The sequence below is a fragment of the Pseudomonas serbica genome (assembly GCF_028823535.1).
Classification (GTDB): domain Bacteria; phylum Pseudomonadota; class Gammaproteobacteria; order Pseudomonadales; family Pseudomonadaceae; genus Aquipseudomonas; species Aquipseudomonas serbica.
Genome location: NZ_JAQIYM010000013.1, coordinates 1 through 55944, shown reverse-complemented (window position 1 = coordinate 55944; position 55944 = coordinate 1). Strand labels below are relative to the sequence as shown.

General features: G+C 60.7%; 54 protein-coding genes and 4 pseudogenes (1 of these 58 only partly in view). 15 read left to right on the top strand and 43 right to left on the bottom strand.

Annotation, left to right across the window (positions count from 1 at the left end; translation table 11 throughout):
* The 18 genes and pseudogenes from NQL71_RS21410 to NQL71_RS21325 form a co-directional block, all read right to left on the bottom strand.
* Positions 1-616, bottom strand: partial view of a putative porin gene (locus NQL71_RS21410; RefSeq protein ID WP_274643238.1) — the 5' portion only. The gene continues 614 nt to the left of window position 1, outside the view; only the first 616 of its 1230 coding nucleotides appear in the window; the start codon lies at positions 614-616; the stop codon falls past the left edge of the window.
* 390 nt (positions 617-1006) lie between these two features.
* A complete protein-coding gene (locus NQL71_RS21405) occupies positions 1007-1966 on the bottom strand; it encodes a PDR/VanB family oxidoreductase (protein ID WP_077182669.1) in 960 nt (319 codons plus the stop codon).
* Between the two features lie 68 nt (positions 1967-2034).
* Entirely contained in the window at positions 2035-3069 is a 1035-nt protein-coding gene (locus NQL71_RS21400) for a Rieske 2Fe-2S domain-containing protein (RefSeq protein ID WP_166618863.1), read from the bottom strand.
* Between the two features lie 21 nt (positions 3070-3090).
* Positions 3091-3318: a recombinase-like helix-turn-helix domain-containing protein gene (locus NQL71_RS21395; protein ID WP_077182671.1), complete on the bottom strand. Its 228-nt coding sequence runs from the start codon at positions 3316-3318 to the stop codon at positions 3091-3093.
* A 1-nt stretch (position 3319) separates the two neighbouring features.
* A complete protein-coding gene (locus NQL71_RS21390; RefSeq protein WP_274643237.1) occupies positions 3320-4300 on the bottom strand; it encodes a VOC family protein in 981 nt (326 codons plus the stop codon).
* Positions 4297-5793: an aldehyde dehydrogenase gene (locus NQL71_RS21385; RefSeq protein WP_046815212.1), complete on the bottom strand. Its 1497-nt coding sequence runs from the start codon at positions 5791-5793 to the stop codon at positions 4297-4299. Before NQL71_RS21385 ends, NQL71_RS21390 begins: the two co-directional genes overlap by 4 nt.
* Positions 5794-5802: 9 nt before the next feature.
* A complete protein-coding gene (locus tag NQL71_RS21380) occupies positions 5803-6606 on the bottom strand; it encodes an aspartate dehydrogenase (RefSeq protein WP_046815213.1) in 804 nt (267 codons plus the stop codon).
* A gap of 10 nt (positions 6607-6616) precedes the next feature.
* Complete coding sequence (locus NQL71_RS21375) at positions 6617-8299, bottom strand: thiamine pyrophosphate-binding protein (RefSeq protein ID WP_046815214.1); 1683 nt, start codon at positions 8297-8299, stop codon at positions 6617-6619.
* The gene (locus NQL71_RS21370) at positions 8292-9089 is read right to left on the bottom strand and encodes an SDR family oxidoreductase (protein WP_046815215.1); all 798 of its coding nucleotides are present in this window, start codon (positions 9087-9089) and stop codon (positions 8292-8294) included. Before NQL71_RS21370 ends, NQL71_RS21375 begins: the two co-directional genes overlap by 8 nt.
* A 1-nt stretch (position 9090) precedes the next feature.
* Positions 9091-9927, bottom strand: coding sequence for an IclR family transcriptional regulator (locus NQL71_RS21365; protein WP_274643236.1), 837 nt, complete (start codon positions 9925-9927; stop codon positions 9091-9093).
* A complete protein-coding gene (locus NQL71_RS21360) occupies positions 9924-10808 on the bottom strand; it encodes an alpha/beta fold hydrolase (RefSeq protein ID WP_077182674.1) in 885 nt (294 codons plus the stop codon). Before NQL71_RS21360 ends, NQL71_RS21365 begins: the two co-directional genes overlap by 4 nt.
* 4 nt (positions 10809-10812) lie before the next feature.
* Complete coding sequence (locus NQL71_RS21355; RefSeq protein ID WP_046815217.1) at positions 10813-11352, bottom strand: cupin domain-containing protein; 540 nt, start codon at positions 11350-11352, stop codon at positions 10813-10815.
* A 19-nt stretch (positions 11353-11371) separates the two neighbouring features.
* Positions 11372-12139 carry an SDR family oxidoreductase gene (locus NQL71_RS21350; protein WP_143512380.1) on the bottom strand — a complete coding sequence of 256 codons (768 nt, stop codon included), beginning with the start codon at positions 12137-12139 and terminating at the stop codon, positions 11372-11374.
* On the bottom strand, positions 12136-12912 hold the full coding sequence (locus NQL71_RS21345) for an ABC transporter permease (RefSeq protein ID WP_077182675.1): 777 nt from the start codon (positions 12910-12912) through the stop codon (positions 12136-12138). The genes NQL71_RS21350 and NQL71_RS21345 overlap by 4 nt, the downstream gene beginning before the upstream one ends.
* A 28-nt stretch (positions 12913-12940) precedes the next feature.
* Positions 12941-13942: an ABC transporter substrate-binding protein gene (locus NQL71_RS21340; RefSeq protein ID WP_248686938.1), complete on the bottom strand. Its 1002-nt coding sequence runs from the start codon at positions 13940-13942 to the stop codon at positions 12941-12943.
* 36 nt (positions 13943-13978) lie between these two features.
* Positions 13979-14814: pseudogene (locus NQL71_RS21335) on the bottom strand (ABC transporter ATP-binding protein).
* Between the two features lie 525 nt (positions 14815-15339).
* Complete coding sequence (locus tag NQL71_RS21330) at positions 15340-15738, bottom strand: hypothetical protein (RefSeq protein WP_046815220.1); 399 nt, start codon at positions 15736-15738, stop codon at positions 15340-15342.
* Positions 15739-15955: 217 nt separating this feature from the next.
* Positions 15956-16720, bottom strand: coding sequence for an SDR family NAD(P)-dependent oxidoreductase (locus NQL71_RS21325; RefSeq protein WP_274643235.1), 765 nt, complete (start codon positions 16718-16720; stop codon positions 15956-15958).
* 352 nt (positions 16721-17072) lie between these two features.
* Between NQL71_RS21325 and NQL71_RS21320 the strand changes: the two genes are divergently transcribed.
* Positions 17073-17942 carry a helix-turn-helix domain-containing protein gene (locus NQL71_RS21320; RefSeq protein ID WP_425520689.1) on the top strand — a complete coding sequence of 290 codons (870 nt, stop codon included), beginning with the start codon at positions 17073-17075 and terminating at the stop codon, positions 17940-17942.
* 93 nt (positions 17943-18035) lie between these two features.
* On the opposite strand, the gene NQL71_RS21315 is transcribed toward NQL71_RS21320, so the two are convergent.
* Positions 18036-18944, bottom strand: a complete 909-nt coding sequence (locus NQL71_RS21315) for a LysR family transcriptional regulator (protein ID WP_046815222.1) — start codon at positions 18942-18944, stop codon at positions 18036-18038.
* Between the two features lie 145 nt (positions 18945-19089).
* Here NQL71_RS21315 and NQL71_RS21310 point away from each other — a divergent pair, with 145 nt between their 5' ends.
* The 4 genes and pseudogenes from NQL71_RS21310 (at position 19090) to NQL71_RS21295 (ending at position 22892) form a co-directional block, all read left to right on the top strand.
* Complete coding sequence (locus NQL71_RS21310) at positions 19090-19659, top strand: NADPH-dependent FMN reductase (protein ID WP_274643233.1); 570 nt, start codon at positions 19090-19092, stop codon at positions 19657-19659.
* 130 nt (positions 19660-19789) lie between these two features.
* Positions 19790-20527 (top strand): SDR family oxidoreductase, encoded by a 738-nt coding sequence (locus NQL71_RS21305; protein WP_046815224.1) that lies wholly within the window; start codon positions 19790-19792, stop codon positions 20525-20527.
* A gap of 141 nt (positions 20528-20668) precedes the next feature.
* Positions 20669-22123 carry a TrkH family potassium uptake protein gene (locus NQL71_RS21300; protein ID WP_077182679.1) on the top strand — a complete coding sequence of 485 codons (1455 nt, stop codon included), beginning with the start codon at positions 20669-20671 and terminating at the stop codon, positions 22121-22123.
* 165 nt (positions 22124-22288) lie between these two features.
* Positions 22289-22892 (top strand): annotated as a pseudogene (locus tag NQL71_RS21295) (LysR family transcriptional regulator).
* 42 nt (positions 22893-22934) lie between these two features.
* Here the strand turns inward: NQL71_RS21295 and phaC are convergent.
* Positions 22935-24611: a class II poly(R)-hydroxyalkanoic acid synthase gene (gene phaC / locus NQL71_RS21290; RefSeq protein WP_274643232.1), complete on the bottom strand. Its 1677-nt coding sequence runs from the start codon at positions 24609-24611 to the stop codon at positions 22935-22937.
* A 347-nt stretch (positions 24612-24958) separates the two neighbouring features.
* Between phaC and arsA the strand changes: the two genes are divergently transcribed.
* Positions 24959-26719: an arsenical pump-driving ATPase gene (arsA, locus tag NQL71_RS21285; RefSeq protein WP_274643231.1), complete on the top strand. Its 1761-nt coding sequence runs from the start codon at positions 24959-24961 to the stop codon at positions 26717-26719.
* 97 nt (positions 26720-26816) lie between these two features.
* Here the strand turns inward: arsA and NQL71_RS21280 are convergent, their stop codons facing one another.
* From NQL71_RS21280 to NQL71_RS21260, 5 genes are read right to left on the bottom strand one after another with little or no spacing between them, the layout of a single operon-like run.
* Complete coding sequence (locus NQL71_RS21280; RefSeq protein ID WP_046815228.1) at positions 26817-27236, bottom strand: DUF6691 family protein; 420 nt, start codon at positions 27234-27236, stop codon at positions 26817-26819.
* A 2-nt stretch (positions 27237-27238) separates the two neighbouring features.
* A complete protein-coding gene (locus tag NQL71_RS21275) occupies positions 27239-27673 on the bottom strand; it encodes a YeeE/YedE family protein (protein WP_046815229.1) in 435 nt (144 codons plus the stop codon).
* 26 nt (positions 27674-27699) lie between these two features.
* Positions 27700-28500 (bottom strand): sulfite exporter TauE/SafE family protein, encoded by an 801-nt coding sequence (locus tag NQL71_RS21270; protein ID WP_166618856.1) that lies wholly within the window; start codon positions 28498-28500, stop codon positions 27700-27702.
* Positions 28501-28528: 28 nt separating this feature from the next.
* Positions 28529-30199: a bifunctional protein tyrosine phosphatase family protein/NAD(P)/FAD-dependent oxidoreductase gene (locus NQL71_RS21265; protein WP_274643230.1), complete on the bottom strand. Its 1671-nt coding sequence runs from the start codon at positions 30197-30199 to the stop codon at positions 28529-28531.
* Between the two features lie 51 nt (positions 30200-30250).
* Positions 30251-31129: an MBL fold metallo-hydrolase gene (locus tag NQL71_RS21260; RefSeq protein ID WP_077182685.1), complete on the bottom strand. Its 879-nt coding sequence runs from the start codon at positions 31127-31129 to the stop codon at positions 30251-30253.
* Positions 31130-31364: 235 nt separating this feature from the next.
* On the opposite strand from NQL71_RS21260, the gene NQL71_RS21255 reads away from it, so the two are divergent.
* Positions 31365-32690: a sigma-54 interaction domain-containing protein gene (locus NQL71_RS21255; protein WP_274643229.1), complete on the top strand. Its 1326-nt coding sequence runs from the start codon at positions 31365-31367 to the stop codon at positions 32688-32690.
* A gap of 105 nt (positions 32691-32795) precedes the next feature.
* Here the strand turns inward: NQL71_RS21255 and NQL71_RS21250 are convergent, their stop codons facing one another.
* The 5 genes from NQL71_RS21250 to NQL71_RS21230 form a co-directional block, all read right to left on the bottom strand.
* On the bottom strand, positions 32796-33497 hold the full coding sequence (locus NQL71_RS21250) for a VIT1/CCC1 transporter family protein (protein WP_046815234.1): 702 nt from the start codon (positions 33495-33497) through the stop codon (positions 32796-32798).
* A gap of 69 nt (positions 33498-33566) precedes the next feature.
* The gene (locus NQL71_RS21245) at positions 33567-34532 is read right to left on the bottom strand and encodes an FAD:protein FMN transferase (RefSeq protein ID WP_274643300.1); all 966 of its coding nucleotides are present in this window, start codon (positions 34530-34532) and stop codon (positions 33567-33569) included.
* Positions 34522-36702 carry a PepSY domain-containing protein gene (locus tag NQL71_RS21240; RefSeq protein WP_274643228.1) on the bottom strand — a complete coding sequence of 727 codons (2181 nt, stop codon included), beginning with the start codon at positions 36700-36702 and terminating at the stop codon, positions 34522-34524. Before NQL71_RS21240 ends, NQL71_RS21245 begins: the two co-directional genes overlap by 11 nt.
* Positions 36703-36727: 25 nt before the next feature.
* The gene (locus NQL71_RS21235; protein WP_046815237.1) at positions 36728-37198 is read right to left on the bottom strand and encodes a DUF2271 domain-containing protein; all 471 of its coding nucleotides are present in this window, start codon (positions 37196-37198) and stop codon (positions 36728-36730) included.
* Positions 37199-37290: 92 nt separating this feature from the next.
* The gene (locus NQL71_RS21230; protein ID WP_046815238.1) at positions 37291-37614 is read right to left on the bottom strand and encodes a PepSY domain-containing protein; all 324 of its coding nucleotides are present in this window, start codon (positions 37612-37614) and stop codon (positions 37291-37293) included.
* 132 nt (positions 37615-37746) lie between these two features.
* Here NQL71_RS21230 and NQL71_RS21225 point away from each other — a divergent pair, with 132 nt between their 5' ends.
* From NQL71_RS21225 to NQL71_RS21210, 4 genes and pseudogenes are all read left to right on the top strand, one after another.
* Positions 37747-38406, top strand: coding sequence for a response regulator transcription factor (locus NQL71_RS21225; RefSeq protein ID WP_033060168.1), 660 nt, complete (start codon positions 37747-37749; stop codon positions 38404-38406).
* On the top strand, positions 38403-39737 hold the full coding sequence (locus NQL71_RS21220; protein ID WP_274643227.1) for a sensor histidine kinase: 1335 nt from the start codon (positions 38403-38405) through the stop codon (positions 39735-39737). The genes NQL71_RS21225 and NQL71_RS21220 overlap by 4 nt, the downstream gene beginning before the upstream one ends.
* A gap of 290 nt (positions 39738-40027) precedes the next feature.
* Positions 40028-40279: pseudogene (locus NQL71_RS21215) on the top strand (solute carrier family 23 protein); the annotation flags it as partial.
* Between the two features lie 105 nt (positions 40280-40384).
* Positions 40385-40645: pseudogene (locus NQL71_RS21210) on the top strand (nucleoside deaminase); the annotation flags it as partial.
* 48 nt (positions 40646-40693) lie between these two features.
* Here NQL71_RS21210 and NQL71_RS21205 read toward each other — a convergent pair.
* A complete protein-coding gene (locus tag NQL71_RS21205; RefSeq protein WP_274643225.1) occupies positions 40694-40939 on the bottom strand; it encodes a hypothetical protein in 246 nt (81 codons plus the stop codon).
* Between the two features lie 194 nt (positions 40940-41133).
* Here NQL71_RS21205 and NQL71_RS21200 point away from each other — a divergent pair, with 194 nt between their 5' ends.
* Positions 41134-41685, top strand: coding sequence for a chalcone isomerase family protein (locus NQL71_RS21200; RefSeq protein WP_248686951.1), 552 nt, complete (start codon positions 41134-41136; stop codon positions 41683-41685).
* 10 nt (positions 41686-41695) lie between these two features.
* On the top strand, positions 41696-42232 hold the full coding sequence (locus NQL71_RS21195; protein ID WP_274643224.1) for a DUF3833 domain-containing protein: 537 nt from the start codon (positions 41696-41698) through the stop codon (positions 42230-42232).
* Positions 42233-42248: 16 nt separating this feature from the next.
* On the opposite strand, the gene NQL71_RS21190 is transcribed toward NQL71_RS21195, so the two are convergent.
* From NQL71_RS21190 to NQL71_RS21160, 7 genes are all read right to left on the bottom strand, one after another.
* Positions 42249-42740, bottom strand: a complete 492-nt coding sequence (locus NQL71_RS21190) for a DUF2878 domain-containing protein (RefSeq protein WP_274643223.1) — start codon at positions 42738-42740, stop codon at positions 42249-42251.
* A 1-nt stretch (position 42741) separates the two neighbouring features.
* Complete coding sequence (locus tag NQL71_RS21185) at positions 42742-44001, bottom strand: SAM-dependent methyltransferase (protein ID WP_077182692.1); 1260 nt, start codon at positions 43999-44001, stop codon at positions 42742-42744.
* Positions 43976-44788, bottom strand: coding sequence for a DUF1365 domain-containing protein (locus tag NQL71_RS21180; protein ID WP_077182693.1), 813 nt, complete (start codon positions 44786-44788; stop codon positions 43976-43978). The genes NQL71_RS21185 and NQL71_RS21180 overlap by 26 nt, the downstream gene beginning before the upstream one ends.
* A complete protein-coding gene (locus NQL71_RS21175; RefSeq protein WP_274643222.1) occupies positions 44785-46032 on the bottom strand; it encodes an NAD(P)/FAD-dependent oxidoreductase in 1248 nt (415 codons plus the stop codon). Before NQL71_RS21175 ends, NQL71_RS21180 begins: the two co-directional genes overlap by 4 nt.
* Positions 46033-46038: 6 nt before the next feature.
* Positions 46039-46788 carry an SDR family NAD(P)-dependent oxidoreductase gene (locus tag NQL71_RS21170; protein WP_274643221.1) on the bottom strand — a complete coding sequence of 250 codons (750 nt, stop codon included), beginning with the start codon at positions 46786-46788 and terminating at the stop codon, positions 46039-46041.
* A complete protein-coding gene (locus tag NQL71_RS21165) occupies positions 46785-47207 on the bottom strand; it encodes a nuclear transport factor 2 family protein (protein WP_046815249.1) in 423 nt (140 codons plus the stop codon). The genes NQL71_RS21170 and NQL71_RS21165 overlap by 4 nt, the downstream gene beginning before the upstream one ends.
* Positions 47208-47331: 124 nt before the next feature.
* Entirely contained in the window at positions 47332-47778 is a 447-nt protein-coding gene (locus NQL71_RS21160; RefSeq protein WP_046815250.1) for a PAS sensor domain-containing protein, read from the bottom strand.
* A gap of 172 nt (positions 47779-47950) precedes the next feature.
* Between NQL71_RS21160 and NQL71_RS21155 the strand changes: the two genes are divergently transcribed.
* On the top strand, positions 47951-48856 hold the full coding sequence (locus NQL71_RS21155) for a MerR family transcriptional regulator (RefSeq protein ID WP_410454519.1): 906 nt from the start codon (positions 47951-47953) through the stop codon (positions 48854-48856).
* A 291-nt stretch (positions 48857-49147) separates the two neighbouring features.
* Here NQL71_RS21155 and NQL71_RS21150 read toward each other — a convergent pair whose 3' ends face one another.
* The gene (locus NQL71_RS21150) at positions 49148-50350 is read right to left on the bottom strand and encodes a cation:proton antiporter (protein ID WP_274643220.1); all 1203 of its coding nucleotides are present in this window, start codon (positions 50348-50350) and stop codon (positions 49148-49150) included.
* A gap of 294 nt (positions 50351-50644) precedes the next feature.
* Between NQL71_RS21150 and NQL71_RS21145 the strand changes: the two genes are divergently transcribed.
* Entirely contained in the window at positions 50645-51343 is a 699-nt protein-coding gene (locus NQL71_RS21145; protein ID WP_077182697.1) for a potassium channel family protein, read from the top strand.
* Positions 51344-51371: 28 nt separating this feature from the next.
* Here NQL71_RS21145 and NQL71_RS21140 read toward each other — a convergent pair whose 3' ends face one another.
* The 4 genes from NQL71_RS21140 to NQL71_RS21125 all read right to left on the bottom strand — a co-directional run bounded on the left by NQL71_RS21140 (position 51372) and on the right by NQL71_RS21125 (position 55886).
* Complete coding sequence (locus NQL71_RS21140) at positions 51372-51992, bottom strand: TetR/AcrR family transcriptional regulator (RefSeq protein ID WP_046815254.1); 621 nt, start codon at positions 51990-51992, stop codon at positions 51372-51374.
* Positions 51993-52072: 80 nt separating this feature from the next.
* Positions 52073-53494, bottom strand: coding sequence for a purine-cytosine permease family protein (locus tag NQL71_RS21135; protein ID WP_046815255.1), 1422 nt, complete (start codon positions 53492-53494; stop codon positions 52073-52075).
* A gap of 93 nt (positions 53495-53587) precedes the next feature.
* A complete protein-coding gene (locus NQL71_RS21130; RefSeq protein ID WP_046815256.1) occupies positions 53588-54730 on the bottom strand; it encodes an acyl-CoA dehydrogenase family protein in 1143 nt (380 codons plus the stop codon).
* Complete coding sequence (locus tag NQL71_RS21125) at positions 54720-55886, bottom strand: CaiB/BaiF CoA transferase family protein (protein WP_166618842.1); 1167 nt, start codon at positions 55884-55886, stop codon at positions 54720-54722. Before NQL71_RS21125 ends, NQL71_RS21130 begins: the two co-directional genes overlap by 11 nt.
* Positions 55887-55944: the final 58 nt, after the last annotated feature.

Here is a 55944-nt window from a genome sequence, read left to right as displayed (position 1 = left end):
GCGACTGGGTGAAGGGGATGGCATTGTCCTTGAGGTCGGCGTATCGCCCGACTTCCGGCGAGTAGCGAATGTCGGACGGCAACATGCGCGGGAAGTAGCCCAGTTGCAGGTCCCAGTCCTTGTCCTTGTAGCTGTACTTCAAGCCGGTGCCGGCGCTGACGCCGTAACCCATGAAGAAGGGCAGGTGATAGCTCCAGCCGAATTGCGGGTAGGGTTCCAGCCCGAAGGGCTTGAACGGCGCGCCCACTTGCAGGTTGGAATTACTGTTCAGGCGATAACCAACGAAGCCGCGATCGATGGATCGTTTGCCGTCGTCCTGGAACCAGTAGCCGACATCGCTGTAGAGGTTTTTGTAAGTCGCTTGCACATCGACACGGAAGGTGTCGAACAGGAACCGCCCGTTGTTTTCGGTGGTGTCCCAGTGCTCGTCGCGGTAGTTGGTGCGCAAGGCACCGCCGATGTCCAGGCTGCTCTGGCCGTCATCGCTGCGCCAGGCGATATGCGGAAACGGCTTCTTGGCGGTGGTCGACGTCTCGGGGGCGGCAGGGCCGGGTTCGCCGGCGAAACTGGCGCTGCTGCTGATGATCAGTCCCAGGCCTATAACGTACTTCTTCATGCTGACTTCCCCTGCGCTGTTGAGCACTGCAAAGTGACCGGCAACACTTTCCCGCTCGCCCTGGAAGTGGCAATGAACGGAAGGCTTGATGTGTTGCTGTTATGCAGTGTGTTTTTGTTTGGCTGTTTCGTCGGTAATACGGTGTCTGACCTATGAACCTGACAGGGATAGAGCAGAAACCATGCCAGTCCTGCAATCCCATGTTGTTAACTAAAAAATCGAGTTAAAACAATTGTTTATATGGGAAACGCATTTTTATGTATTGCCTGCGAAACAGCGCGTTCAGGGGGTAACCAAACTGCACGTTCGTTGTGCGGCGATTACTTTACGCGCATTAAAAAGGCCGGCTAAAAAGCCGGCCTGTTCAACGGATGAAATAACGCAAACTTGCTACAAGTCGAGTACCAGTCGCCGGCTCTTGCATCCCGATACGCAGACCATCATCGATTTATTCGCGGCACGTTCGGCTTTGGTCAGCACGCCGTCCCGGTGGTCGACTTCACCTTCCAGGACCCGTGTTTCACATGAACCGCACACCCCCTCGCGGCAACTGTGCTCGATGTCACAACCGGCCTCGAGCAGCACATCGAGCAGGCTCAGCCCCGGCTCGATGGACAGCGTCTTGCCGGATTTCTTCAGCTCGACGCTGTAGCTGCTCTGCGCGTCTTCGGACGGCGGCAGTTCTGCCGCGGCAAAACGCTCGATGTGCGCATGTGGATAGCCGAGGCCTTCGCAGGTGCTTTCGAAGGCATCGAGCATCGGCGTCGGCCCGCAGCAATAAAAATGCGTGTCGTCGGGCTGGCCAGCCAGGTAGGTGCCGAGGTCCGGCGGCATGCCTTTTTCGTCATTGAAGTGGTAGACCACCTTGGCGCTCAGGCCGCTGAGCTCTTCCACCAGTGCGGCTTCCTGGCGCGAACGGGCGCAGTAGATCAGCTCGGCGGATTTTCCCAGGGCCAGCAGTTGGCGGAACATGCAGTAGATCGGCGTGATGCCGATACCGCCGGCCACCAGCACGCTGTGCCTGGCGCTCAGGTCGAGCTGGAAATTGTTGCGCGGCGACGAGATCGGCAGTTGCATGCCGACCCGCAGTTGCCCGTGCACATATTCCGAGCCGCCACGGCTGTTGCGATCACGCAGGATGCCGACCACATAGCGGCCACGGTCGCTCGGTGAGTTGAGCAACGAGTAGCTGCGCACCAGGCCGTTGGGCAGATGCAGATCGATATGCGAGCCGGCTTCGAACGGGGCGAACACGGTATCGCCATAGGGCCGCAACTCGACGCTGATGATGCCTTCGGCTTCGTAGCGCAAGGTGTGCACGAGCGCGGTAATGGGGGAGGAATGGGACATCGGTCACCTCTTTTCGACAGTTCGCAAATCGACACGCGCGCCGGCCAGAACACAATGCACGATCGGCTTCATGGCAACTGCTTCGCGTCGATCAGCTCAAGCTGAGCCTTGGCTGCGTTCTTCAGGTAGCGACGCAGGCGCACCACACCGAGGTCATGCTGGTAGAGGTTTTCCCGCTGGTTGGCGTCCGGTTCCATGAATTCGAGCAGCACCCGATCCTGTTCCAGCACCGCCCAGTGGCGTGCTTCCAGACGGTTCTTGTAGAGGAAGCGCCAAGTGTCGCGCTGCCAGCCGGTCAGTGGCCGGCACCGCCAGTGGAACACCGCCGACAAGGAGGTGCTGCTTGGCGTGTAGCTGCCGATGATGGTGAAGTTGCCGCCCGGGCCACCGGTTTTCGGATAAGGGATTTCCAGGCGCAGCCAGTGGCAGCTGTCGTCCATGAATTCGGTCCAGTCGAAGTTCACTCCGCGCTGGCCTTCCTTCTCGAAGAAGAAGCCCTTGTCGGTGTCGCGGGTGACGAATTTGGCGGTGGCTTCGCCTTCGCTCATGGAGTGCGACATCTTGTGCAGGTAAGTGCCGTGCATCGGGTCCATGACGTTGTCGATGACATAGCGGTAGTCGCCTTGCCACTCGGCGTAGCACAGGAAGCTGCTCCATTCGGGGGAGCTCAGTTGCTCGGGCAGCACCAGTTCCGGCGGGGTGTCCACGTGCGGTTCGGCGGCGTTGAAGAGAAAGATCGCGCCGGCGGCTTCACGGGTGTGGAACATGCGCGTCGGGCGGCTGCCTTCGAGTTTGCAACCGGGGCTGCCGGGCACCTTGGTGACCGTGCCGTCGCAACGCACTTCGACGCCGTGATAAGGGCACTGCAGGCGGTCGCCCAGCACCGGTCCCTGGGACAACGGCGCGCCGCGATGCGGGCAGTGGTCTTCGAGGGCGTGCACGCTGCCGTCATTGTCGCGCCACAGGGCAATCTTGTAGCCCAGTCGACGGATCGACACCGGCTTCTCGCCCAGTTGGTCAGAAGGCAGGACCGGGAACCAGAGGTTCTTCAAGCCGTTTGCCAGGAGGTGTTCTACAGGATCGACGGTTGTGTTCATGTTCATTTCTTGTTTACCTCCGGCGGGTCATTCGCCCAGCCGAGCCATCAGGGTTTTATAGGCGTCCGTTGTCCACTCACCGCTGGTCAGCGGGCAGGGCGGCCCGGCCAGGTTGAGGTGCGCGAGCAGCTCGGGCAACTCGGTCACACCGTTGCCGAAGGCGCGCTCGATGGAGTCGCCGAGCAGGTCCTCGAACTGGGTATTGGGGCGTTTACGGGCCTGATGCGGCTCCAGGTAGGGTTCGGTATTACGCATCTCATTGACCTCCGTCTGAAGATTTCGGTTTGTCAGTCAGGAACTTGCCCTGGGGCGCGTCGACATTTTGCTGGCGTCGGGTGTTGCCATCGATGCCGCCGGCAATCGCCCATTCGGCGAAGACGGTCGGGCCCGGCTCAAAGGTGCGTGGCTGCCATTCGCCGGTCAGTTGGTCTTCGTCGGCGTAGTACTCGACCAATGCACCGGCCGGGTTCTTGAAGTACCAGAAGAACGCCGAGGACACCGGGTGACGCCCCGGGCCGATTTCCGTGGCCCAGCCGCAGCGGGAGATGTGCATGCCGCCGCCGAACACTTCGTGCACATCGCGCACGGTGAACGCGACGTGGTTCAGGCCGGCGCGCGGGGCGGGCAGTTGCAGCATGAACAGGTCGTGGTGCCCGCCTTCTTCAGCGGTGCGCAGGAACGCACCGCGATCCGGATAACGGTCCGAGGCCTGGAAGCCGAAGCGCTCGTGATAGAAGGCTTCGCAGGCGTTGACGTCCTTGACGAAAAACACCACATGCCCGACCTCGATCGGTGTGGCGCGATCGTAGATCGGCGCAGCCTTGTTGATCCGGCCCTTGGTTTGCCAGGTGTTGTGGCCGCTGCACTCGATGTCGAGTTCGCGCTTGCGGGTCACTTGCAGGCGGATCGCCAGGCCATTGGGGTCGGTGCAGCCAACACGGCCGTTCGCCTCGATGAAGCCCGGGTCGTTGGCGATGCGTTCACTGTAAAGCTTGAGGTCGGCATCGCTTTCGACGCCCCAGACCACTTCGCGCACCGTTGAACCGGGTTCGATCGCCGGTGGCAGGCCCACCTTGTTGATGTCGGCGAGCACGACGCGGCAACCGTTGAGGGTTTCGAAGATCACCTCGTCTACCTGCTCGCTGACTTTGCTCAGGCCCCAGTCACTGAAGAACCGAGCGCTGGTCGCCAGGTCCTCGACGCCATAGGTGACTTCATCAATGCCTAAAACGCTCATAACCCTACCTCTGGTTGCACACCGGCCCAGGCCAGTGGCTGTTCATTCATGCCCCAATAAAGGCTTTTCTGTTCCATGTACTGCAGGATGCCCAGGCGACCTTTTTCACGACCCAGGCCGCTGTCGCGCCAGCCACCGAAGGGGGTGGAAATGGAGAATTGCTTGTAGGTGTTGATCCACACCGTGCCAGCCTGGATTTTTCGACCCAGTGCCCAGGCGCGCTTGTAGTCACGCGTCCAGATGCCGGCGGCGAGGGCGTACAGGCTGTCGTTGGCCTGCTCCAGCAATTGCGCTTCGTCGTCGAATGGCATGGCCACCAGCACCGGGCCGAAGATTTCTTCCTGGCACACCTGCTGGCTGTTGTTCAGACCTTCGAGGATGGTCGGCGGATAGTAGTAACCCTGATCAAGAACACCGCCGCTGGGACGCTGGCCACCGAGCAGCAGGCGTCCGCCTTCGGCCAGTCCGAGTGCCACATAACGTTCCACCGACTCGCGGTGGGCGGCGCTGATCAATGGGCCCATTTGCGTGCGCTCATCCGCCGGATCACCGACGCGCAATGCGGCCGCCGCTGCCACCAGGCGCGTCATGAACGGCTCGTACAGCGCACGGGCGACGAACAACCGCGACCCGGCGATGCAGGCTTCGCCCGACGAACTGAAGATGCCGTACAACACGCCGGCCACCGCGTGGTCGAGGTCGGCGTCTTCCAGAACGATGGTCGGCGATTTGCCGCCCAGTTCCAGGGACACCGGCATCATCTTGTCGGCGGCGATGTGGGCAATGTGTTTGCCGGTTTTGGTGCCGCCGGTGAACGACACGCGCTTGACCAGCGGGTGACGGGTCAGCGCATCGCCGAGCAGCGAACCCTTGCCCGGCAATACGCTGAGCAAGCCCTTGGGCAGCCCGGCGTCTTCGCAGATGCGTGCCAGTTGCAAGGCCATCAGCGGAGTGATTTCCGCCGGCTTGATCACTACGGCGTTGCCAGCCGCCAGCGCCGGAGCGACTTTCTGCGCTTCGCTGGCGATCGGCGAGTTCCATGGCGTAATCGCAGCGATCACGCCCATCGGTTCAAAGACGCTCATGCTGACGAAATCACCGCGAGATGGCGTGATGGTTTCTTCGAGCGTTTCACAGGCCGAAGCGAAGAACTGAAAAGTACCGGCGGCACTGGCCACCAGGGCACGGGTCTCGTTGATCGGTTTGCCATTGTCTTGGCGCTGCAACTGCGCCAGTTCTTCGCTGCGCTCACGGATCAGTTCGGCGATGCGGTACAGCACGCTGGCGCGTTCATGGGGTTTGCGCTGCGCCCAGCCGCTGTGCAAAAACGCCTGGTGGGCGCCTTGCACGGCTTCTTCCACGTCTTCGACACTGGCGGCGTTGAGCCAGGCAACGGCTTCACCGGTGGCGGGGTAGCAGGTGGCGTAGCGCTCACCCCGGCCGAGTCGCCATTGGCCGGCAATGCAAATGGGTAACGTCTGTTCGAGAGTCATCGCAGTTCCCTAAATCGAAATCGCGTGGGCGTGGTTGCCCAGGGCGCGGACGACGCTGTAGACGGTCAACGCCGAGGTTTTCGGGTTGGCCAGCAGCGGTTTGCCACGCAGGCTCAGTTCGAACCCGCCAAAGGCGCCGCGGGCTTCGAAGTGATGCACGTTCTCTTCGCAGAGCGGGTCGGCGATCAGGGTCACATGGGTGCGATCCAGGCCGAGCCCGGCCAGCGACAAGGTCGCGGCGACGTTGGCGTTTTTCGGGTACTGGCGGGCCGCTTCGCGGGCACTGCCCTGGAAAATCACCGTGGCTTCGCTGAGGCTGTCCAGGTCGAACGCCTGTTCCGCCGGGGTGTTTTTCCAGGCACGGGCCGGTTTGCGTCCGGTGTAGTTGACCGAGTCCAGGCCGCCGACCTTGGCCGCCGACAAGGCGTCGATGCCGCCGATGGCGCCGGGCAGCAATTCGATGCGGGTCTGACCGCGTTCGGCCGCTGCCTCCAGGCGCTCCACCAGGCCGACTTCGGACAGCGCGCCGACCGAGACGATCAGGCAGGCGATGCCACGCTCCAGGGCCGGCAACACATGTTCTTCGATGGCCTTGTGACCGGCACACTCGACCAGCAGGTCGGGGCGTGCGTCGGCCGGCAGGGCCGTGAGCACTTGCGGCGGTTGTTTGAAACTGGCCAGCCTTTGCCGTACCAGCTCTTCGGAACCGGCCGAGGCGATGACGTAGTCGACGCACAACTGCGGGTCTTTCTCCAGCAGCTCGAGCACGCCGACGCCGATGGCGCCGCAGCCGATCATGGTGATATGCAACATGGCGAAGTCCTCAAGCCGTGGCTTTTTGCGCTTTGGTTTCGCTGTTGGGCGGACCGGCGAACTGGGTGGCGAAGCTGCCGACGCTGAGCATGTCGACTTCCAGCAGGAACGGGCCCGGCTGCGACAGCGCACCGTCGACCACCTTGCCGAAATCCTTGAGGTCGGTGACCAGTCCATGGCGCAGGTTCAGCGATTCGGCCAGCTTGGAATAATCCGGGGTGTGCAGGTCGACGTAGCAGTGGCGACTGCCGTACACCGCGTCCTGGATGTTGCGGATCACGCCGTAGCGCTGATCGTTCATCAGCAGGATCACCACGTTGGCGTTCTCTTGCACCAGCGTCGCCAGCTCGCCGAGGTTGAGAATGAAACCGCCGTCACCGGCCAGGGCGAAGACCTTGCGCTCAGGCGCGGTTTCCGCTGCCGCCACGGCCGCGCCAATGCCCATCGACAAACCCTGGCCAATGCCGCCGCCGAGTGCATGCACGCCGGCACGCGGGTGGTACAGCGTCAGCAGGCGGTTACCCCAGATGCTGTTGGACAGCGTGACGTCGCGCACCCAGGAGAAATTGCGCCCGGTGAGCGCTTGCAGCTGTTCGACCATGGCCGAGTACGGGCCGAGGTCGGCGATCAGTTGCGTGCGAGACTTTTCACGCACTTGCTTGAGCTCGGCGAGGAACGTCGGGTCGATGTGCAAGCGACCTTCCAGGCGATCCGCCAGGCCTTCAAGCGCCAGCGCCGAATCGCCGCAGATGAACAGTTCGCTGTTGTAGCTGCGCCCTTCGATGGCCGGGTTGGCGTCGATGCGCAGGGTGTTGCGTGGCAGCTTCAGCGCATATTTGAAGGTCTCGTTGCTGCGCAGGCGTGAACCGGCGATCAGCAGGGCGTCGCAGCTTTGCAGGAACTGCTCGACCAGTTTGTTTTGCGAGAACGCACCGAGGCAACGCTCGTCATCTTCGTTGACCACACCGCGACCTTGAGTCGAGGTGATCACGCCGACACCCATGTCCAGCAGGCGCTTGACCTGCGGGCCGGCATGCCGCGCGCCGCCACCAAGCCACAACAGCGGGCGAGTGGCGCTGGCCAGACGCTCGGCCACCAGGTCCAGCGCTTCGGGTGCGGGCACGGCCACCGGAATCGGCAGCGGCGAGAGATCGGTCGGCATCGGGATGAACGTCGACTGGATGTCGATCGGGATTTCCACGCTGACCGGCCCGGTCGGCGCGGTCAGGGCAGTCTGCACGGCCAGCTTCAGGGTGCTGATCGCGGTTTCGACGCTGCGCACCCGGAACGCGGCCTTCGACACGGCCTTGAGCATGGTCAGCTGGTCGCGGGCCTCATGGATGTAGGCGAATTCCTGGTCCAGGTACGGCGTTTCGATCTGCCCGGTGATGTGCAGCAGCGGCGTGCCGGCGGTCAGCGCTTCGACCATCGCACCCGCAGCATTACCTGCTGCGGTGCCGGTGGATGTCAGGCACACACCCAGGCCACCGGTGGTACGGGCATAGGCGTCGGCCATGTTGGTCGCGCCGGCTTCGCCGCGGGCCATGACGAAGCGGATGTTGCCGCGCACGGCGAACGCATCGAGGATCGGCATGTTGTGGATCGAGATCACACCGAATGCGGCCTTGACCTCGCATTGCTCGAGAAACGCGGTGATGGCAGCGCCAACGGTGACAGTATTTTCATTACGCATGGCGGGACAGGCCTCCAGAAACATCGATATGGCTGCCTGTGGTGTAAGCCGACAGAGGCGAGGCCAGGAACAGGATTGCGCGGGCCGCTTCGATCGGCAGGCCCAGGCGCCCCAAGGGAATGTGTTTGCGTTGTGCCAGCTGGGCGGTCCATTGGCTCCAGTCCAGATCCCGTTCTTCGCGGGCTTCGAAACGGCGGCGCCATTGCCCGGACTCGACCAGGCCGATGAGGATGCCGTTGACCCGAATGCCATCGACGGCAAATTCGGTGGCCATCGAGCGCACCAGGTTCATCACCCCGGCGCGCGCGGCCGAGGTGGCGACCATGTGCGGTTCCGGCTGGCTGGCCAGCAGCGAATTGACGCAGACGATGGCGGCGTTCGCCTGACCTTGCAGCTGTGCCTTGAAGGCGCGGACGGGGTTGATCACCGAGAAGAATTTCAGGTTCAGTTCTTCGGTCCAGGCGCTGTCGGTAGTGTCGGCGAAGGTCGATACGCGACCTTGCCCGGCGTTGTTGACCAGCACGCTGGCTGGCCCCAATGCGGCCAGGCTGGCGGCGGCAAAGGCGTTGACCGAGTCGGCGTCCAGGACGTTGCAGGCCTGGGCCAGCAAGCGCGCCTTTGGAAAACGTTCACGCAACTGGTCTTCGGCGCTGCGCAGGCGATCTTCGTCGCGACCGCAGAAGGCCACGGCCGCGCCGGCTTCGAGCAGCAGTTCGACGCAGGCCAGGCCGATGCCCGAAGAGCCACCGGTGACGATCGCGGTGCTGTCTTGCAGTTGATAGAGACTCATCTCAATCCCTCATCAGCGCCGTTACGCGGTTGTGGCTGTCGTGCCCGGTCGCGCTGTTGTAGTCGAGCAACCGCGACAGTTCGTCGGCGCTGCGGCGTACTTGCAGGAGCAATTCGTTGAAGTTGACGTGGGCGATCTGGGTGGTCGGAATCGTCACGCCCAGCGCCGCGACGATCTGCCCGGACTGATCGCGCACCGGTGCGGCCACCGAGGAAATCGCCGACTCGAAGAAGCCTTCACCGCTGACAAACCCGCGTTGGCGGTCGGCCTGGACCATGTCGAACAGCTCCATCACGGTCTTCGGCGTGCACGGCGAGAACTGTTCCAGGTGATCTTCCGGGTAGAGTTCGCGCAACTCGGCCAGCGACAGGTCTTCGAGCAGGATGCGCCCGAGGACGGTGGCGTGGGCGGGCAGGCGCGTGCCGACATTCACCGCGCTGGAGAACACCGACGGCGGCGACACCTTGGCCACGTAGACGATCGAACGGCCGTCGCGCACCACCAGGTTGCTCGGGTAGTTGAGGCGGTCGCACAAGCGGGCCAGCAGCGGCTGGCCGAGCTCGGTCAGCTCCAGTGAGGCGAGGTACTCGAAGCCCAGGCGCAGCACCGACATGCCGAGGCGGTATTCGTTGCCGCTGCGGGTGACGAAGCCCATGGTTTCCAGCGTCGTCAGCAGGCGAAAGATGGTCGAGCGCGGCAGCGACAGGCGCCGGGCCAGTTCCGGTGCGGTCAGCGTGCGATTGCGCCGGCTGAATTCACACAGCAGCAGCAGGCCGCGCTCCAGGCCCGGCACGATGTATTTGTCCTGAGCGTCCTTCAGCAGATCTGAATCGTTCATAGCGATGCACCTGTCAGGGATTCTTTGATGGCGAAGGCCAGGCGGCCCGCCACGACATGAGGTTGTTCGATGGGACTGGCATGTCCGGCATCGTTGATAAGCGCGAACGTGCCGCCCAGGGTCTTGGCCAGGGTCCGGCAGTTGTCGGGGGTGGTGATGCCGTCGGCGTCGCCGCAATGCACTTCGCAAGGCATGGTCAGCGGTGCATGGCGCAACAGGTCTTCGCCGCACAGCAGTTCGATGGCCTGGCGATAACCCTCGGGATTGAGCCGTGCCATGTTCCACCGCACCCAGGCCTGCGCTTGAGGGCTGGCCACCGGGGAGAGCATGTAGGCGCTGCGTTGCTCGGCCATCTGTGCAATGCCCAGCTGTTGCAAGGCGTGCAGGCGTTTGTCGCGCACTTGCTGGCGCTGCACGGCGCGCGATGGATGGCCGTAGCCCTGGGCCGGGCTGATCAGCACCAGGCGGCTGATGCGCTGTTGCTGCACGCCGCTGGCGAAAGCGACGGCGGTAATGGCCCCCAGTGAATGCCCCACCAGCACGCAGCGCTCGATGCCCAGGGCGTCGAGCATCTGCAGCAGCCGCTCGGCATAGTCCGACGCATCCGGCGCCAGGGCTCGCAGGGGCGAGGAGTCGCCGTAGCCGGGCGCGTCCCAGGCGATCACCCGGGCGCTGCGGCCAAGCGCCTGCGCCACCTCCAGCCACGACGCCGAGCCCGAGCCGATCCCGTGCAACAACACAATGGCCGGCCCGCTTCCGCATTCGCGAAAGGCCTGGCGAGCGCCGGCGAGCTCCACTGTGCGCAATGGAAACTGCAGGGCCAGCTGCGCCTGAAGATCGGCGGTGAGCGACGGAGCGCGATGATCGATGGCGTGCGACATGGGCTTATCCGCGCTTGATCGAGGCCAGGGGGTGTTCTGGCGGGTAGGTCGGGGTCAGCGGTTTTTTCGCGCCGAGCATCACGCACATCAGCGCATCTTCATCGCCGATGTTGATCTCTTCGCGGTACACGCCGGGCGGCACGGAAATCACGTCGCGGTCGGTGAGGATGGTTTCGAAACGCTCGCCGTCCTTCTCGATCACCACCTTGAGTTTGCCGCGCAGCACGAAGAACACTTCTTCGACGTCGGTGTGCAGGTGCGGCGGGCCTTCATGGCCGGCCGGGATCACCATGGTCGAAAAGGTGAAGTTCTCCGACGGGATGGTGTTCATGTCCGAGGTCACCCCGGTGCCGCCGGTGCCGATGTAGCGCATTTGCGCGCGGCGGAATTTCGGGTCGTAGTCAGCCTGGAATTTCAGGGCATTCCAGTCGTACTTGCGGGTTTCGTAACGGGCGATGCGGGTGTTCATCCAGCTTTCCAGGTCGCTGCCGGCCGGCTGTTCCCAGCTTTTCGGGGTGGTTTGCTGTGCTGATAAATCGGTCATGGCTGTCTCCAGATCAAAGTCAAGGCATGACGAACCCGCCGTTGACCGGCAAGGTTTGTCCAGTGATGAAACGGGCGAGGTCGGACAGCGCGAACAGCACGGCGCCGCTGACGTCTTCGGGAAGTTGTGGGCGCTGGATGGCCCGTTGATCGTTGTACAAACGGTGGCGCGCCTCGGGTACATAGGCCGTGGCCTCGACCAGCACCAGGCCGGGGGCAATGGCGTTGACCGTGATGTTGTCGGTTCCCAGTTCACGGGCCAGGCTGCGGGTCATGGCGATGATTGCGCCCTTGCTCGCGACATACGCCAGCAGGTTCGGCGCGCCCCACAGCGGGGTGTCGGAGGCCAGGTTGACGATGGCGCCCTGGCCGCTGGCGCGCAGGGCCGGCAGGCAGGCCTTGGTCATCAACCAGGTGCCGCGCACGTTGACCTGCATCACCTGATCCCAGGTGTCCAGGGTCAGCTCTTCGCAGGTCTTGCCGCCGGAATTGGTGATCGAGGCGTTGTTGACCAAACCATCGAGCCCACCCAGCAAACGGGTAGTTTCAGCGATGCAGGCATCGATCGAATCCGGCTGCGCCAGGTCAACCGTGACGCCGTGCACGCTCAGGCCTTCGGCGACCAGTTCGGCGGCCGACTGCTGCACGCGTTCGGCGAGGATGTCGGCGATCACCACCTGGGCACCGGCGCGGCCAATGGCCTGGGCAAAGGCGTAACCCAGCCCGCGGGCGCCGCCGGTGACCAGCACGCGGCGGCCTTCGAGCAAGCGATTGAAGGTCGTCATCATTGGGTACTCAGCATGGCTTTGGGCATGTAGTGCAGGACACGCTTTTCGGCCCAGACCACTGCGCCGTAGGCGAATACGCCAATCAGCGTGAGCATGACGATGGCGACGAACACACCCGCGGTATTGCCCTGGCCTTCGGCATCGACCAGCAGGAAGCCCAGGCCCTGGTTACCGCCGACCAGTTCACCGACGGTGACGCCGATGACGGCCAGGGTCGAAGCAATGCGCAGGCCGGAGAACAGCGCGGCCATGGCCGAGGGAAACTCCACCAGGCGGAAGATCTGCCAGCGGCTGGCGTTCATGGTCCGCACCAGGTTGATCATGTCCGGGTCCACGGTACGGATGGCCGACAGCACGTTGATCATCACCGGGAAGAACACGATCAGGATGGCGATCAGGATCTTCGGGTAGATGGTGTAGCCCAGCCACATGACGAACAGCGGGGCGAAGGCGACTTTCGGCGCAATCTGCAGCGCCAGGATGTACGGCGACAGCATGGCCTCGGCGGCGGGCGAGAGGCCCAGCGACACCCCGATCACCACGCCGAGCAGGGCACCCAGGCCAAAGCCGACGATGATTTCGAAGGCGGTGACCAGGGTGTGCTGCCACAGCCCGCCGCTGTGCCACATCACCAGGCTTTCCTGGGCCACGCGGCTCAGTTGTGGCATGACGAATTCGGGCATGCCGAGCAATCCCGGGCCCCACTGCCAGAGCACCAGGAACAGGACCAGCAGGGCGACGCTGCCGAGCATGGAGTTATTGAGGTTTTTCATCGTGTCGTTACCTTGTTGTCACTGGCCGTCATTGCGCGGCGGTTTGGGTGTCGATGAACTGGTTGGTGTACAGGTCGTCCAGCTTGGGCTCCTGGGTGACGATGCCTTCGCTGACATAGAACTGGCGGACCGCTTCAAGTCGCGCCGGATCGACGCGGCCCAATACGGTCTGGTTGGCATACACATGCTCGACGTAGAGCTTGAAGATCTTCTCCAGCGAATCTTCCTTGCCGGCATAGGTGGGCACCGCCTTGGCAAAGGTCACTGCGGCAGCGCGTGGGTCGGCAATGATGTCGCGCATGCCCTGCAGCGTGGCCTGGACCGCGCCGCGAACGATATCCGGGTGATTCTTGATGGCATCGTCGGAGGCAAGGATCGACTGGGCCATGCTTTCGAAAATCTGTGATTGCGGTATCAGCCTGATCTTCAACCCGGCTTCTTCGGCGTTGACCACCCAATCCGGCACACCCGCCATCGCCTCGGCTTTATTGGCCGAGAACAATTGCCAGACACCGGCCGGGCCGGCGGCCTGGATATTCACGTCGTTCTTGCTCAGGCCGGCTTTGCGCAGGGAGGCGAGCAGGGCGTAGTAGGTGGTGTCCGAGTAGGACATCACCGTCATGGTCTTGCCCTTGAGATCGCTGATGGAATTGATGTTTTGCGCCGCATTGGTGGCAATCATGGTCACGCCGCCGGCGCCCAGCACGGCCACCGCACGCACCGGAATGCCATTGGCGCGCACCACGATCGGGGTATCGCCGAGGGCACCGCCGAGCATGGCGTTACCGGCGCCGATCTGTTTGGCCACGTCCACGCCGCCCTTGGCGGCGATGAAGGTCATGTTCAGGTTTTGTGCGGCGTAGTAGCCCTTCTGCTGCGCGATGATCCACGGAGCGAATGCCGGCAGGTTCGGTGGCGCCGGCAACAGGTAAGTCACGTCGGTCGACTGCGCCTGGGCGGCGCAAGCCATGCCCAGGCCGAGCGCGATGGCGGTGACCTGGCTGAAGCGTTGAAACAGGGACTTGAACATGCGTACTCCTAATCGGTTGCGGGCCTTCAGGCGTGATCAATGCAGTTCGGTGTGTTCGCTGACTTGCAGCAACTCCATCAGGCGACCCACCAGCGGGCCGATCTCCGGCAGCTTGCGGCGCTCCAGCGGGTTGTCGCGAAACGGCAGGTCGATGTTGATTTCTTCGATGATGGTGCCGGGACGGGCGCTCATGACCAGCAAGCGGTCGGACATGGCGATGCCTTCGATCAGGTCATGGGTGATGAACAGTGCGGTCTTCTTTTCGTCGAACAGCATGCGCGCCATGTCCTGTTGCAGGATCATCTTGGTCTGCGCATCCAGCGCCGAGAACGGCTCGTCGAGGAACAGCACTTGCGGGTCGATGGCCAGGGTGCGGGCCAAGGCCGCGCGCTGACGCATACCACCCGACAGCTGGAACGGGTAATGGTCGGCGAAGCCTTGCAGGTGGCAACGACCAATCAGGTCTTCAGCCACGGCCTTTCGTTTGGCGGCCGCCACACCTTGAATCTCCAGGCCCAGTTCAACGTTGCGGCGAATGCTGCGCCACGGCATCAACAGGTCTTTTTGCAGCATGAAGGCGACTTGGCGGACCGGGCCGGTGACCGCTTCCCCGCCGACGAACACTTCGCCTTCGGAGGGACGGTAGAGTCCGGAACCCATATTGAGGATGGTGCTTTTGCCGCAACCGGAAGGGCCGATGATCGACACCACTTCACCACGGCGAATCTTGAAGTTGACCCCGCGAATGGCAAACGGAGCTTCGGGCTTGCCCTTGGCCGAAAACATTTGCCGACATTGCGGAATTCAATCTCAGTGGGCTCCAGGTCTTCCTTGGGAGCGGGTTTGTTCCATTGCGGGGCGACGGCGTACATCTCTTTCACAGCCATTGGGAAGGGTCTCTGGTCTGTTTTATAGGTGATACGACGTTTAGTGCATGAACAATGCCAGAGATTGGCTGTAGCGTTACTTTGTTTAAAAACCGTTTTAAATTAACGAGTTAAGTAATAAATTGAAATTTATCGGCGTTTCATATATGAAACGTGGTTTCTTGTATGGCACGAAATTGCACATCAGCCGTGCGAGGTTCAGGAATTTGCGACGCAGCGGTGCTTTTTCAGGTAACGCTGAGTGTGGGGGAATGACGAATTTGTTTTATGTGTGAAACAAGATTGACTGGAAGGAAAAACGGGCCCTGTAAGGCGCCCGTTTTTTTTTCGAAGCCCTGCGTAGGCCGGGTTCGGCGTCTACATGATCGCTGGGGGCCAGATATCGTGCGCTTTGTCACCTCGTTCGCGACCACCGCCGAGGATGACGATCATCTGTTGAGTCAGGTCAGGCGAATGGTCGAAACGCTGCGCGCGTGACCATCTACAGCCGTCAGTGTGACCTCCTTCGCCCTAGCGACGGTAGTAGCGGCGATCGTCCTCGTAGCGGTGCCGCATGGCTCGATCCTGGTGGCGATCCCAATCACGATGGCGCTCAGCTTCCCGGCGGGCTTGCTCTCTACGCCACTGATTCCTGCGCCATTCGTCCCGGCGCCAATCGTCCCTGCGATTGTGCCAACGGCCGTCGTGCCAGTAACGGTCGTCGTGGGCAAGCAACGGCCCTGGTTGCTTGTCGGCCACACTGGCCAAGGTCGGCCAAGGGTTGCCGGCGGCCTGGACAGGCGCCTCAACGGCGGTGACTTCAGGGGCGAAAACAGGGGTTGAGGCCTTCATCTGTGTTGCTGATGCCGAGCCCACTGCCGCGAGCGCGAACAGGCCGAAAAGCACCACCCGTGGGTCATGGAATTTCATGAGCTAAGACAACCTCTGTTTGGCAATTGGACGTGTGGCCATCTGGTAACCGCAAGCCTGCGGGTTCGCGCTTGCTGAGCAAATGTGCCTATCCACATAGACCGATAAACAGGGAAAAGTTCTAGGGGGCGACTGTTTAAATAGCAGCTGGCCCTGCTCTTGGGTATGACAAGAAGGGCGCCGTACAGGCGCCCTGATCGTTTTCAGGCAATCCTGATCAACCGGCGGTGACGGTCATGCCGCCGTCGGCCATGACCACGGAGCCGACGACGAAGCTCGCGCGGTCCGACGCGAGAAATGCCACAACTTCAGCGATTTCCTCAGGCTGCGCGGCACGACCAATGGGAGCGGCTTCGCCGTGTCGGGCCAAAAAGCCAGGGCCGTCGTCTACCACGTCGTTGAGGATGTTGGTCACCACGTCGCCGACGCCGATGGCATTGACGCGAATGCCATGCTCGATCGCCTCGAGGGCCAGCGTGCGGGTCAACTGGGCCAATGCGCCTTTGGAAGCGGTATAAGCGGCAATGGTTGGAAAGGCGAAATAGGATGCGTAAGAGGCGATGTTGACAATGGCTCCCGATTTGTTGGGCATCATCGCCTTGACCGCTTCGCGGCAGTGCAGGAAGGCTGCGGTGGCGTTGACCGCCTGGATGCGCTCCCAGTCTTCGCGGGTCATGTCGATGACCAACTTGTTGATGATGATCCCGGCGTTGTTCACCAGAATGTCCAGTCGACCGAACGTCTCGACGGCCAAACCGACCGCGCGCTCGGCGGCGCCGTCTTCGGTGATGTCGGCCACCAGTGGCACTAACCCGGGGCGGGCGAGTTCTTCGACGGCGCAATGGCGATCTTCCGCAATGACCTTGGCGCCACGCGCGTGAAGTAACAGTGCGATAGCCTTGCCGATGCCACTGGCGGCACCTGTGACCAGCGCGACTTTGCCTTCTACTTCGTTGGGAATGCTGTGATTGATCTCAGTCATGGTGCTCTCCTGCCTTGCAAGCCGACGAAGTATTCGGCGGCTCAGCGCCCGTGAGGCGCTGTCGTTATCGACGGGTTCACTGTCTCGCAAAGGGGAGGAGGGGGCTTTCGCAGGCTTGCCGAAGCTGTCGGAGTTTTGCGCCAACGTTAAAATGACTGAGGGAAGCCTGTGCAAATTTCGTTTGCTGTCGCACGGGTCAGCGTTGAAAACGGCCTTGTTCAAGTATGCCGATGCCACGTTACCCTATCGACGCCAACCCCCATCCGAGGGCTTTTCGATGGAGCCTCTTGTGCACCAGCCTGAATTTGAAGACCTGACACCGAGCGATGCTCGGCTCATCACGGCTGAATCGATGCCGCATCACCTGCCGGGATCTGCACAGGCATTGCCGCTGCTCCCGCAGCTGCAGGATGTGATGGTGCAGTTGTTCAGCCATCACAGCAGCGCCGAGCCGATACTGGTACCTGCCGTGGTGGAGCCTCTGCTGGTATTGGTCCTGGCAGGCACGGCCAGGGTCGAGGAGCGCTCCCTCGGTGGGGCATGGCAAGCCGTCAAGGTGCAGGCTGGCGACTTCTTTCTCACCAACACAAGCAAGCCCTACGAGATGCGCTGGCAGACAATCGGGTGCGACACCTTCGAAGTGATGCATCTGTATCTCGGCCTTCCACTGATCGACCGGGCTGCCCGTGATCTACTGGGCGAGCACACCGCTCCGGTGACCTTCCTCGATATCTCCGGGGCCCAGGATGAGCGGGTGAATTTCATGCTCAATCAGTTGCGCTTCGAGTTGATCGAGGAGCGTAAGCCCAGCCTGTTGTTCGTACACAGCCTGGCCCAGGCGTTGACCGTCCACCTGATACGCCGTTATCTCGATCCACAAAGCACTACCCGTCGCAGCAACGCACTACAAGCGTACAAGCTGCGACGCGTCATCGATGCGATGAATGAACACCTGGCCGATGAGTTCCGCCTTGCGCATTTGGCTCATGTCGCCGATTTGAGCGAGTATCACTTCAGCCGGATGTTCAAGCGTGCAACGGGGCTGGCGCCATCGCAGTATTTCATCCGCCTGCGCATGAGTCGCGCCCGACATCTACTGCTTGAGACCGAGCGCAGCATTATCGATGTTGGCTTGGAAGTGGGTTATTCCAGCCCCAGCCATTTCTCCCAGGTTTTCCGTCGCGAGGTGGGTGTCACGCCTAGCGCCTACCGCCAAGCGTGACAGTTCCGGCAAGTTCTGCGCCTTGAGGCGCGCACCCGGCGCGAGTACTTCGTCTGCACACGCAAGTGGCGGCGCGTTACCAACCCTGTGCAATTAGTGGATCTTGAGGTTTGCCGCCAGGTAATCCATGAAGGCTCTGACACGCGTGGGCAATTTTCCTCCTTGCCCTACGTAGACCGCATGCACTTCAGTCTTCGCGACAGGCATGAAATCTTCTAGAACCGGAAGCAGACGGCCTTGCGCCAGATCTTGCTCAACCTGACAAAATCCGACGCGCGCGAGGCCAAGCCCGAGGATTGCAAGTTCTCGTACTCCGTTGCCGTCACTGACCCGTGCGTTACCGGTAACGGATACCGGGGTCAGTTGGCCATCCTCGCTCAGGAAGTTCCACTCCATCATCGGTTGGCCGAAGGTGAACCCCAGGCAGTTGTGGTCTGCAAGATCGGCTGGAATTTTTGGTGTGCCGTGTGCCTCAAGGTAGGCCGGTGACGCCACGATAAGGCCTCTTGTCTCGCCCAAGCGCCTGGCCACGAGATTGGAGCTTTTGAGTGGGCCGCTGCGGATGGCTACGTCAGCTCGTGCGCTGATCAGGTCGACGACTTCGTCACTGAGGAAAACCTCCACCGATACGCCAGGGTGGTGTTGCAGGAACGTCGTCAATAGCGGTAGCAGGTACAAACGCCCGATGTCGACGTTGCAGTTGACCCGCACTGTTCCCTGGGGGGTGGAGCTGGCTGCCGCTTCCAGCTCAGCCTCATCGAGCGCCGCCAGGATAGTCAGGCTGCGCTCATAGAATGCTGCCCCTTCAGGCGTGAGCAACTGTCGCCTTGTCGAGCGATTGAGTAAACGCGTACCCAGGCGGTTTTCCAGTCTTGTGACTAGCTTGCTGACCGCTGATGGGGTCATCGCACAGTTCTTGGCGGCAGCCGTGTAGCCGCCGTCTTCAACGACCCTGACGAACACGTTCATTTCGGCGAAGCAGTTTATGTCCAGTCGTCTCATATGAATTCAGATCACAAGTTGTATGCCCCAGACCCGGCTATATCAGCCGCGTTGCCCACTCGTACTCTAATCCAGAGGCTGAACGGTGCAGGTGAATTTCAGCAAATGACGTGCCACCACTTGGATGCCAAGTCTGGAGGATGAGATGAACAGCGTGATGAAACTGGTCCTGATTCACAGTGGTGAGGATGTAGAAGGATTCCGGCCTGTGCTGATGAAATGGGTGACGGATGTTTTAGCGCAACGAGCCGAGTTCGAGCCTTGGTTAGTAGAACCCGCCAGCCTCCTGGTCAGGCCTGGCAATGCGGCGGTTATACAACGACAGGAAAGCCTTCGCCATTTGGCCGAAGCTGATGCATTCCTGATCATTACATCTGAACAGAGCAATGTTTATCACTGCGAGCTGAAAGCTTTCATTGACCAGGTTTCGCTTCGCTGGCAAGCAAGGCCGGTTGCATTCATCGGCTACGGCGGCGCGTCGGGCGGACTGTGCGCGATCAGTCAGCTGCGCCAGGTACTGGCCGGACAGCACGCGGTACCCATCTGCAACTTCGTGTCTTTCCCTGATCCTTGGGCACTGATCGATGGGGCAGGGGCAATACGTCAGCCTGATCAGGCCAGGCTTCCAATGGCTCGAATGCTGGTCCAGCTGAACTGGTGGGCGAGAGCCCTGAAGGCTGCGCGTGAACAGATGCCCTATGAACGGGTGAGATAAGCCCTGGTGCAAAGGCCTCGCTGCAGAATTGGGCAAAGGTTAAGCAGTATTCGACTAACGGCAACTTGTTGTCCGTCCCTAACCTTGTTTGCAGGCCCGCTTCCCGGGCAAACAGAAGAGGAAACCGATCATGTTGAACATCAAGGACAAAGTCATCGCAATCACCGGCGCCAGCAGCGGTATCGGTGAGGCTACCGCGCGACTGCTGGCTAGCCAAGGGGCGAAAGTCGTGCTCGGCGCTCGTCGTACCGACCGGCTTGAAAGGCTTGCTGGCGATATCAACGCCGCCGGTGGCAGGGCTGAATTCCGGGTTCTGGACGTCACGGACAGAAAGGATGTCCAGGACTTCATCGATTTCGCCGTTACCCGCTTCGATCGGGTCGATGTGCTGGTGAATAACGCTGGTGTGATGCCTCTATCCAAACTCGAGGCACTCAAGGTGGACGAATGGGACCGCATGATTGACGTGAACATTCGCGGCGTTCTGCACGGTATCGCTGCCACGCTGCCGCTGATGCAGCGTCAACGGGCCGGGCAGATCATCAATATTGCCTCTATTGGTGCCTATGCAGTGAGTCCGACTGCAGCCGTTTACTGCGCCACCAAGTACGCCGTCCGGGCCATTTCAGAAGGTCTTCGGCAAGAGGTTGGAGGCGATATTCGGGTTACCGTGATCGCTCCAGGCGTTACGGAGTCCGAGCTGGCCGAGAGTATCTCTGATGAGGGGGGGCGCGCCGAGATGAAAGAGTTTCGCAAGATCGCGATCTCGGCCGACGCCATAGCAAGGGCAATCGCCTATGCCGTTGAACAACCTGCCGATGTGGATGTAAGCGAGCTGATCGTTCGGCCCACCGCGAGCCCATTCTGACGGAGTGCGTCATTGCGACCCCAAGTTGCCCTTTGACGCACGCAGCCCGGCTGGTTGTTTGCAGAAGTTTTACGCAAAATTTACGCGGCTTTCAGGTTGGGCATCCGATACTGCGCGGTGCAAATCTGGAACGCTACTGTCATGTCCCTCGCAGCAATTCGGCTTATCGGCTTCATCCTGGGCATTTTCCTGATCACGCTGGCCGTCAGCATGGCTTTTCCCATGATCACACTGGTGGCCTATGAGCGTAGTGACGATCTGTCGGCATTTCTCTGGTCGAGTTTGATTACTTTCGTCTGTGGCCTCCTGTTGATCGTGCGGGGGCGTCCGGAGACTGGCCAGCTTCGTCCCAGGGATATGTACCTGCTGACGACGGCAAGCTGGGTAGTTGTGTGCACCTTCGCAGCATTGCCGATGGTGTTCATCAGCGATATCAGCTACACCGACGCATTCTTTGAAACGATGTCGGGCATCACGACCACTGGCTCGACCGTACTCACAGGTCTTGATACCTCGTCTCCCGGCTTGCTGATATGGCGCTCCATGCTGCATTGGTTGGGAGGCATCGGTTTTATCGGCATGGCGGTGGCGATCCTTCCACTGTTGCGAGTAGGCGGCATGCGCCTGTTCCAGACAGAGTCCTCGGATTGGTCGGAGAAAGTGACACCGCGTTCCCATGTCGCCGCCAAGTACATTCTTCTGCTCTACCTGGGCCTTACCGGCATCGGCGCTGTGGCGCTTTGGCTCGCTGGAATGACGCCATTTGAAGCGGTCAACCACGCCATGTCGTTGATCTCCACCGGAGGATTCTCCACGTCGGACGCCTCGCTTGGGCACTGGACGCAGCCAGCGATTCATTGGGTGGCAGTGGCGATCATGATTCTGGGCAGCCTGCCATTCACCTTGTACGTTGCGACATTGCGGGGCAATCGCCGTGCCCTGATCAAGGATCACCAGGTACGCGGGTTCATTGGGTTCTTGCTCGTCACATCGCTGGCTGTGGGCACCTGGCTTTGTTTTCACAGCGATTACGGATGGTGGGATGCGTTTCGTATCGTGGCAGTCAATGTGACCTCGGTCGTCACGACCACCGGCATTGCGGTGGGCGACTACACGTTATGGGGCAGCTTCGCGGTCTTGCTGTTTTTCTATCTGACCTTTGTCGGTGGATGTTCAGGCTCAACGGCAGGCGGTCTCAAGATCTTCCGTTTTCAGGTGGCTGGCGCCCTGCTGGTCAGTAGTTTGAAGCAGTTGATCCATCCTCGAGCCGTGATCCAGAAGAAATACAACGGTCATCCCATCGACGAGGAAATCCTGCGTTCGCTTTTGACCTTCTCGTTTTTCTTCACCATCACTATCGCCGCCATCGCCTTGGGCCTGGCGCTCATTGGACTTGATTGGACAACGGCATTGAGCGGCGCCGCCACTGCGGTGTGTAACGTCGGGCCTGGGCTTGGCACGATCATTGGGCCGGCAGGTAATTTCTCATCATTACCGGATGCCGCCAAATGGCTACTGACCGTTGGAATGCTACTGGGAAGGCTGGAAATCCTGACGGTGTTGGTACTTGTCACGCCGGTTTTCTGGAGATATTGACCCACCTTGTCGGCGTTTGAGTCTGAAAGGTCCTGGGTGGCACGACAATAAATTTGTCGATACCCACCCAAGGGGCAGTGGCATCTGAAGCGAGCCAATCTATCAAGACCTCATTAATATGATCAGGCGATATAGTATGAAAATACTTATGTGGGGGCCTCATCAATGCTCAGGGAAAACGCCAGTGATCTGCTTGCCTTCCTCGCCGTCGCCAAGGACCGGAGCTTCACCAAGGCCGCTGCCAGGCTCGGGGTCTCTCAATCAGCGCTGAGCCACACGATTCGGGGCCTGGAAGCGCGGCTTGGCTTGCGTTTGTTGACGCGAACAACGCGCAGCGTTTCGCCTACCGAGGCCGGTGATCGCCTGATCAGACGGGTAGGGCCCCACTTCGGACTTTGCCAACCGTGAATTACCCATGACGCCTCGGGCACTCACCGATCACCTGTGCAATAACCTGCGGTTGCCCACGAACGGCGGGCTGTATGCCTGGGAGTTCGCCAAGGATGACGAACGTCTCAGGGTCCGAGTGACAGGCCAGGTGACCTACAACGGCGTCTATCAGCTGTTGGAAGCGGCACTGGATGGTTTCGGCTTGAGCTACATTCCCCATGACGTAGTCGCGCCACACCTGCAAGCCGGGCGCCTGATTCAAGTGCTGGAAGACTGGTCGCCATGGTTTTCCGGTTTTCACCTCTACTACCCGAGTCGGCGTCAGGCGTCCCCTGCGTTTGCGTTGTTGGTGGATGCGTTGCGTTACAAAAACGCCTGAGCAAGCCTGGACCGGCCATCTTCCATGGCCGGCCCAAACGACTCAGCGCATGTGCACGTAGGTACCCGGCGCAGCTTCAGCCGCGGGATATGCCCTGTTGCCCAGTTTCCGGGGGGGCTTTTTACTATCGCCGGAGCGTGCCTGCAGCCAGGCCAGCCAGTGTGGCCACCAGGAGCCTGAGTGTTGGCTGGCAGCGTCCATCCACGCCTGAGCCTCGACTGGCAGGTTGCTGCCGGTCATGAAGCGCGCCTTGGGGTTGCCTGGCGGGTTGAGGATGCTCTGGATATGCCCGCTGCTGGACACCACGAACTCGCCCTGGCCGCCAAACAGATGCATGGAGCGGTAGCAGGCCTCCCACGGAGTGATGTGGTCGGTCAGGCCTGCGATGCAGTAGAAGTCACTGGTGACCTGACCAAGGTCTATCGGTGTGCCGCCAACTTCCATGGCGCCGGCGCGGGCGAACGGATTGGTCTGGTACATGTCGATGAATTCGCCGTGCAGCGCGGCGGGCAGGTTGGTGGTGTCGTTGTTCCAGTAGAGGACATCGAATGCTGGCGGCTCGTTGCCCAGCAGGTAGTTGTTGATCCAGTAACTCCAGATCAAGTCATTGGGACGCATCCAGGCGAAGACCTTCGCCAGCTCGCGGCCCTCCAGCACGCCCGCCTGATACGAACGGCGCTTGGCCGCCGTCAGGGTCTTCTCGTCGGCGAACATCCCGACCTGGGTGTCGGGGCGTATGTCCAGCATGCTGACCGCCAGGGTAAAGGCATTGACCTTGTTCTCGTCCAGGGCGGCGTAGTGTCCCAACAGCGAGGACAGGGTACAGCCTCCGGAACAGGCTCCGAAGGTATTCAGGTCGGTACTGCCGGTTATCGACACAATCGCGTCGACCGCCTCCTTCAGGGCATCTACGTAAGTGGACAATCCCCATTCACGCTGGGCCTTGCCGGGATTGCGCCAACTGATGGCAAAGGTCTGGATACCGCTGTCGAGGAGAAAACGGATCAGGCTCTTCTCCGGCGTCAGGTCAAACAGGTAGAACTTGTTGATCTGTGGCGGCACCACCAGCAACGGACGCGCTTGCACCTGCTCGGTACGGGGCTTGTACTGGATCAACTCCAGCACTTCATTGCGAAACACCACCGCACCTTCGGTGATGCCCAGATTGTGGCCCACCTCGAACGCCGTCTTGTCCACCTGGCTGGGCATGCCGCCGTTTTCGATCAGGTCCCGGGTCAGCTGTGAGAAGCCATCGAGGATGCTCTTGCCGCCGGTTTCAAAGAAACGCTTGAGCGCTACCGGGTTGGCGAGGGTGTTGGTCGGCGCCATCGCATCGGTCAGCAGGCCGATGACGAACTGACCACGATGAGCGTCCTGTTCGCTGAGGCTGCTGGTACTGATCCAGTCGTTCATCTCCTGGCACCAGGCCAGATACGTCTTCATGTAGCGACGGTAGAGCGGGTTGCGCTGCCAGGTCTGCTCGTCGAAACGCTTGTCTCCCGCCGCGGGCTTGAGCGGCGAGCGGTCGAGCAGGATTTTTTTCAACTCAAGGCCGAATGCAGCCATATGCCGAGCGCTATGCACGGGCTGCTTCAACACTTGTCGCAGGACCATGCGGGCAGTGCCGAGCAGGTCGCGCCCGCGAGGACCGACCACCGGGTTCAAGCTCAACGTATGCATCGCGGCTTGCTGGGAGAGATCTTTATTCTTCTTGTTCATTGTGCCACTCCGGCAAGGCACCCAAGACGGGCACCCGACAGTTATAGGGCTGCGGGCCAGCCGGGTGTACCGCTCAAAGGCAGGGCTGACCGCGCAGATCTGTGGAGCAGCTTATAGACGGGGAAGCGGCAAACATTTCATTTGACGACAACGCCTTTTCACTTCGTGACAACCCATGACCTTTGATCCGGGATCAGGGCCATCAGTCAGTCGCCTGTTTGATCAAAGCGGTGCGCGGCCAATCGATGGCTAAAATTTTCAGCTTGATTCATAAGATAAAGGGGGAGGTGCCGAACATCGGTCTAAACTCTGAGCCTCAGTTGTGCTCCTCGCGAGGCTAGCGTGCCATGCAGTCCACCATCAAACTGCTCGATCAACCCACCCAATACATGTTTTTCACTGGCAAGGGCGGAGTTGGCAAAACGTCGGTCTCCACAGCGGTGTCAATCGCATTGGCTGATGCAGGCAAGAAGGTGCTTCTCGTTAGCACAGACGCGGCTTCGAATCTTGATGAGATGCTCGGCGTAAGACTGAGCAATCAGCCTGTAGCAGTGCCGGACGTTCCTGGCATGTTCATACTCAACATCGACCCTGCGACCGCCGCCATCGATTACCGAGCCAGAGTGGTCGAACAAATGGGCTCTGAGGCAAGCGATCAAGACATTGCTCTGGTGCGCGAGCAACTCTCGGGGGCATGCACGACCGAAATCGCAACCTTCGATGAATTCTCTTACCTCTTGTCGCAAGGCGGCGCGGCCTATGACCACGTCGTGTTCGATACCGCTCCCACGGGACACACGCTCAGGCTGTTGAGCCTGCCCAAAGCCTGGAGCGGATTTCTGAAAGGCAATGATCGTGGTGCTTCATGCCTGGGGCCCCACTCGGGCTTGAAAATGCAGGAGCAGCTTTTCAATCAGGCTTTGGCTGCGCTCAATAATCCATCCCTGACCACTATCGTGCTAGTGGCTCGCCCTGAAAGAGGCGCGCTCGGCGAGGCTGCGCGATCCTCCGACGAGCTTCGTGAGTTGGGTCTGGAAAACCAACGTCTGGTCGTGAACGCTGTGTTCAAGCGCAGCGACTTGAATGATCCGATCGCCGCGGCCATCGAAGCGGTTGGCCAGCAGGCACTCGACGAGATGCCAGCTTCGCTGCGCCAGCTTGCAGCCGACTACATCCCGCTCAAAGCCGTGGATTGCGTTGGCTTGCCCGCGCTACGCGGGCTGCTTGCCCCGGATCTTGTTCGGCCAGCAAGCACTGCACCCCACGAGCCCTCACGCCTCGAACATCCCAAGCTCTCGGAATTGGTTGCCGAGCTTGCGAATGATGAGCGCGGGTTGATCATGGTCATGGGCAAAGGTGGTGTTGGCAAAACCACCATTGCTGCAGCCATCGCGCTGGGTCTGGTCCAGCACGGCAAATCCGTGCATCTGAGCACGACGGATCCTGCGGCGCATCTGGCTGTGACCCTTAATGCCGATGTGCAAGGGCTCAGCGTCGGCCGCATCGACCCTAAGGTCGAGACCCAAAAATACGTGGACAAGATCGTAGCTTCCCGCTCTTCGACCCTGACGGAAGATGAAATAGCCTTGCTCATTGAGGATCTGCGTTCGCCCTGCACCGAAGAGGTGGCGGTCTTCCATGCTTTCTCCCGCGTGGTTTCTCAAGCCAGAACCTCGTTCGTGGTGCTGGACACCGCCCCCACGGGTCACTCGCTGCTACTGATGGATGCCACAGGCGCCTATCACCGCCAGATGGTTCGGGAATTCAAAGGCAAGGCCTCGGACCACATCGTCACGCCATTGATGCGACTGCAAGATGCGGTCTACACCAAAATCATCTTGGTAACCCTGCCCGAAGCCACGCCGGTGTCTCAGGCGGCAGGGCTGCAGGATGACTTGCGCAGGGCCAACATCGAACCGTTTGCCTGGGTGGTCAATAAGTCTCTGCTCGCCACAAACACAAATGATCCGCTGCTGCGAGCGCGCCTGGATAGCGAGCGCAAGCAGATGATGCGGGTAGCCGAACAAACCAACCATGCTGTCATCGTGGTGCCCTGGACCGCGGAGCCGCCTGTTGGCGTCGCTGCGCTAAAGCGCCTGCTGGATTGAAGCGCCAGCGACGACCCAATCACTAAGTCAAATGTCATCAGCGAAAGGCTGGTTCGGTTGCATGCCAGCAACGTTCGCGTTCATGGCGATCGCCCGATCAATGGCTGCGCCGGCTCTCCAGCGCAGTAAACAACACCATGCCGGCCAGCATGGACAACATGAATACGATCGCTTGCCAGCGTCCTGTCAGCAGAATTGCCACTGCGGGGCCCGGACAGATGCCCGCTATTCCCCAGCCGACACCGAACAACAGACTCCCGCCAATCAGGCGCGGGTCCAGCTCACGTTTGATCGGTAGCTGCATCGGCCTTCCCAGCAGCGAACTGGATTGGCGTCGCGCCCAGGTTAACGGGCCAATGGCCACAGCAATTGCCCCGACCATGACCAACGCCAGGGAAGGGTCCCAGGCACCGGCTAGATCCAGGAAAGCGAGTACTTTGCCGGGGTTGGCCATGCCTGCCAGAAGCAGGCCCAAGCCGAACAGCAGGCCAGCAATGAACGCAGTCAGTTTGGTCATGTTCAACCCCCCAGCAGATGACGCAAGATAAACACCGTGACGAAACCACTGAACATGAAACACGCAGTGGCAACCATCGATCGCGGCGAAAGGCGCGATATGCCGCATACCCCATGACCACTGGTGCAGCCTGATCCGTATCGTGTACCGATGCCCACCAGTACACCGGCGGCGATCAGTCCGACCCAGCCACTTTTGAACTCAATCTGTGGCAGCGTGGCAAACAAGGCCCATATAAGTGGCGCGATAAGCAGGCCCAAGAGAAAAAGTGCTTTCTCACTCACCCCCTCACTCCCTCGCTGTAGAAGACTGCCGATCAGGCCGCTGATACCTGCGATACGCCCATTGGCGATGACGAATAGGCTGGCCGCCAGGCCAATCAATGCGCCTCCGGCAAGGGATGACCAGGGCGTGAAGTTGAGCCAGTCGACATTCATGAAGCTTCTCCGTAGCAAAAATGTAACTAAATAGCTTTCACCAGCAAGGCCACCGCCACCACCATGGAAACCGCGGCGAAGCCTCTTTGTAAGTGTGGACCCGCCAGCCGTGCCGCGATGAGACGCCCGCCGAGCATTCCGACCAATGCCCCAGTGGAAAACGGAATGGCCACTGCCCACTGCAAGTGCCCGGCTGCGGAGCTTGCCGCAACGCCGGAAATCGAAACCAGCGCAATGACGGCAAGAGACGTTGCCAGTACCGACTGCGCTGTCAGATTGGTGTATCGCTGGAGCGCCGGCACCATCACAAAGCCACCGCCCACGCCGAGCAAGCCGGAAAGCCCGCCCGCGACAACGCCAGAGACGGTGAGTGCCCATGCACACGGACCCGTCCAGTTAAGCTTTCCTCGGTTCACGTCCAATAGGCAAGGCGGCGGTTTGGATGTGACGGGGGGCTTCGACTCCGTGGAGGAAGGTAGCGATCGTTGATAGACCCGCAATGCAACGTACATCAGCACAAAGGCAAAGATGATCGTCAACGGACGGTTAGGCGTGCGCTGCGCCAGCCAAAGGCCAAGTGGAGAACACACGATCCCCGCTCCTGCAATTAGAAGCGCAGCTTTATAGCGGACGGTGCCGTTTTTAAGTCCCATTACGGCGCCCAGGGTCGCGGCCAGTCCGACAGCCAATAAACCAATTGGCCCTGCCTCGGCCATGCTCAACCCCACTCCAAACACCAGCAATGGAACAGCCAGTATTCCTCCTCCGGCGCCGGTCAGGGCCAGAATAACCCCGACAGTAAGCCCGAGCAGTAAGACGACGATCATCTCAGGTTCCTTTCTTTGAGGCCTGGTTTCACAGGTCTGCCATCTCGGGTTTCGCCATCCACTCGTGGCCCTTGAGCATTGCCTTCCAATACAGCGGGGGAAGAATCCGCTCTTTGAGCAGCCATGCCAGCCTCGATGGCCGGGTACCGTCAATCAGCCAGGATGGAAAGCTGGGGGCGACTTTGCCGCCATAGGTGAATTCAGCCAGTACGATCTTGCCGCGTTCAACCGTCAACGGGCAGGAGCCGTAACCGTCGTAATGGGCGCTGCCTTTCGCTTTACCCATTGCAGCCAACACATTATGAGCAACGACGGGTGCTTGCTTGCGTGCTGCTGCCGCAGTTTTGGCATTGCCGGTGTTGGTAGCGTCTCCCAGCGCGTGAATATTTACCCAGGTTTTATGGCGCAAAGTGGCAGGGTCGACATCGATCCAGCCAGCCGCGTCAGCGAGAGGGCTGACCCGGACGAAATCTGGCGCAATCTGCGGTGGCACCACATGAAGGAGATCAAAGTCGCGCTTTACAAGACGGGAGCTACCATCCGGATTAACGCAGTTGAACGTTGCAGTCCGTGCAGGTCCGTTCACGCTGGTGAGTGTGTTGCTGAAATTCAGGTCGATACCATAGGCGGTGACGTATTCCATCAGAGCTGGCACATAGTCGGGCACTCCGAACAGCACCGCGCCAGCGCTGCAAAACTCGATTTCGACGTTGTCCAGGACACCGATACGTTTCCAATGATCGGCAGACAGGTACATCGCTTTTTGCGGCGCCCCGGCACATTTGATCGGCATCGGGGGTTGCGTGAAAATCGCCCGGCCTTCACGCAGTTGCTGCACCCGTTCCCAGGTATATGGCGCAAGGTGATACAGGTAATTTGACGTCACACCGTTGCGGCCCAGAGTGTCCGACAAACCTTCGATTGCATGCCAATTGAGCTTCAGGCCAGGGCACACGATCAGTTGCTCGTATTTGACGACTCTGCATCCATCAAGAATGACGGCATTTCTTTCGGGTTCGAAAGCGGCGACCGCCGACTTGATCCAATGCACACCGCGGGGGATGGTCGTACCCATCGTGCGGGCAGTTTGGGACGCATCGAAGACTCCACAGCCGACTAGAGTCCAGCCAGGCTGGTAGTAGTGCACATCGGCCGGGTCGATGATGGCAACGTCGAGCCCGGGATCTCGCGCCAATAAACTGGATGCAGTGGCGATACCTGCCGCACCGCCCCCGATGATGACCACGGCATGCTGCGCCTCAGCCACTTCGACCGGCGTGCGGCCCTGATTGGCAATCCGGCGAATGACACCTTTCATATCGACCCCGGCTTTCTTGGCCGTCTCGATGATGTGTGGCAGGGATTGTTTACCTGCTTGTGAAAGTGCCCACATCGTTGTCGAGCGCATGCCGGAACGGCAATAGGCCAACACCGGTTTTGGCAGTGTTTCAAGGAGCTTGCCGAAGGCAATACCTTGCTCGTCGGTGACTTTGCCTGATTCGGCGGGAAGGTAGTGCGCCTCGATGCCGAGCGCTTGGGCGACTCGTTCGATTTCGGCAAACAAGGGTTGATCACTGCCTTCGCCATCGGGACGGTTACAGACGATGGCGCGAAAACCGGCCTTTTTCAGTTCAGCCAATTGGTTGGGGAAAATCTGTTCGGATACCGACAGTCCGGGCGCAAGGTGGCGAATGTCCATAAGTGACTCCGTTATGGGGTTTTTCTTATGTGTAGTTTGGGGAAGGCAACGTCAGGCGACGTTGAGCGGGATTTTCAGGTAGCGCGTCCCGTTCGCTTCAGGCTCAGGCAAATGCCCGGCTCGCATGTTGACCTGAACGGATGGCAGGATCAGCGTCGGCATTTCCATCGATGCATCGCGCTTTGTGCGCATCGCCACAAACGCTTCCTCACTGATGCCGTTACGCACGTGAACGTTGTGGGCGCGCTGGTCGGCCACGGTACTGACGAATTGCACCTCGCGGCCACCCGGCTGATAGTCGTGGCACATGTAGAGCAACGTATTGGCCGGCAGGCTCAGCACCTTGTTGATTGACTGGAACAGCGTGCGCGCATTGCCACCGGGAAAGTCACAGCGTGCAGTACCGTAGTCAGGCATAAACAAGGTGTCGCCGACGAATGCCGCCGTTTCGGTGCCATCGCTGATTACATAAGTCATACAGGCGGGTGTATGGCCGGGGGTATGGAGCGCATGGCATTGCAGCGAGCCAATGGCAAACGGCTCGTCATTGACGAACAGGTGATCGAACTGACTTCCGTCGCGAGCCATATCGCCAGCGGTGTTGAACAGCTTGCCGAACACTTCCTGCACCGTCGAAATGTGGCTGCCGATGCCTATTTTTCCACCAAGCTTTTCCTTCAGGTAGGGCGCTGCCGTGAGGTGGTCTGCGTGGACGTGGGTCTCGAGTATCCAGTCGACCCTTGCATTGAGTTCGTTCACCCTCGCAATCAACTTGTCGGCAGACGTTGTGGCGGTGTGGCCGGACTTAGGGTCGTAATCAAGTACGCTGTCGATTAAAGCGCAGTGGTGGGTGCCCTCATCCAGCACAAGATAGCTGACGGTATTGGTCGCGGAATCGAAGAATCCTTCCACGTGAAGTTTTACGCTCATGACTGTCTCCTTAGGGGGCTTTCACCAAGCCGCTCACACTAAGGACTGACATAGCAATAAGTCTGCCAGGCCGGAGCTGTAGAGAGATATGAGCTTATCTATATGATTTTATTGTATTTAATTTTTTAAAGCGGTTTGATCCTATCTACATTTACCTGGATTTACTGCCATTGGCAGTCTGTGTTGACAGAGGTGGCAGTGCCATTGCAGGATGCTAGGATACTCAGGAGCCACGATGAAGACTGTCCTGCCCATCCCCAGCCATTCGCTCCCGCACTCGGATCAAGTGCAGGCACTTGTCTCGTTTCTTGAGCACGAACCCCAGCCGATGATCGTGCTCGATCCGGACTACAACATCCTGGCTGCCAACACCGCCTATCAACGGCAGTTTGGCAGCGCTGACAAACCCTTTATCGGCCATAAGTGTTATCAAATCTCACACCATTACGACGTTCCGTGTGATCAGGCGGGTGAGAACTGCCCGATGAAAAAGGCGCAGGAGATGCGCGGACCGGATCGTGTTTTGCACATTCACCACACGCCTCGCGGTCCTGAGCATGTCGACGTCGAATTGCGCCCGATTCTGGACGAGCAGGGTGTTATTACTGCCTATGTGGAGCGTCTCACCCTGGTCCGCAGTGCATCAGCTCGACCCAGCAACGAAGGGTTGGTCGGCCGTTCACCCGCCTTTAATCGTGCCCTGTCGGAGTTGCAGCGGGTGGCACCTTCAATGCTGCCGGTGCTGCTGCTAGGCGAGTCCGGCACGGGCAAAGAGCTGTTCGCCCGCGCCGTACATGAAACCAGCGAGCGGGCCACTGGGCCCTTTGTCGTCGTCGATTGCTCTGGATTGACCGAAACGTTATTTGAGAGCGAACTGTTCGGCCATGAAAAAGGAGCATTCACCGGTGCCACCACGCGCAAGCCTGGTTTGGTCGAAACGGCCCAGGGCGGTACGTTGTTTCTCGATGAGATTGGCGATGTACCCCTGGCAATGCAGGTGAAGCTGTTGCGCCTGATTGAATCGGGTACCTATCGCCGTGTAGGGAGTGTCGAGACGCTTCACGCTAACTTCAGGTTAATTGCTGCGACCCACAAGCCATTGGAAAAAATGATGGTGGAAGGTGAGTTCAGGCAGGACCTGTACTACCGCATCAGCGCCTTTCCAATTCATTTACCCCCCTTGCGCGACCGGGTTGAAGACATTGGGTTGCTGGTCAATTCATTCCTGCAGCGTGCCGCTACCGGCAAGCGCCCGCTGACAATGGAAGCCGAGGCGCTGACGCAATTACAGCGGTATCACTGGCCCGGAAATATTCGTGAACTGCGCAATGTTCTGGAGAGAGCCAGTCTGTTCGCTGACGATGGTGTGATCCGCTCCGTCCATTTGCCACGGGCATCGGTGGTGGCATCGGCTCGGGCCTCTGCTTCAACTGCGTTCGACGGCAGCTCGCTGGCACAGGCACTGGCTACTTTCAAAGGTACCCGCAGTGAGTTGGCCAGGCACATGGGGATTAGCGAACGAACCCTGTACAGACGCCTGAAAGAGCAGGGGCTGGCCTAGTAGCCAGCGCTCGTGCCGCAAGTCTGCCATTGACTGCCAGCGCTGGCAGCGTACGGATCCGTTACCGCATACCGCGCAACACTGCTGTTCTGTAAAAGGCGCCCGCTAGACCACCGCGCCAAACAAGTGCCCTACCAGTGCGGTAATGCCCATGGCCAGCGCCCCCCAGAAGGTCACCCGCCAGGCGCCGGTCATGACGTTGGCCCCGCCAGCCTTGGCGGCGATGGCGCCCAATGTCCCGAGAAACACCAATGACATGCCCGATACCCAGGGCACCACGCCGTGCTCCGGCGCGACAAACGTCACCCCCAGCGGCAACGCGGCACCCACCACGAAACTGGCGGCGGAGGCCAAGGCGGCCTGCAAGGGTTTGGCGGTGAGGGTGGCGCTGATACCCAACTCGTCCCGGGCGTGGGAGCCCAGTGCGTCATGGGCCATCAATTGATCGGCCACTTGATGCGCCAGTTCGGGTGATACCCCGCGATGCATGTAGATGTTGGCGAGTTCGATGTGTTCGGCTTTCGGGTCGCTGGCCAGTTCTGCCCGTTCGCGGGACAGATCGGCCCGCTCGGTATCGGCCTGGGAGTGCACGGAAATGTACTCGCCAGCGGCCATGGACATGGCCCCGGCCACCAGCCCCGCCATTCCGGTAACCAGCAATGTGGCATGGCTGGCGTTGGCGGCAGCGACGCCGATCAGCAGGCTGGCGGTAGAGACGATTCCGTCGTTGGCCCCAAGGACGGCGGCGCGTAGCCAGCCGATTCGATCGGTCCGGTGTGCCTCGGTGTGCCTGTGCATGAATTTCATTGTTTAACGCGATTCCCTGTCATTCGGCGGTTCACATCGGACGGGTTCCGAGCGGGCCGGCGATCGGCGTCAGCGGGTTTCAATTTGCGCCTGCAACTGGCCGCCGACAATGGATATTTCTTTGAAGTGTTCACCCTCGCGCAGCACGAACAACGCGTCCATCCCGCGTTCCTGAGCCAGGCGTGGGCCCTCGGTTTCGCCCAGGACCATCAGCGCCGTGGCCCAGGCATCGGCGAGCATGCACGAGGCCGCCACCACGGTGACGGCGGCGAGCGGGTTGCACAACGGCGCGCCGGTGGCCGGGTTCATGGTGTGAGCATAGGACTGACCGGCCACATCGACCCAGTGTCGATAGTCCCCGGAGGTCGCGATAGCGGCATCGCCAAGTTCCATCACGCCCATGACTTCACGCACGCCCCGGTGGGGCTTTTCCAGGGCCACGACCCAACACTGGCCGTCAGGTTTGATGCCCCGGGCGCGCATCTCGCCATCAATACCGACGAGATAGCGGGTGATGCCCCAGCCCTCCAGGCAACGGGCCAGTTCATCCACGCCAAAACCTTTGGCGATGCCACTCAGATCAAGGTTCAACGGCACGCGTTTGCGCACCTGATTGCGTTGCGGCTCAACCACCAATGCGGCGCTGGCTAACGGCCGGGCGCGCGGCGCAGTCGTGCCGATCGCCTGCTCTGTGACCGTCTGCTCCCCGGGGCCGAAGCCCCAGGCGTTCACCAGGTCACCGACAGCGATGTCGAAGGCGCCGCCGGATTGCTGACTGACGCGCAATGCAGCAGACAGCACCGTGGCCAGTTCCTTGGGCACCGAGACCCATTCCTGCTCGGGGGCGGCATTGAGGCGGTTGAGGTCCGAGTCGGGTTTCCAGGTGGACATTTGCTGGTCCACCCGGGCCACGGCGCGGGCCAGGTGCTGGCCAACTTCGTCGATATCGATCCCGGCCCCGGCATAAAACAGGGCGGTGTAGCGGGTGCCCATGGTTTCGCCGTTCAAGCTATAGCGCAGCAGCTCAGTAGACATCTTCACGGTAGCGTCCTTGTGCCTTCAGGGTCAGCACACTCAGGTTGAGAGGCGCCAATACTTCATCAAGGGCCTGCATCACGCCTTTGGCCATTTCGCGACTGCCACACACCAGCACTTGGGCACCTTTTTCAATCAGCCGGCGCAAGGTCAGGGCATCGCTGATCAGCCGGTCTTGCACGTAGCTGCGGTCCTGAACCTGAGAGAAAGCGGCGCACAGTGCCGTGAGGCGGCGGTCCGACAGGTATTGGTTGAGCTCCGGTTCGTAGAGAAAGTCCGAGGCCGGGTTGCGCCCGCCCCAATACAGGTGCATCGGGTGTCGGGCCTTGTTGTTGCGGATAAAACCGGCCAGAGGACCGATGCCGGTACCGGCGCCGATCAGGATCACCGGATGCGTGCCCGATGCCGGACGGAATTGCGGATTGGGCTGGATGAAGGCTTCGATCTGCGCGCCGATGTCCAGGCCATGAAGGAACTGCGAGCACATGCCACCGTTGTGTCTACGCACGCAGATCTCCAGCACGCCGTCCTGGGAACCGCTGGCCAGCGAGTAGAAACGCGGGATCGGACTGCCAGGGGGCAGAATCCCGACCAGATCACCGGCCAGAAAATCCGGCAGCTTGCCGGGTGCCTTGAAGCGCAGAACGTGGGTCGGCGCGTTCACCTGTTCACCGTAGACAATGCGCTCCGTCAGCTCCAACGGATGGGGCTGTGGCCGCTGCGGGGTATGGACCAGTGTCAGGTCATGCTGGAGCACTTCGCCCAACGCGTGGCCCCAGCGCGCAAACTCCTGGGAGGACTGGCGGTTGACGGTTTCCAGCCCCAGCAGTGGCGAGCCACCGGCCTGCAACATCGCGTCCTGCACCTGATGGGCGTACTGGCAGAACTGCGCAAACTGGCGGTCGCCAAAGCCCAGCACAGCAAAGGGCAGGCCGGGCTTGAGGCCGGTTTTGGCCAGCCGCGCCAGGAACTGCGAAGCCGAAGCCGGTGCATCGCCGTCACCATGGGTCGCGGTGAGGATCAACACCCGTTGGGCATTGCGGTAATCGCCCACCCATTCATTCATCGCCGCGCTATGCACCTGGTGGCCATTCTGGTGCAAGGCGTCGTGCAAGGTTTTGGCAAAGCCCCAGGTGCTGTTGTTTTCACTGCCCACCAGAATCACGCTGTCGGCGCAGTGGGCAGGGCTGTTGTGGCGAATGTTCGGGCCAGCCTTGCGGCGGCGCCACCACAACAGGATGCCGGTCACGCTCATCAACGGCACGCAGAGGGCGCAGAGCCCCAGCGGCAGGCCCAGCCACCAGAGGCCTTCGCCGGTGTGCAGCTGATAGATCAATTCGTAGAGGTTGTGCATCGAGTCGTGGGCTTGATAGGACAGCAAAGCGCCGCTGGCCTGATCCACGTAGCCGGCGCCCTGGGCCGTGCGCAGGGAAAACACATCGCGTGGGTTGCCGGGGCTTGGGTAGACCAGCTCGCGCAGGTCGTTCAGGTCGGTGGCCTGCAAGGCTTGCAGCTTCGCCACCGGCAAGGCCGGGCCGGTGCTGGCGTGGGCGGGGAAGGCGGGTTCACTTTGACTGCCGTCGGCGATAAAACCAAAAGTGGTGGCGGACATGTAGAGCCCGCTCAATGCCGACAGCAGCAGCCCGAGCAAGGCCGTTCGCCCGATTTCAGCATGCCAGCGCTGGCTGAAAGTGCCCCGCAGCGGCCGCAGCAGGTTGCGCCAGCCACCCAGGCGGCGGGCCAGCAATAGCGCGCCGGACACCGACAGCATCAGCATGAACAGCGCGCCGACACCCGACACCCCATGGCCCGGCGTGCCAAGGAACAGCGAGCGGTGCAGGTCTTTCACCCAGCGGGAGAACTCGGATGGCTCATAAGGGGCGAGACCTTGGCCGGTCAGTGGGTCAACCTTTTCCGCCCCGGCCTGGCCGTGCTGGTTGTAGTAGACGATCACCGTCCCGGACGCTGTGCGCTGGATCTGCTCCACGCCCGGAAAGTGGCTGGCAACGCGCCCGGCCAGTTGGCCGACGTTGACTTGTCCGGCAGAAGTGGACGTGCTGTGCAGGCGTTCCAACACCGGGTCGACAGACAGGATCGCGCCGCTGATGGCCAACAGCATGACCAACAGGGCGGCGATCAGGCCAGGAAGGGAATGGAACTGACGAAGCATGTTCAGCCTCCAGAAATAGCAGGTGCTACAAGTCGTAAGTAAAGGACTCGACGTAGGTGCTGCCTGTCGCCGGCTTGCCTGCACCCTTGGACGTCAGGGGCACGCTGACATCGGCGCGGGCGTCACGTTTGTCCTCGACGGCGCTGTCGATGCGGATCTGATACCCGGCATCAATCAGGGTGTCTGCCAGTTCGACGCTGACTTTGAGTGTGCGCCCACTGCCGACACTGGCGCCGCTGACCCCGTCAAACTCGCTCGGGTTCATCCCGCTGCCACGGGCCCAGTCGCCCAGGTGCTTGTAGTACTTGGCTTTCTTGCCGGCCACCCAAAGGGTTTTCTGGTATTGGCCATTGGCGTCGGTGACGTAGATCGCCAGGTAGGCGTCATTGCCGCTGTAGTCCTTGAGCTGTGTGGTCAAGGTCACTTCACGGGCCTGGGCCAACCCCGGCAGGGCAATGGCGCCGACGAGGCAGGTGGCTGCGATGATCTTTTTCATGAGGGTGTCCTTTTGATCGTTAGGTCGAGAGCCTGGACCTGCTTGCTGACAGCAACCTGAAGCACAGGAAAAACTCATCGACAGGTGAGGCGTCATTCGGCGAGCGGGCTGCCGAGGTAATCCCTGGCATCGCCGTCATCGCGGAAATGGATCTCGAGTGTGTGCAGGCGCAGCGATGCCGGTGAGTAGCTGGCTTCGATGGCATTGCCTTTGCGGTCCAGGCCCTTGAGCTCGTAACAACCGTCGTCGACCTTGATGCGCTGCACGCTCCAGCCGTACTGCCGCTCGACCTGCTGACGCAAGGTTTCGCGCGGTTGCCAGTCGCTCACCGGGTCGCTGCAGTCGTCATCGGCCAGGGCGTAACCGCTGAGCAGCAGGCTCAACAGCGTGGCATTGGCAATAAAACCTGATTTCATGATCTGTCTCCTGCCGCGGTCGGCGTCTGTGGCATACCCTAAGGTGCATTCCTGACAACCAGCTGAATCTTCAGATTCACGTCAGGCAGGGCGATTAAGGTGCTGCACGACAACCATCACAGGAGGTGCCAGATGCGGGTCTTATTGGTCGAGGACGCTCCAGGTTTGGGGGAGGCGGTGCGCGAGCAGATTGCCGATGACGGTCACGCCGTCGATTGGGTGCAGCGCCTGGACCACGCGCGCAACAGCGTGCGCACCACGCCTTACGACCTGATCCTGCTGGACCTGATGCTCCCGGACGGTCGCGGGCTGGACTTTTTGCGCCAGCAACGCTCGGCAGGGGACGTGACCCCGGTGATTATCCTGACCGCCCAGGATCAGATTTCCGATCGTATCGCTGGCCTCAACGCGGGCGCCGACGACTACCTGGTCAAACCGTTCGACCTGTTTGAACTCTCGGCCCGTGTGGCGGCGGTGGCTCGGCGTTATAGCGGCAACCCCAATCCGCAGATCAAACTCGGTGATTTGCAGGTCGACATGAGTGCCCGTACGGTGCAGCGAGGCGGTGCGACGGTGGACCTCACGGCGCGGGAATGGGCGCTGTTCGAGGCGTTTGTGCAGCGCCCCAGCGCGCTGCTGTCCAAGTCGCAGCTAGAAGAACGGCTGTATGCCTTCGGCGCCGAAATCGAGAGCAATACCATCGAGGTCTACATCAGCCGTCTGCGTAAAAAACTCGGGCGCGACCTGATTGAAACCGTGCGGGGCATGGGCTATCGGTTGATGTCAGCATGAAGCCGTCTTCAAGCCTGCAAACACGTCTCGGTCTAGGGTTGACGCTTGGTATGACGTTACTCTGGCTGGGGGCGACAGTCGGCGCCTGGCTGGTGGTGCAACATGAATTGAACGAGGCATTCGACAGCGCGTTGGAGGAGACTGCACAACGCATCCTGCCCTTGGCCGTGCTGGAAATCAGCAACCGGGAAGAACCACGGACGGCGCAACACGTCGCGACCCTGAAAATGCACAACGAATACCTGACCTACCTGGTGCGCGATGCCAAGGGCAAGATTCTGATGCAATCTCACGACGCCAACCCGCAGATCTTCAATCGACAACCGACTGAAGGTTTTTCCACCTCTGAAAAGTACCGCTTGTATGGCGCCAGTGCATTGCGCCAGACGCTGTTCATCGAGATAGCCGAACCGCTTGGTCATCGTCGAGAAGCAGCGCGGGAGGCCTTGTTTGCCTTGTTGTTGCCTCTATTGGTGTTGATTCCTGTCAGCCTGTTGGGCACCTGGTTATTTGTGCGTTTCAGCCTGCGCAGCGTGTTGGCTTACCGTCGTGCTATTGAAGCGCGCGGTGCGGGTGATCTGTCGCCAATCAAGGTGGTGCGCCTGCCGGCGGAAATCGATCCGTTGGCTGAGGCGGTCAACCACCTGCTGGAGCGCTTACGCAACGCCCTTGAGGCCGAGCGCAGTTTTACCGCCAACAGTGCCCATGAACTGCGCACACCATTGGCCTCGACCCTGGCGCAGATCCAGCGGTTACACCACGAAGCCCCCGAAGGCCCGTTGCGAGTGCGTGCGCAGAAGATCGAGAACGCGTTGCGCGAGCTTTCACGGCTTTCAGAAAAACTCATGCAGCTGGCCAAAGCTGAAGGCGGCGGCTTGTTGTCCGAAACGCCACAAGACCTGATTCCGTTGCTTGCCCACGGAGTGGACGAGTGGAACCAACGTAGCGGGCAGCGCATTGAGTTGCACCTGCCAAGCCAGGCCGGCGTGTACTCGACCATTGACCCGGACGCCTTCGGCATCCTGTTGCGCAACCTGATTGAGAATGCGCTGAAGTATGGTGCATCGGATCAACCGATCGAAGTCAGTCTCACTGAACAGGCAGAGCTACGGGTTGTCAACAGCGGCCCGGCGGTGCCACAGTCGAAATTACAGCACCTGACTGAGCGTTTTGTACGCGGTCACAGTGAGATCAGTGGTTCAGGACTGGGCTTGGCGATTGCCAAAACCATAGTGCAGGGGGTAGACGCCAGAATGAAATTGTTCTCCCCGGCAACAGGCCGGCAAGATGGGTTCGAAGTCTGCGTCTGGTTACCGCTTGCCCCATCATAAAAGACTGAGGGGCTCGCCAACGTGCTTGTATCGATGTGAATCTGCCCTATGCAGTGCCGACGAATCTCGCGTAAAAAAAATCCCTGGAGACATCTCTGTTCCCGGGATTTTTCGTTATTGCAGCCAGGTTAGTACGAACCGGTTTTTTGTTTCTATTCTGATAACAACAGCCGACCCTGAAAGCACTGACAGTGATGTGCGAATGCGTTCGCTGACGTTCAGTCCCTCAACTCTGCCAATACTGCATTAACCATGTTGTTATACGTAACCGGTGAATCGATCACCCGGGCATGACCCTGGCGATGCTGGTGATCATGGCCGAGACCACGGGCAACTGCCTGGCCATCGGCAAATTGACCGGCAAGCCGACCACCCCGCAAACCCTCGGCAATGCGTTCCGCGCTGATGGCCTGTCGACCATGCTCGGTGGCTTGTTCAACCGTTTCCCTTACAACGCCTTCACGCAGAACACCGGTTTGATTGCGCTCTCCAACGTCAAGAGCCGCTTCGTCGTGGCCGCTGCCGGGGCAACCATTCTGCTCAACGTGTTGCTCAACAATGAAAAAAAATCGACCGACAGCGTCGACGTCTCTGCGGCTGAATGGGTCGATTGATCTTTTGTTTTTCCACTGCCAAGGAGTTACCCCATGAATCAACTCACCCAGCTTATTCCGGCCGGCGTCAGCGATCTGGATCTGGCGTTGCTGCAGGCATCAAAAGAGCGTGGCCGTCATCCGTTCGCGGCGTGGGTGGCGGACCGCAATGGCTAGGTGATTGTCGAAGCGGGCAACAATTCGATGCCGCCGCAGGGCGACCCCACGCTGTACACCAGTGCCGAACCCTGCTGCTTGTGTGCCGGCGCGGTGTATTGGACCGGGATCGGGCGGGTGGTTTATGCCTTGTCGGAGCCACCGCGAGAGGAAGCTAGGGCGTAAAGCCCTAGCAAACAGCAGATGTCACTTTTTCTTTTTCGCCGGCTTTTCTGCCTTGTCTGATTTCTTGGCCTTTTCTGGCTTGCTATCAGCTCGTTTTGCAGCTTTTTTGGGTTCGGTATCTTTTTTCTTGTCTTTCTTTTCGGCCGCTTTCGAAAGAGCCGACGCCGCTGATTTCTTCGTCGTTGAAGACTTTTTGTCTTTCAAATCCTTGCTGGCTTTGGAGGACTCGCCTTTGCTTTTTTTCTCGTCTTTAGCCACGTTGACCACCTCTCGGAGTATGCCGGTATTGGCACATGGCCTATGGGATTATCCACAAGCTGATCATTAGGCGAGCGCGTTCAATAGCCGTTCAATCTTTTTGAGGGTGAAAAAGTTGTACATAGTTTCTGCTTGATGGGCAAAAACTATACATTGAGCTATTCTTGTACAGTATTTTCAAATAAGCCGAGGCGTTGAAAATCGTGGCTGATTCCAGGCGCTTTCACGTACATCGTCTGTCCAGAAGCTGGCTGTTAGTGCTGGTACTGGCCGTACCAGCCTGGGCGGACTGGCATCCCGGGTTGCCCAATGGGCGTCTGGTGGGCAGCGGCGACTTTACCTGGTTCGGTGTGAGTCTATACACCGCGCGGTTGTGGAGCCCCGGGTTGCCGCTGACCTGGGATCAGCCCTTTGCACTCGAACTGACGTATCACCGTGTCTTTTCCAGGGACACGCTGGTGGAGGCCAGCCTCAAGGAAATGCGTCGCATGGCCGAGGCGCGTCCAGATGAGTCCACCCTCCAGCGCTGGTCCGGTGAAATGCGTGGCGCCTTCGTCGATGTGCGGCCCGGAATGCGCATCACCGGGCTCTATCATCCCGGCAAAGGCTGCACGTTCTTCGTCGACGGCCAACTGCGCCGGCGGGTAGAGGACCCTGCATTCGCCCGAGCCTTCTTCGACATCTGGCTGGGTCCGCGCACGCGGGACAAGCTGTTGCGTCAACAACTGTTGGGGATGTCCGCGCCGGCTGACTGAGGAGGTTGAGATGCGTCAAGTAGTGGTACTGCTCGTTAGCCTGTTGCTGGTCAGCTGCAACAATGTTGGCGTGGAGCACTACGCGCAGGAGCGACCGACCCTGGATCTGGTGGCGTTTTTCTCACGGCCGGTACAGGCCTGGGGGCTGTTCCAGAATCGCTCGGGCGAGGTGGTCAAGCGATTCCATGTCCAGATCGAAAGCCGCGTCGAGGGACAGCAGCTGATTCTTGACGAGCGTTTTCTCTACAGCGATGGCACGCGTCAACGCCGCGTCTGGACGCTGCAACCAGCTGGCGACGGGCGTTGGCGTGGTCGTGCGGATGACGTTGTAGGAGAGGCCAGCGGCGAGATCGCTGGCAATGCGCTGCGCTGGCGCTATCGCCTTGACCTGCCGGTTGACGGCCGGCATTGGGAAGTGGATCTGGACGACTGGATGTACCTGATGGACGAAGACACGATGATCAACCGCTCGAGTATGAGCAAGCTAGGTGTCGAGTTGGGACAAGTGATTCTGTTCTTCCGCCGCGAGCCGAAGGCGCTGCCGTGATCTTCGGTATACAGATTCAGGAGCGGGGCGCAGCCATTCGCAGGATGAGCGGCATCCAGACCGCCCACAGTGGCGCGAGCAGCAGGGCCGTGCCAAGGGTGCCCCAAGGCAGGCCGACCCCGGCCAGCGGTGCGCCGGCGATGTAAGCCAACGGTCCGCCGCACAGCCCTAGCAACGCCCCGTACCACACAGGACGTCGAGCCCAGGCCAGGCTGTGGCGAAGCCCGCTGGCCAGCACCAGCCACAGCACGGCCAGCCACAAGGGTAGGGGGCGCTGGGCAAAATCGAAAACGCCCAGGGCTCCCAGGCTGGCATCCAGTGAACAGCCAGCCAACCCCACGCAGGCCAGAGTGATCGCTTCGTCGCCCGGCCGTGGGCAAGCAGCCACATGCACCAACAAGCCTGCCACCACCGCCAGTAGCAGCCAGGGATGCCGCTCACTCAGCACGCAAGCCCACCAGGCGGCCTGCATCCACAGCGCGTTGCCGATCAACCAGGCCCGGCTCAAGTCAGGCACCCGGTAGCGATGCGCGGCGTGCGGCCGGGGCTGCCCAGAGCAGTTGCGCGACGCCGATGGCACGCTCCTCGAAACCGCCCTGGCAGTAACACAGGTAGAACTCCCAGAGGCGCTGGAAGGTGTCGTCATAGCCCAGCTCGACCAGGGCGCTGCGCGACTGACGCAAGTTGTCACGCCAGTGCTGCAGGGTCCGCGCATAGTCCAGGCCGAAGTCCTCCATGTGCACCAGGTTCAACGCGGTATGCCGACTGGCGGTCTGCAGCATGACGTTCAAGGAGGGCAGGGCACCGCCGGGAAAGATGTGGCGCTGGATGAAATCCACCGACCGCTGGGCCTGTTCATAGCGCTGGTCGCGGATGGTGATGGCCTGCAGCAGCATCAAGCCGTCATCCTTGAGCAGTGACGCGCAGCGGCGGAAGTAAACCGGCAGATAACGGTGCCCGACCGCCTCGATCATCTCGATCGAGACCAGCTTGTCGAAGCGTCCGCCCAGGTCGCGGTAGTCCTCGCGCAGGACGGTAATGCGCTCTTGCAGGCCAAGATCGCGGACGCGCTGCAGGGTATGGGCGTACTGCGCCTCGGACAACGTGGTGGTGGTCACCCGGCAACCGTGGCGCGTGGCGGCATGGATCGCCAGGCTTCCCCAGCCGGTACCGATCTCGAGCAGATGATCGTCGGGGCGCAGCGCGAGTTTTTCGCAGATTCGCTCAAGCTTGTTCAGTTGGCCTTGCTCCAGGCTCTGCTCCTGACTGTCGAACATGGCTGCCGAGTACATCATGGTCGGGTCCAGCAGCCGCTCGAACAAGGCATTGCCCAGATCGTAATGGGCGAGAATGTTGCGCCGCGCGCCGCGCCTGTTGTTGCGATTGAGCCAATGCAGCAGGCGCAGGACCGGACGGCCCAGGCGCGCCAACCCGCCTTCAAGGGCGTCGAGCACCTCCAGGTTGGCGACGAAGAGGCGGGTGACCGCGGCCAGGTCCGGGGTACGCCAGTAACCGTGGATGTACGCTTCGCCGGCCCCGATCGAGCCGTTTGTAGCCACCATGCCCCAGGCGGCCTCGTCGAAGATCTCGACCTCGGCGTGCAGGGCGCTGCCGACATCGCCAAACAGCCACTCCTGGCCCTGGCAGATCAGGCGCAGACGGCCTTGGCGCAGGTTGCGAAGCTGAGTGAGCACGGCGCTTCTGGCCAGGCCGCCGAATAACGGCGCCAGGCTAAAGGATTTGCTAACGCTCAGGGTTGGATCGGACATGCTCGGGCTCCTCGTGGACGTGATGGCCAAGGTCTTGGTTGCTCTGACTGGACGTGTGGGCGTAGAGCGGGGTGCGCTTGAGCAGCAGGCGCATGGCTTGCCAGTAAATGGCGCCGAGGGTGCGCAGGCTCATCCAGGGGAAGGCCAGTACGTGGCGGCGCAGTGCGGCGGCATCCAGCGGCTGCCGGCGCAGGGCCAGGTCGGCCTCGAAGACTTTTTGCCCTTCGCGGCGGTTTTCCATGTGGATGCGCACGTGCGCGCCATCGCTGTGGAAGCGCATGTGGTACTGCATGTCCATCGGCATGAACGGCGAGACATGGAATGCCTTGGTGACCGAAAAGTGCCAGGGTTGACCGGGCAGCACAGGCAACACGTAGTGGAAGCGCTCACGCCAGGGCGTGTTACGCACCTCCAGTACAATCGCCGCCAGGAGGTCATCGCTGTCGTGGCAAAAATAGAAGCTGACCGGATTGAACGAGATTCCCCAGCTGCGCGGCTGGGTCAGCAAATGAATGGCGCCGCACGGCGCCTGGCCCAGGGCCTTGGCCACCACTTCGCGCACCGCGTCCTTCAAGGGCATGCCGCGACGCGTCCAGGCTGGCAGGTAATCGGTTTCTCGCCAGCACAACGGCGCCAGGCGAGAAGCACCGAGCAGCGGGGACAGGCCCAGCAGCAGGTCCTGTTCGTCCAGGTCCAGGTAAAGCATGGCGCTGCGATAGCGGAATCCATGGAACCGCGGTGCCAAACGCCGGTGGCTGACCCAACCGTAGCAAAGGCTGCTGTTCACAGGCGCTCCCCGAACCTTTGGGCGACGTCCAGTGCGCTGACCACGCCATCCTCATGGAAGCCATTTGCCCAGTAGGCACCGCAGAAGTAGCTGTGCCGGTTTCCCTGAAGCTCCCCCTGGCGCGCCTGTGCCGCCATGGCGGCAAGGCTGTATTGTGGATGCGCATAATTGAAGCGTGCCAGCACCTGCGACGGGTCCACGCAATTGGCCTGATTGAGGCTTATGCAGAAGGTTACCGGGGCGTCGAGGCCTTGCAGAATGTTCATGTTGTAGGTCACGGCCGCCGGGGCATCGGCCGGTCCGCCGAGGCGATAGTTCCAACTGGCCCAGGCCTTGCGTCGGTTGGGCAGCAGGCGGGTGTCGGTGTGCAGCAAAACTTCGTTGGCGGCATAGACGAGGGCGCCCAGCACCTCGTGCTCAGTGGTTGTCGGTTGCTCAAGCAGCGCCAAGGCCTGGTCGCTATGGCAGGCGAACACCACCTTGTCGAAGCGCTCCTGGCCCGCGGCGCTGGTGATCACCACGCCGGTGTCGTCCCGGCGCACGCTCATCACCGGGCAATTGAGCCGAACGCGCTCGCTGAAGGTCTTGCACAACGGCTCCACATAGCTGCGCGAGCCACCCTCGATCACTCGCCATTGTGGCCGCTGGCTGATCGAGAGCAGGCCATGGTTACGAAAGAAGCGGACGAAGAAGTGCAGCGGGAAGTGCAGCATGTCGGCCCTTGAGACCGACCAGATGGCCGAGCCCATGGGCACGATGTAGTGATGGATGAAACGCTCCCCGTAGCCTCGCGTGTGCAGGTAATCACCCAGACTCATGCCGGGCTCGATGCGCTGGCCGTCAAGGTCGGCCACCGCCTGGCGGTTGAAGCGCAGGATATCGCGCAACATTCCCCAGAAGCCCGGCGACAGCAGATTGCCGCGCTGGGCGAAGAGGGTGTCGAGGTTATTGCCGTTGTATTCCAGGCCGCTGCGCGGATCGTTGACGGAAAAGCTCATCTCGGTGGGGCGCGAGACGACGCCCAGGCGATCCAGCAAGCGAATGAAGTTGGGGTAGGTCCAGTCGTTGAAGACGATGAAACCTGTGTCCACGGCATAACGCTGGCCGTGCCATTCGATGTCGACCGTATGGGTGTGACCGCCGATCCAGTCCGCCGCTTCGAACACGGTGACCTCATTGCGACGTGACAGCAGATAGGCACAGGTCAGCCCAGAGATCCCGCTGCCGATGATGGCGATACGCATATGACGCTATTCCTTTTCGTTTCGCGCCAGTCGACGGCCCAGGGCCAGGCGCCAACGCGCTGGCAGGGCGCCAAGCAAGCGCAGGACAAGAATGAAGAAGCGTGGAAAGTTGATCTCCAGCGGTCGTCGCGTCAGGCGCGCGACGACATGCCGCGCGGCGCGGTCGGCCGTCCAGAGTTGTGGCATGGCAAAGCCGTTGCGCCGGGTCAGGGGGGTGTCGATGAACCCCGGGCTGACCAGCGTTACATCGATGCCTTCGGCGTATAGATCCAGGCGCAGGGATTCAACGAGATAACGCAGGGCCGCCTTGGACGCGCCATAGGCGCCAGCCCGCGGCAGCGCCAGCCAGGTCACCGAGCTGCCGATCACGACCAGGTGGGGTCGTTGCCCGCGGCGCAGCAGTGGCAGGGCCGCCTGCAGGCAATAACTGACCCCCAGCAGGTTAGTGCGCATCACACGCTCGACGGTCTCGGCCTCGAACCTGCCCGGCACCAGGTATTCGCAGGTGCCGGCGTTCAGGATCACCAGGTCCAGTGCGCCCCACGCATGCTCGATGTTCTCGCTGATCGCCGCGACCTGCCGTGGGTCAGTGACATCGCCGGTAGCGAGCAGGGCCTCAGGGTAGCGCAGCACCAGCGGCATCAGAGCTTCGGCCCGCCGTCCACCCAAGGCCACCGAATGGCCTTGCTCCAGCAGTTGTTCCGCCAGGGCGGCACCGAGGCCGCTAGAGGCCCCTGTCAGCCAGCAGCGGCTCATGCGAGCCTTCCCTTGATCCAGCCGATCACGCCGCCGACAACCGGTACGTGCTCGTAGAGCAGGGCGCCGGCATCGAAGTAGTCGTGGTGCAGGTAGACATGAGTCGCCCAGCGCAGGTGGCTGCAGCCTTGCAGGCTGATCGGCTGTCCACGGGAAAGGCGCGGATGACGGAAATGCAGGGTCCAGCGCAGATAACCGTGGCCGGGGGCGGTTTCATCCACGTCAAGGAAGTCGTAGCGGATATCCTGGACGTTGGTGTACAGCTTTTCAAAGTAGCTACGCAGTGCCGGCAAGCCATCCCGCTGATGCAAGGGATCACGAAATTGAACGTCGTTGCTGTAGAGCTCGCCCAGTCGATCCAGGGAGTCGAGGTTCAGCGTTGCGAACGTTTCAGCGAAATGGCGGAGATATGCAGACATGGCAGGCTCCAGGCAAAATTGTACAATTCGAAAAAACTGTACAGGTTTATCTGAAGCCTACGGGGAAAATTGTACAAGTCAATATTCTTGTACACTTTTTCTATCGGTTTAGCGCTATTCGTCGTTAGCCATCGAGCCTTGCCAGCTGGCGGCGCAGCTCGGCCACCTCGGTCTCAAGTGACTCGATTCTTTCCAGGGCGGCCATCTTGTCGCTGACGTCGTGCTGTATGCCGATGTAGTAGGTCAGCTGGTCGGCATCGTTGTACACGGGAGTGATCGACAACTCGTTCCAGAACGGGCTGCCATCCTTGCGATAGTTGCGCAGCACCTGGCGGCAAGGCTGGCCCAGGCGGATGGCCTCGCGGATGGCCTCGAGGCTGGCCTGGTCATGATCGTCTCCCTGCAGGAACCGGCAATCCTGGTAGAGAATTTCGTCGGCACTGTAGCCGGTCAGGCGCTCGAAGGCAGGGTTGACATAGATGAGGATGCTGTCATTGCCTTCCTGCTCGGCCACGACGATGCCGTCATTGGAGGCTTCGACCATCAGTTGCAGGAGTTTGGCGTCAATCATGGTCCGGTCTCGCGGTGGTTCGTGGGTGTGCCCCACAGCGTAGTCGTCAGCGGCAGCCATGCCTAGATGGCAGGGCAGGGAGCCAGCATCGATTGCTGCTGGTTAAAAAGGGTCATGGCTGGTTTAGAATGCCGACACACTCAGGACGCAACGACCTTCAATGACCGAACCCATCGAATCTGCCTCCGACGACGTCTTGCTCCCCATGCGGGAAGTCGCCAGCCTGACCGGCGTCAACCCGATCACCCTGCGGGCGTGGGAGCGCCGCCACGGGCTGATCCGACCCGTGCGCACGGTGGGAGGGCATCGCCTGTATTCGCAACAGGACATCGAACATATCCGTAGCATCATGCTCTGGACCAGCCGTGGCCTGCCGATCAGCAAGATAGGCGCTTTGCTCGCCCGCCAGCAGGACACGCCCGGTATCGCTGCATCAGGTTCGACCGAAGCGCCCCTGGTCCAGTGGCAAGAGGCGGTTCATCGTGCCACGCAGGCGTTTGATGGCGCGGAGCTGGAGCGCCTTCACGGGCAGCTGTTCACGATCTACCCGAAGGCTACGGTGTTGGAGGCTATTGTGCTGCCGGTGTGGCGCAGCCTGGCATCCGGCAACGCTTTCGGCCGACGCAGCCAGTGGTTGTACCTGGACGCCTTCTTGCGTGCGCGGATGTTACTGCGACTGCAGATGAACCCGGGCAATGGTGCTTGCGTACTGCTGGCAGACGGCTCGGGCCATGCCCACGAACTGGAGTTGCTGTGCGCCGGTTTGTTGATGAGCAATGACCAGCTGCGCATCGAGGTGCTGGGCACGGGCCAGCCCTTGGAAGAACTGCCGTTGCTGTGTAAAGCGATACAACCCGCCGCGCTGGTGCTGTGGGTCCAGGCGCCACTGCAGGCAGATGCGCTCAAGCGACTGCGTGCCCTGCAAATGGGCGTTACGTGCCCGGTGGCGTTGGCCGGCGACGCCGCTGCCGCTTCGTCGGCAGGGTTGCGTGGTTCTTCCATTGCCATTTTGGGCAATGACCACGCAAGTATCCTGCCCAGACTGGAAGCCCTGGTAAGGGGCACACTGCAAATTTGAGGCCAGTCGTTTTCCGTTAAGGAGGCTTGTCTGAAACTGCATTGCAAACCTCGGCCAGTTCCTGCCAAGGGTTGGATAGAGCGCCTGACTTGGAACACTGGGGAATGTGAGGGAATTTGAGTTCTCTGTCTGACTCGGACTGCTCTGCCCTGCAGTTCCTGCAGACGATCCTCGTTTGCGAAAGAATCCAGTTTCCGTGCCATGCAACGAGTTTCTCGGAAGGTGTCATGGCCATAAAACCTCTACAAGTTCTGTACAGATTTTACTGCGCTGTAGAGGTTTTATCTATCTTCAATTGGCTTTGTCCGCTGTTCGACGGGCCAGCCGTGAGACCCATGGATTGGCACTCAAGCCATGTAACAACACGCTGAGCAAAACGGTGCAGACGGCGGCAGCGACCAGAGTGCGACTGGCCTGGAGAGGGTAGTCCAATATCATCACTGCGAAGACGATGCTCGCCAGGCCGCGCGGGCCGAACCAGCCGATGAACAGGCGGGTTTCAAAATCGAAACGGGTCCCCGCCAGGCTAATGAGCACAGGCAGAATGCGAATCACCGTCAGGCTGAGCACGGCATAAAGCCAGATGTCCAGGGTGATACTGCTCCAGGCCCTGGGGATCACCAGGGCACCGAATACGACCCAGGTAACGACCGATAGCAGGCTGGCGAACTCTTCGCTAGCCTTGAGCAGCTGATGTTTTTGTTCGGTAAACAGATAACTGGCGAGCAAACCACCGACGAATGCGGCGATAAACCCGCTTCCACCCATTGCTTGCGCTGTGGCAAAACAAAGAATCGCCAACCCGGGCAGTGTCAGTTGTGACCACATGGGAGCTTGCCAGGCGTGTTTTGCCGAGTAGCGCTGCAACAGCCATGCAACCAGCGTAAGCGCGACACCGACGACTGCACCGATGCCCAGCTCCTCGATCACCAACTCCACTGCCAGCGAGAGGGGAGACTGTGTCTGCTCTTCGACCAGCAGGGCCAGGAACATCAGCAGCACCGGAACGCAGATACCATCATTCAACCCGCTTTCGACGTTCAATCCTTCACGTACGGATGCGGCTACCTTGGGATTGCTCACCACGGCCTTGCCCAACGCAGCATCGGTGGGCGCCAGGAGGGTCGCCAGTATTGCCAGTTCCACCGGGGGTACCTGTGGCAACAGCCAGAGGCCGACCAGCCACCCACTGAGCATGGTCAGGGGAAGCCCTATCATCAACAAGCGCACCGGCAATCCTTCGTGCGCTCTTAGAACCTTGAGGTCGGCGTTGGCCGCATCGCTGAAGAGAACAATCGCCAATGTCAATTCTGCCAGGATCCTGAGACCGTCCTTGTCAATCCGGGGTTGCAGAATGCCCAGTAACGCCGGGCCGAGAATCAGGCCGGCAAGCATGAACATCAGGGGGCCATTGAGCAGGCGAGATTCCATGCGTCCGGCAAAAATGCTGTAGGTCAGGAGGAAAGCGGCAAGCAGGGCTAGGTTCTGGTACATAGATGACCTGCTTGTCCAGGTTGATGCTACGGCAATGGAGTCATTGCCAACTGGCACAATGCTCGAAACACAGAAAAGTCAGGTCATTGGTGCTGTACATCTGTTGAATACCGTACTTCTCTTCACGTTGTTACCAAATTGTAGACTTGGTCCCTGGGCAGGAAGATTTTTATTCGGTTTCCCTGTCTTGGGCCTGCCGTGCAGCGTTGACACATGACCTTGAAACGCTAAAAGGCAGACTCGACCACCGACTGGAAAATACGCTTTGGGCCGTTACTTCCCTGGGAAACCGGTATGAAAAATCCGCAAGATAAAGCCGAATCCGAAGCGGATCTGGCCCAGCTGGTAATCGGGCATGGGCCCTGCACTTATCTGATGTTGCTGTTATTGGGATTGATTCTGCTGTTTCCCTTTCTTGAGGAAGGCATCCTGGCGCGCACGCTACTCGGCATCGTGTTTTCAATCGTGCTGTTCGTGGGCGCTTTCGCCGCCAGGCAGACTCGGCGAGGGGTCATCATCAAGCTGGGCTTGGCGTTGCTTGGGGTGGGCCTTCTATGGGCAGCGTTGTGGACTGAAAGTATCAGGATTCTCAATCTGGCCGGGATCGTTTACACGGCATCTCTTACCGTCTCGTTTAGCGGAGTGCTTCGCTACGTTCTCAAGCGCGGGCCGATAACTGCCGACAAGCTGCATGGCGCGCTTGCCGGTTACATCATGCTGGCTTTCGTCTGGTCCTTCGTCTATGCCCTGGTCGAGATACAGAGCGCGGGCTCATTCGGTCCTGGTCGCCTCGACTTCCTACAGCCCGGTAGCTTCTTCAAACTGATGTATTTCAGCTTCACGACACTCACCACCACCGGTTACGGCGATGTTCTCCCATTGACCAACCACGCCCGTTCGCTTGTGATGGTCGAAGAGTTTTCCGGGGTTTTTTACGTTGGCGTTGTGATTGCGCGGCTTGCCGGTCTTTATCCGTCCTATCAGGCGAAGTGACTGTCGGTTTGCCCGAGTCGGGTGAGATTCAAAACCTCGCCTCTCGAGCATTTTCCCTGCCGCTGGCGATAATGCGCATGACGCAACCCGTGAGCAGTTCTGTCAGGTGCTGCTGCGTAATCTCCACTTCGTTCCACTGCAATTGGCCATAGAGCATGCCCATCACTGCATGAGTGATCAGCCAGGTCTGGGGATCTGGCTTGCCCGTCAGATGGTATTGCTCGGTGATGATTTCGTTCAGCAGCGCGCTGTGCGCACGCTTCAACTTGTCGGCGTGGAGCCTGTGTTCCTCGTCGAGGTTAACGAACTCGCGGGTCACCAGTATCAATCGGTACTTCTCGTGCAAGGTAAAGCTGACGAAGGCCTGGACAAAACGACGTACCCGTTCGGCAGGGGTCCTGGCACCCTTCATGCGGCGCTTGGTCGTGACCAGCAGGTCTGACAAGGCGGACTCGATGAGCTCGAACAACAAACACTGTTTATTTTCGATGTGGTGGTAAAGCGACCCGGCTTGCAAACCTACGTGACCTGCCAGATCACGCAGGCCAATGGCCTGGAAGCCGCGTGTTGCGAAGAGCTCGACTGCAGCGTGAACGAGCCGGTCGCGAGCGTTGAGTGGCGATATGACGGATGCATTGACGGCAAGCATGGCGGTCCCCTCAAGGAAAAAATCGATCGATCGGTTTCGTGTACAGGGCGGCCCGGGCGAGCAGCCCTGTCTTGAGTGGATCAAAGGGTCTCTTGCGGAAGAATCAGTCGCGAAGGAATGCGTTGCCGCGAACCTCGCGCCACCCAGTAATAAACGACGGCGGGAACGGTCAGGCCGATCAGCCATGAGATATCGGTGCCACCCAGGGTTTCGACCAAGGGACCGGTGTAGAAACTGGTGGCAATGAACGGCATCTGAATCAGCACCCCAAGGGTGTAGACCGCAATACCAGGCAGGTTCCAGCGCCCATAGCGGCCATCTGGATCCGACAGGGCGGGTATGTCGTAGCGCTCCTTGGTCACCAGATAGAAGTCCACCAGGTTGATGGCGCTCCAGGGGGTGAAAAACGCCAGCAGGAACAGGATGAAGGCGGAGAAGTCATGCAGGAACGAGTGCCGCCCCATCAATGCCAGTGCCGTCGCCAGTCCGACCATGATCAGGATGTAGACCGAGCGCAGGGTCCTGGAGATTTCCTGATTGCCGCGAAAGCCGCTGACGATCGTTGCCAGGGACATGAAGCTGCCGTAGGCGTTGAGGGTGGTGATGGTGACCTTGCCGAACACGATGCTGAAGAACAGCAGCGACGCGACAAACCCGCTCGCACCCAGGCCCACGATGTAGGACACCTCATGGCCGGCGAACTGATCGCCCGCCAGTGCCGCGACGAACACGCCGAAGATCATCGAGATCTGTGTGCCAATCACTGATCCCAGGCCAACGGCGAGAAAGGTTTTCATGGCTGACGTGGTGCGCGGCAGGTAGCGCGAATAGTCTGCGACGTAGGGGCCGAAGGCGATTTGCCAGGAGGCTGACAGCGAGATGGCCAACAGGAAACTGCTCAGGGAAAAATGCCGGTTGGCCAACAGTTCGCCGATGTCATGGGCCGACAGCAACCGATAGAACAGGTAGAAGAACGACACCACGCCAATCAGGCTCGACAAGCGCCCGATCAAGTGGATGGTCCGATAACCGAGCACGGTCAACACCACGATCATCGCCGCGAATATCAGGATGCCGCTGGCATCGCTGACGTTCATCAGTTGGCTGATGGCCTGGCCGGCGAGCACCGAGCCGCTGGCGGAAAACCCCACGTACATCAGGCAGGCCAGCACGATGGGGATGACGGCGCCATAGACGCCGAACTGCACGCGACTGGAGATCATCTGGGGCAGGCCCAGTTGCGGGCCCTGGGCCGCATGCAGGGCCATGATCGCGCCGCCCAGCAGTTGCCCGACCAGCAGGCCGATCAACGACCAGAACACGTCGCCACCGAGCACCACGGCCAGGGCCCCGGTGACGATCGCGGTGACTTGCAGGTTGGCGCCAAACCATAGCGTGAACTGACTGAGCAGCCGGCCGTGACGCTCTGATTCGGGGATGTAATCGATGGATCGCCGTTCTATATACGTCTTGCGCTGCGCACTTTCTTTGGAGGCGGACATGGCGGTTCCTCTCGGGTGTCGTGGGATACGACAGCCTTCTCGGGTTGGGATATCAAGGGCGGGGCCTGGGATCAGGCCCCGGTTCTCGCTCTGTTAACGCTGGGCGTCGAGCACGCTTCGCGAAATGATGATTTTCTGCACTTCCGAGGTGCCCTCGAAAATCCGCAGGATGCGTGCGTCGCGAACGTAGCGCTCCAGCGGCAGGTCGCGAATGTAGCCATAGCCACCGTGCAACTGCAGCGCGGCATCGGTGACGAAGCCGGCGCATTCGGCGGCAAACAGCTTGGCGGTGGCCGATTCCAGGCTGAAGCGTTCACCGCTGTCGCGGCGCGCGGCGGCTTTCCAGGTGAGCATGCGTGCGGCTTCCAGCTGCGTGTGCATATCGGCCAGGCGCCATTGCGTGCCTTGATAGGCCGCCAGCGGCTTGGGCCCGATCTGCCGTTCGCGGACCCAGCCAAGGCTTGCCTGCAATGCCGCATTGGCAACCCCCAGGGACATCGCCGCCACTTCGACACGACCGCGATCGAGCACCGCCATGGCCGTGTTGAAGCCGGCGCCTTCGCTGCCGAGCAGTGCCGAGGCGGGCAGCCAGCAGTCCAGGGACAGCTCATAGATCGTACTGCCGCGCAGGCCCATGGTTTTTTCCGGGCTGGAAAAACTGATGCCCTCGGTGCCTTGGGGGATCATGAAAGCGCTGATGCCCTTGTGGCCGGCCTCGGCGTCGGTCTTGGCATAGAGCACGATGAATCCGGCTTCGCGGGCGTTGGTGATGTAGTGCTTGCTGCCGCGAATTCTCCAGCCACCGTCTTGCGGTTGCGCCCGGCAGCGCATGTCGGCGGGGTTGGAGCCCGCTGCCGGTTCGGTCAGGGCGAACGCGCCGAGCAACTCGCCGCTGGCGGCGCGCGGCAGCCATTCCTGCTTTTGCGCTTCGGTGCCGCCGATCAGAATCGAGTCGGTCGCGAGGAAGTGCGCGGTCAAGGCTGACGCAGTGGAGGCGCAAGCACCTGCTACCGCTTCAACCACTCGGCTCATGGCCAGGCTGCCAATCCCCAGGCCGCCATATTCCTCAGGCAAGTTGATGCCCATGCCACCCAACGCTGCCAAGGCTTGCAGGCTTTCGGCACAGAAGGTTTCGGTTTCGTCGTAATGCTGGGCGCGGGGCTGGATCACCTCGCGGGCCAGTTTTTCGGCGGATTCGATAACGGCCAGTTCGACCTGATCCAGTTCAAAGTTCATGGCAAAGCTCCTGTTTGTTCATGCCGAAGGCCGCGTTGTCGGCGCCCAGGCGTGGGGCGAGGGTGACGGCGTGAGGTTTGTGGCCATTGAAGAAAACCGGTTGCGGCACCAGGGGTTGTGCTGCGCCCTCGGGCCGGATCAGCAGTTGACGCACGTGCGCCTGTTCACTGTCGGCGGCCTGGGCGAGGTTCCACACCGGGGAGGACGGCACGCCGGCATCGAGCAGAATGTCGCAGGCCTGCTCGACGCTCAGTTGGCGCGTCCAGTGTTCGATCTGCGCGCGCAACGCCGGCTCGTTCAACGTCCGTTGCGGGTCCTCGGCGAAGCGTGGGTCGGTGGCCAGTCCAGGCTTGCCCATGCACTCGCACAGGCGCTGGAACAGCTTGTCGCTCGCCACTGCGATGACCACCTGGCCGTCGGCCGCGGTGTAGGTGTCGAAGGGGGTCGAGACCGGATGGCGGTTGCCGACAAGGCCAGGGGCAACGCCGTGGGCGAAGAGACTGGACAGCCCGGTCATTTGCAGGCTGAACAACACATCGAACATGGCGACGTCGATGAATTGCGCGCCCGGGGCGTGCCGCTCGCGGGCGAACAGCGCAGAGCTGATCGCCCAGGCGGCATAGACACCGGCACACAGGTCGCCGATGGACTCGCCGCTGCGCGTCGGCCCTGTCTCGGTAAAACCGGTGACACTCATCAGCCCGGACATCGCTTGCGCGACAATGTCATAGGCGGGCCTGGTGGACAGGGGGCCGTGCTGGCCAAAGCCGGAAATGCTCGCGTAGATCAGCTTGGGGTTGTATTGCTTGAGGGTATCGAAGTCGATGCCCAGGCGACGGGTCACGCCGGGGCGGAAGTTCTCCACGACGACGTCGGCGTCACGCACCAACTCATACAGGCGGGCCAGGTCCGGGGCCGACTTGAAGTCCATTTCGACACTGCGCTTGCCGCGATTGATCAGGCCGAAATAAACGCTTTCGCCATCCTTGAACGGGCCCAGGTGGCGGCTGTCATCACCGTGCCCCGGCACTTCGAACTTGATGACGTCGGCGCCGAGGTCCGCCAGCATGGCGGTGCAGTGGGGGCCGGCCAGTACGCGGCTCAGGTCCAGTACGCGAACGCCCTGTAGTTGTTGGGTAAACGGGGTGCTGCTCATGGCAGTTTCCTCGGGAAAGGGGCTGGATAGTCATTGCGGGTTGTGCACCCCTGTAGGC

Coding starts and splice junctions, on each gene's coding strand:
- NQL71_RS21405 (WP_077182669.1), bottom strand. CDS start 1,966: ATGTCCCATTCCTCCCCCATTACCGCGCTCGTGCACACCTTGCGCTAC.
- NQL71_RS21400 (WP_166618863.1), bottom strand. CDS start 3,069: ATGAACATGAACACAACCGTCGATCCTGTAGAACACCTCCTGGCAAAC.
- NQL71_RS21395 (WP_077182671.1), bottom strand. CDS start 3,318: ATGCGTAATACCGAACCCTACCTGGAGCCGCATCAGGCCCGTAAACGC.
- NQL71_RS21390 (WP_274643237.1), bottom strand. CDS start 4,300: ATGAGCGTTTTAGGCATTGATGAAGTCACCTATGGCGTCGAGGACCTG.
- NQL71_RS21385 (WP_046815212.1), bottom strand. CDS start 5,793: ATGACTCTCGAACAGACGTTACCCATTTGCATTGCCGGCCAATGGCGA.
- NQL71_RS21380 (WP_046815213.1), bottom strand. CDS start 6,606: ATGTTGCATATCACCATGATCGGCTGCGGCGCCATCGGCGTCGGCGTG.
- NQL71_RS21375 (WP_046815214.1), bottom strand. CDS start 8,299: ATGCGTAATGAAAATACTGTCACCGTTGGCGCTGCCATCACCGCGTTT.
- NQL71_RS21370 (WP_046815215.1), bottom strand. CDS start 9,089: ATGAGTCTCTATCAACTGCAAGACAGCACCGCGATCGTCACCGGTGGC.
- NQL71_RS21365 (WP_274643236.1), bottom strand. CDS start 9,927: ATGAACGATTCAGATCTGCTGAAGGACGCTCAGGACAAATACATCGTG.
- NQL71_RS21360 (WP_077182674.1), bottom strand. CDS start 10,808: ATGTCGCACGCCATCGATCATCGCGCTCCGTCGCTCACCGCCGATCTT.
- NQL71_RS21355 (WP_046815217.1), bottom strand. CDS start 11,352: ATGACCGATTTATCAGCACAGCAAACCACCCCGAAAAGCTGGGAACAG.
- NQL71_RS21350 (WP_143512380.1), bottom strand. CDS start 12,139: ATGATGACGACCTTCAATCGCTTGCTCGAAGGCCGCCGCGTGCTGGTC.
- NQL71_RS21345 (WP_077182675.1), bottom strand. CDS start 12,912: ATGAAAAACCTCAATAACTCCATGCTCGGCAGCGTCGCCCTGCTGGTC.
- NQL71_RS21340 (WP_248686938.1), bottom strand. CDS start 13,942: ATGTTCAAGTCCCTGTTTCAACGCTTCAGCCAGGTCACCGCCATCGCG.
- NQL71_RS21330 (WP_046815220.1), bottom strand. CDS start 15,738: ATGAAATTCCATGACCCACGGGTGGTGCTTTTCGGCCTGTTCGCGCTC.
- NQL71_RS21325 (WP_274643235.1), bottom strand. CDS start 16,720: ATGACTGAGATCAATCACAGCATTCCCAACGAAGTAGAAGGCAAAGTC.
- NQL71_RS21320 (WP_425520689.1), top strand. CDS start 17,073: ATGCCGCATCACCTGCCGGGATCTGCACAGGCATTGCCGCTGCTCCCG.
- NQL71_RS21315 (WP_046815222.1), bottom strand. CDS start 18,944: ATGAGACGACTGGACATAAACTGCTTCGCCGAAATGAACGTGTTCGTC.
- NQL71_RS21310 (WP_274643233.1), top strand. CDS start 19,090: ATGAACAGCGTGATGAAACTGGTCCTGATTCACAGTGGTGAGGATGTA.
- NQL71_RS21305 (WP_046815224.1), top strand. CDS start 19,790: ATGTTGAACATCAAGGACAAAGTCATCGCAATCACCGGCGCCAGCAGC.
- NQL71_RS21300 (WP_077182679.1), top strand. CDS start 20,669: ATGTCCCTCGCAGCAATTCGGCTTATCGGCTTCATCCTGGGCATTTTC.
- phaC (WP_274643232.1), bottom strand. CDS start 24,611: ATGAACAAGAAGAATAAAGATCTCTCCCAGCAAGCCGCGATGCATACG.
- arsA (WP_274643231.1), top strand. CDS start 24,959: ATGCAGTCCACCATCAAACTGCTCGATCAACCCACCCAATACATGTTT.
- NQL71_RS21280 (WP_046815228.1), bottom strand. CDS start 27,236: ATGACCAAACTGACTGCGTTCATTGCTGGCCTGCTGTTCGGCTTGGGC.
- NQL71_RS21275 (WP_046815229.1), bottom strand. CDS start 27,673: ATGAATGTCGACTGGCTCAACTTCACGCCCTGGTCATCCCTTGCCGGA.
- NQL71_RS21270 (WP_166618856.1), bottom strand. CDS start 28,500: ATGATCGTCGTCTTACTGCTCGGGCTTACTGTCGGGGTTATTCTGGCC.
- NQL71_RS21265 (WP_274643230.1), bottom strand. CDS start 30,199: ATGGACATTCGCCACCTTGCGCCCGGACTGTCGGTATCCGAACAGATT.
- NQL71_RS21260 (WP_077182685.1), bottom strand. CDS start 31,129: ATGAGCGTAAAACTTCACGTGGAAGGATTCTTCGATTCCGCGACCAAT.
- NQL71_RS21255 (WP_274643229.1), top strand. CDS start 31,365: ATGAAGACTGTCCTGCCCATCCCCAGCCATTCGCTCCCGCACTCGGAT.
- NQL71_RS21250 (WP_046815234.1), bottom strand. CDS start 33,497: ATGAAATTCATGCACAGGCACACCGAGGCACACCGGACCGATCGAATC.
- NQL71_RS21245 (WP_274643300.1), bottom strand. CDS start 34,532: ATGTCTACTGAGCTGCTGCGCTATAGCTTGAACGGCGAAACCATGGGC.
- NQL71_RS21240 (WP_274643228.1), bottom strand. CDS start 36,702: ATGCTTCGTCAGTTCCATTCCCTTCCTGGCCTGATCGCCGCCCTGTTG.
- NQL71_RS21235 (WP_046815237.1), bottom strand. CDS start 37,198: ATGAAAAAGATCATCGCAGCCACCTGCCTCGTCGGCGCCATTGCCCTG.
- NQL71_RS21230 (WP_046815238.1), bottom strand. CDS start 37,614: ATGAAATCAGGTTTTATTGCCAATGCCACGCTGTTGAGCCTGCTGCTC.
- NQL71_RS21225 (WP_033060168.1), top strand. CDS start 37,747: ATGCGGGTCTTATTGGTCGAGGACGCTCCAGGTTTGGGGGAGGCGGTG.
- NQL71_RS21220 (WP_274643227.1), top strand. CDS start 38,403: ATGAAGCCGTCTTCAAGCCTGCAAACACGTCTCGGTCTAGGGTTGACG.
- NQL71_RS21195 (WP_274643224.1), top strand. CDS start 41,696: ATGCGTCAAGTAGTGGTACTGCTCGTTAGCCTGTTGCTGGTCAGCTGC.
- NQL71_RS21185 (WP_077182692.1), bottom strand. CDS start 44,001: ATGTCCGATCCAACCCTGAGCGTTAGCAAATCCTTTAGCCTGGCGCCG.
- NQL71_RS21175 (WP_274643222.1), bottom strand. CDS start 46,032: ATGCGTATCGCCATCATCGGCAGCGGGATCTCTGGGCTGACCTGTGCC.
- NQL71_RS21170 (WP_274643221.1), bottom strand. CDS start 46,788: ATGAGCCGCTGCTGGCTGACAGGGGCCTCTAGCGGCCTCGGTGCCGCC.
- NQL71_RS21165 (WP_046815249.1), bottom strand. CDS start 47,207: ATGTCTGCATATCTCCGCCATTTCGCTGAAACGTTCGCAACGCTGAAC.
- NQL71_RS21160 (WP_046815250.1), bottom strand. CDS start 47,778: ATGATTGACGCCAAACTCCTGCAACTGATGGTCGAAGCCTCCAATGAC.
- NQL71_RS21150 (WP_274643220.1), bottom strand. CDS start 50,350: ATGTACCAGAACCTAGCCCTGCTTGCCGCTTTCCTCCTGACCTACAGC.
- NQL71_RS21145 (WP_077182697.1), top strand. CDS start 50,645: ATGAAAAATCCGCAAGATAAAGCCGAATCCGAAGCGGATCTGGCCCAG.
- NQL71_RS21140 (WP_046815254.1), bottom strand. CDS start 51,992: ATGCTTGCCGTCAATGCATCCGTCATATCGCCACTCAACGCTCGCGAC.
- NQL71_RS21135 (WP_046815255.1), bottom strand. CDS start 53,494: ATGTCCGCCTCCAAAGAAAGTGCGCAGCGCAAGACGTATATAGAACGG.
- NQL71_RS21130 (WP_046815256.1), bottom strand. CDS start 54,730: ATGAACTTTGAACTGGATCAGGTCGAACTGGCCGTTATCGAATCCGCC.
- NQL71_RS21125 (WP_166618842.1), bottom strand. CDS start 55,886: ATGAGCAGCACCCCGTTTACCCAACAACTACAGGGCGTTCGCGTACTG.